Origin of the sequence: Thiobaca trueperi (genome assembly GCF_004342175.1) — a bacterium.
Taxonomy (GTDB): Bacteria; Pseudomonadota; Gammaproteobacteria; order Chromatiales; family Chromatiaceae; genus Thiobaca; species Thiobaca trueperi.
On record NZ_SMAO01000003.1, the window covers coordinates 457501 to 514532 of the forward strand.

Consider the following 57032-nt stretch of genomic DNA (forward strand, 5'->3'; position numbering starts at 1 on the left):
GAGATGTCGGAACACGCCCAGGGCGGACTGGGGATGGGGCTGGCGCTGGTCAAGGGTCTGGTGGAACTGCACGGCGGGAGCGTCGAGGCGAGCAGCCCCGGACCGGGCCAGGGCAGTATCTTTGGCGTGCGTCTGCCGCTGTCGGGCGCAGCCGTCGCCGTCGCTGCTCCCGCGCTCCAGTTGGCGGGGCCGGCGGTTCGCCAAATCCTGGTGGTCGATGACAACCCGGACGTGGCCGAAGCCTTTGCCCTGCTGCTGGACATCCTGGGTCAGCAGGTCGAGACTGTGGCGGACGGGCCAGCGGCACTGGACGCGGCGGCACGTCTGCGCCCGGATCTGATCCTGCTCGACCTCGGACTGCCCGGCATGGACGGCTTTGAGGTCGCACGCCGGTTACGCGCGTCCGGGTGCACGGCGCGGCTGGTTGCCGTCACCGGCTACGGTGAGGAGCATGACCTTGAAGACGGCAAAGCGGCAGACTTCGATGAACAGCTGCTGAAACCGCTTGGACAGGACGCCGTCATCGCCATGCTGGCGCGCTGTCCTGTCGGGGTTGTAGGGGCGAATTAATTCGCCCCTACTACTGACGGCTATCCATCCGTTCCCATGGAGGATGCATGATTAACCTGGACGACTCCCGCCATGTGCCAGTCGCTTTTGCGAGTGACCCGGTATCAATGCTAACCCTGCGCCAGCGGGCGGAGGCGCAGCTCGGGATCCTGGACGTGGACGAGCACGCCATCACCCCCGAGGCGGCCAGGCGACTGGTGCATGAACTGCGCGTGCATCAGATCGAACTGGAGATGCAGAACGATGAGCTGCGCCGCGTCCAGGATGCACTGGAACTGTCGCTCATGCGCTACTTTGACCTCTATGAGCTGGCCCCGGTGGGCTATCTGACCCTCAACCAACTGGGCCTGATCCAGCAGGCCAATCTGGCGGCGGCCAGACTGCTCGAAACCCCGCGCATCCATCTGCTCGACCAGCCTCTGAGCCGTTTCATCCTTCCCGAAGATCAGGACATTCATTACCGCCATCGTCAGCAGCTCTGGTCCACCAGCGAGCGCCAATCCTACGAAATACGCCTGCGTCAAGCGGATGCCGAGCCGGTCTGGGTGCGTCTGGAGACCACGCTCGCGCCGGAAGTGGAGGGCGACCCGTCCGTGTGGCGGGTCAATCTGGTCGATATCAGCGAACGCAAGCGCAGCGAGCGCGATCTGCTCGACACGCAGGAACGGCTGCGTCTGGTGGCCGAGATCGCCGAACTGACCTTCTGGGAATGGGATCCCCGCACCAATGCGGTCTTCTTTCCGCCCGAATGGTGGCGGCAAACCGGCTATGCGCTGGGTGAACTCCCACGGTGGCTCGGCGACTGGGCCACCCTGCTGCACCCCGAAGACCGCGAGCGGATCCTGGCCTGTCTCGGTGGCTTCGCCGCCGAGGACCATGCCGCGCCTTGCGAGATCCAATATCGGCTGCGCCGCAAGGACGGGATTTACCGCTGGTTCGCGGCCCGTCTGGAGTCAATCCGGAATGGGGCGGACACCGTGGTGCGTGTGCTGCTGGTGCATCAGGATGTCACCCGGCGCAAGGAATCCGAGGATCAGGCGGTGCGGCTGGCGCAGCACGATCCGCTGACCGGACTCCCCAGCCGCGCCCTGCTCGATCAACTGGCCAATCACATGCTGGCGAGCGCCCGCCGCTCGGGCGACCAGTTGGCGATCCTCTTTTTCGATCTGGATCGTTTCAAGCCGATCAACGACACCTACGGGCATGCGGTCGGTGACCGGCTGTTGCAGTCGGTTGCGCAGCGGCTGCGGGACGCCTTCCGCGCCGAGGATCTGGTTGCGCGGCTGGGTGGCGATGAGTTCGTCGTGGTGCTGGCGCGCATCGGCGACAGCGACGACGCAGCGCGTGCGGCGCGCACCGCCATCGCGGCGCTGACCCTGCCGCACCGGATCGACAAGTTGGAGCTGACCTGTCTCCCGAGTCTCGGCATCAGTCTCTTTCCGCAGGACGGCGAGACGGTCGATCAACTGATCCAGCGTTCGGATACCGCCATGTATCACGCCAAGCAGATCAGCCCCGGTCAGTATCAGTTCGTCACCGATTAAACCGTGTCAGCGCGGACGTTCATCAGTCGCCAGCGAGACCTGACCAATGCACAAGCACCGCCTGCCGCACCGGATGCGGTTTAGAGCAGAAACACCGTCGCCAGTCCCAGGAAGATGAAAAATCCGCCGGAATCGGTCAGTGCGGTAATCAGCACCGAACTGCCGAGCGCCGGATCCCGGCCAAAATGCTGACGGATCAGCGGGATCAGCACCCCGGCGGTGGCGGCGAGCAGCAGGTTGAGAATCATGGCGGCGGTCATGACCAGACCCAGCGACGGGCTCAGATAGAGCCACCAGGCCAGCAGCCCGACCACGCCGCCCCAGATCAGACCATTGATGAGCGCCACGCCCAGCTCCTTGCCGAGCAGCCGCCACAGCGCGCTCGGTTCGACCTGACCCATGGCGATGGCGCGCACGATCAGCGTGATGGTCTGATTGCCCGCGTTGCCACCGATGCCGGCGATGATTGGCATCAGCGCAGCCAGCGCGACCAGCTTTTCGATTGAACCCTCAAACAGCCCTATGACGCGCGAGGCGGCGAAGGCCGTCACCAGATTGATCGCCAGCCAGGCCCAGCGGTTTTTCACCGAGCGGATGACCGGCGCGAAGATGTCTTCTTCCTCGCGCAGACCGGCATGACTGAAGATCTCGGCCTCGGACTCTTCGCGGATCTGATCGACCATTTCGGCTACTGTGATCCGTCCGATCAGGTGCCGCTCCGCATCGATGACCGGCACCGACACCAGATCGTAACGCTCGAACGCCTTGGCCGCGCCGCAGGCGTCATCGTTCGGGGCGAAGGTCACGAGCGATCTGGCCTTCATCGCCTCAGAAACAAGCGTCTCCGGCTCGTTGATGAGCAGCGACTCCAACGTCAGGACACCGCGCAGACGCTCCTCGCGGTCGATGACGAAAAGTTTGTCGGTATGGTCCGGCAGCGCCTCGAAGCGGCGCAGATAGCGCAGCACCACTTCGAGGGTCACGTCCTCGCGCACCGTCACCATGTCGAAGTCCATCAGGGCGCCGACCGTGCCCTCGGGATAGGACATGGCGGCGCGCACCTGCTCCTGTTCCTCCTGATCGAGCGAGTCGATGACCTCCTGCATCACCTCCGGCGGCAGATCGGGCGCCAGATCGGCCAGTTCGTCGGCATCCAGGGTCTCCACAGCGGCCCTGATCTCGTCCGGGTCCATGGTCTCGATGAGGGTGGCGCGGACGGCGTCCGAGACCTCCAGCAGGATGTCACCGTCCTTCTCGGCGCGCACCAGATCCCAGACATAGCGGCGTTCAGTGAGCGGCAGGGCTTCGAGAATGTGGGCAATGTCGGCGGGATGCAGTTGATCGAGCTTGCGCCGCAGCCGCGCCAGATTCTGCTTGTGGGTGATGGATTCAACCAGCTTCTGATGCGGCATGCGCTGGCGGTGGACGAGATCCTCGACCAGTTGCTGACGCGACAGCAACTCTTTCACATCGCGTAAATGGCGGTGAAGAGCATCCGGGTCGCGCGGCTTTTGCTCGGTCATAAGGATGTCGCCTGAGAGGTTGCGTTACGGTTTAAGGTCGTTCGTACCGGTTAAATTTTACCTGAACGGCGTCTCACCGAAGGTTGTTGGTCGCCATCAGACCAGCTTTCACTCGAAACAGCATGGGTCACTCGGGACGCCGTTCAGCGCGGCACAAAGAACGGGTTGCCGAGATAACTCAGGACCGCGCCATCGAGCAGGATGCGCTCGACCCGCAGCCCCTCACGGGTTTCCTCGCCCTCCCGGTATTTCAGCGTGTTGATCACGACAAAGCGTTTCGCGGTGTCGGGATCATAGACATGCACGGTCATCAGATAGCCCGGAAGCTGTGCCTGCTGCGCGGCGGTCAGGCGCAGCCGGGTGAGATCGCCGCTGAGTCTGGCCGGCTGACGTTTGGACGCTGGCGGCGGCACGCCCTGCTCGCGCCGCACCTGCTGTTTGAAGGCTTCGATGTCGTCGATCAGATCGCTTGGAATGGGGGTGCGTTCAGGCGGCGCAATGGGTGCCGGCTTGGCGGCGGCACTGTCACCCTGCTCGGCTGCCAACTGGCGTTGCAGTTCAAGCTCCAGTTGCGGGTCCGCCAGGGCATCCCGTGCCGGATCGAAGTTCGGGTTGGGATAGGGCAGATCGTCATCCATTATGACGCCTTCGCCGCGATCAGACCCCGGCAGGGTCGGGGCCGGGCTGACGCGGGGCGAGCGTTTGGGTGGCGGCGCTTCGACCAGCGGCTCGGCTGGTGCTGACCAGGAGGGATCGAGCGGTGCCGGTGCCGTGCCGCGCGGATCGGTCTGCTGTGGCAGAACCGGGGCCGGTGGCGCTGAAACGACGACTGGCGCCGTCGGCCCGCGCAGCGCGGCATAGAGTGCAATGACCACCGCCAATGCCGCCAGACCGACGGCAAGCAGTCCCCAATGATTGGTCGGAATCGGCTCCTTGTCCTCACTGAAGATGCCCGTGGTGTCCAGGGTCGGCACCTGACCGAGCTCGCGCTCCTGCTGCGATTTTTTCAATGCCTCCAGGATATAACTCATGGTGTGCCCACCTCCTTCCCGGACATGGCGCCTCCCTGACTGAGCCAGGGGATACCCGGCATCTTGACCGACCGGGTCAACTGAATAAGCGTGCGCGGGCCGGCGATTCCGTCGGGCTGCAGGCCGCTGGCGGTCTGAAAGGCGCGCAGTGCGCCAGTCAGCGCGGCATCGAAGGCGGGCGAGTCGCTGGGCGTGAGGCCGGGTTCAGGCACCTGAAGCAGCAGTTGACGCAGCCAGCGCACATCCTCAGGGGGTGAGACCGGGCCGATCAGCGTCGCGCCGCTCGGCGGCGGCTGCCAGACCAGGGTATAGGCGCCGGTCCAGATACGTTCCAGTCCCGCGATCGGCACCCGCTCGCTGCCGGTCGCCAGATCCAGGGTGGCCTCGGTCTCGGTCAGTGCACTGAGCACGACAAAGCGTCCCGCGCCATCGGGATTGGTGATTCGCAGCAGCGCGGGCAGATCGAAAAAGCGGACATTGCTGAGTTTGCCCTGTTCGCGTGCGCAGCGCAGACCGACACGCGCCAGACGTGCGCAGGGATCGCCGCGTCCGGGATCCTCCAGCTTCATCCCCCAGCGTTGCAGCAGACGCCGCATCGCATCGGCTTCGGACAGCGCCAGTCTGTCCTGCGTCCTGTTCAGCGCCTCGCCCTCGAAGCTGGACAGGGCGATGAGCGGCAGTTCTGTGGCTGGCGCCGGGAGCGGTTCGCTCTGCGGTGGTGCTGGAGTTGATGCAACCGGTTCGGCAGGGACGGCGGGTTCCGCTGTGGGCATGGCGGGCGTTGCGGTGGCCTGTGTGGTGGCAGGTTCGGCGGTCGTCCCCTGGGTTGCAAAGAGCGCCGCGAGACGACCGCCTGGATCGCCCGCGATCCAGCCATAGCCCCACCAGCCACCCGCCAGCGCCAGCACGAAGGCGCCGACCGCGAGAAAGGCGGGCCGCGCGATGGGGGAGGGCGGCTGGACATCCAGCGGTTCGCCGCGCACCTCACGGGCCGCTTTGGCGACGATGGCCGGTGTCACCTGCGAGCCGCGCGTCACACAGGTTCCCAGCAGGGCGCGATCACAGAGGATGTTGATCAGACGCGGGATGCCGGCGGAATACCGGTAGATGAGACGAATGGCGCGGGCGGTGAACAGCGGGCGATCGACACCCGCGACAGCGACGCGATGGCGGATGTAATCGCCGGTTTCCCGGAGACTGAAGGGCATCAGATGAAAGCGCGCCGTGATGCGCTGATTGATCTGTCGCAACTGCTCGCTTTCGAGCATGCGCCGCAATTCCGGCTGGCCGATCAGAAAGATCTGCAACAGCTTGTGCTTGGTGGTTTCCAGGTTGGTCAGCAGCCGGATCTGTTCCATCACCTGCGGCTGGAGATTCTGCGCCTCATCGATGATGAGCACCGGGCGGCGCCCGTTGGCATGGGATTCCAGCAGATACTGGTTGAGCCGATCCACCAGCAGTTTGACTGATCGCCGTCCAGGCGGCACCGGGATACCGAACTCATCGCACAGATTCAGCAGCAGCTCGCTGGCGGTCTGGGTCGGATTCAGCACCAGCGCCACATCCACGCCATCCGGCAGTTGTTCCAGAAAGGCCCGGCAGACCGTGGTCTTGCCGGTCCCCACCTCGCCGGTCAGCAGCACGAAACCGCCGCTCTCGCCCGCGCCATACAGCAGATGAGCCAGCGCCTCCTTATGCTGTTCGCTGAGAAACAGATAATGGGGATCGGGCGCAATGGAGAAACTGGGCTCTTTGAGCCCAAAATACTTTGGATACACGCTGGCTGCTCGGTGCGATGTTCGCCGGTGTCCCTGACACTGCCGGAGCCGGCGGGCAAGGGGTTGCGACAGATTGGACGATAACGCCTGAATCGCTGCATCGATCAGGGGATCGCGCAGGATTGTTGGGCCGGGTTCAGATTAGACAGGCACCCCGAGGGCGTCAAGCGAGCGCCGCAGAGTATGATCCCGGTCGCAATATCTTGAAGCGGGTGGTTGCCCAAATGATTGGCCCACACCTAAAACCGCGTCCAGTGCGATATGCGTAATTTTCAATTTGTGTTTGGCTCTGGGAAAGTCAACGACATCAGTGGAGACGCGGTTTAAAATTTTATATTTTCTAATATCTTAAACCGCGCCAGCACCGATAATCCTTGAGTCTGCCAGGGCCGATTCGATCCACAAAGATCGCATACCGCGCTGGGCGCGGTTTAATATGCTTGTTAAGACAGGGAGATTTTCTGATTTTATCGTTTACGATCATTGTGGTACTGCCTCAAAAACATCCCTGCTGGATGATCGCTTTTTCATTTCATACCTTCCGGAGACGTGCATGAATCTGCGCCCGCGCCGCCGCGAGCCGGTCGATATCAATCTGGCGCCATTGATCGATGTGGTGTTTCTGCTGCTGATCTTTTTCATGGTCTCGACCACCTTCAAAGACGAGGCGCGGCTGCGGGTGCAACTGCCCGAGGCCCAGGGCGAGAACATTCCGGCTGAAGAGCCAACGATGATTCGTCTGCTCATCGATCAGGCCGGGCATTTTTTCGTCAACGATCAGGCGCTGGTCGATGATCAACCGCAAACCCTGGTGCGCGCCCTGACCGGTGCGCTTGGCGAGCACAAAGCCCTGCCGGTGCTGATCCAGGCCGATGCCAGAACCCCGCATCAGGCGGTGATGACCGCGATGGACGCCGCCAGTCAGGCGGGCCTGAATCAGATCGCCTTTGCCGCCACCCGACCGGATGCGCCCGCCCCATGAGTCACGATCCATCCTTGCCAACCACCGACGCCCGTGCGATCTACCGGCGTCTGCTGGGTTATGTCCGGCCCTATTGGCGGATGTTTGCCCTCTCCATCTTCGGCATGCTGATCTTCGCCGCCACCGAGCCGCTGTTTGCAGCCATGATGAAACCACTGATCGACGGCAGTTTCGTCGAGCGCAACGAAGACATCGTGCGGCTCATGCCGCTGCTGCTGGTGGCGCTCTTCGTGGTGCGGGGCATCGCCGGATTCATCAACACCTATTTTCTGAGCTGGGTCGGGCGGCGTGTGGTCGCGGATCTGCGCCGGGAGATGTTCGCCCATCTGCTGCGCGCCCCGACCCGCTATTTCGATCATCAGGGCTCGGGACATCTGCTGGCCAAGCTCACCTACAACGTCGAAAACGTCTCCACCGCCGCGACCTCGGCGATCACGACCATCGTCCGCGACGGCTTCACCGTCATCGGTCTGATGCTCTATATGCTCTATCTGAACGCCGCGCTGTCGCTCATCTTTCTGGTGATCGGCCCGGTCATGGCCGGCGCGGTGAAATACGCCACCAAGCGGTTCCGTCATCACAGCCGGCGCATTCAGGACCGGGTCGGCGATCTCACCCAGGTCGCGCAGGAGGCCATTGACGCCCATCGCGTGGTCAAGGCATTCGGCGGTCAGGCACGCGAGGCCGCACATTTCAACGCCATCAACGAAAAGACCCGCTCGCTCCAGATGAAGATGATCGCGACCGAAGCGGCGAGCGTGCCGCTGGTGCAGTTGATCTCGGCGGTCGCCATTGCCGTCGTGGTCTATCTGTCCACCATGCAGGGTCTGAAAGAAAACATCTCGGTCGGCGCCTTTATGTCGTTCGTGGTCGCCATGGGCCTGCTGCTGCCGCCGGTCAAGCGGTTGACCTCGGTCAACGCCCAGTTGCAGCGCGGCATCATCGCCGCCGAAAGTCTGTTCGAGCTGGTGGACGCTGAAGAGGAAGAAGACAGGGGCACCCGCACGCTCACCCGCGCCGGGGGGCGGGTTGAATATCGCGACGTGAGCCATGTCTATGCCTCCGACAAGCCCCCAGCGGTTGAAGGGCTGAACCTGAAGATCGAGCCGGGCGAAAAGATCGCCCTGGTCGGCCAGTCCGGCAGCGGCAAGAGCACCATCGCCAATCTGCTGCCGCGCTTCTACGACCCCACGGCGGGCGAGATCCTGATCGACGGCATCCCCATCCGCGATCTGACGCTCGCCAGCCTGCGCGCCCAGATCTCGCTGGTGAGCCAGGACGTGGTGCTCTTCAACGACAGCATCGCCAGCAACATCGCCTATGGCCGCGCCGAACCGCCGACCTTGGCCGAGCTGGAGCGCGTCGCCGCCAGCGCCCATGCGCTCGATTTCATCCGCGACCTGCCGCAGGGCTTCGAGACCCTCGTCGGTGACCGGGGCGTGCTGCTCTCGGGCGGGCAGCGCCAGCGGCTTGCGATTGCGCGTGCCATGCTCAAGGATGCGCCCATCCTGATTCTCGATGAGGCGACCTCAGCCCTGGACACCGAAGCCGAACGTTACATCCAGGCCGCGCTGGAGGAACTGATGGCGCGGCGCACCACCCTGGTCATCGCCCATCGGCTCTCCACCATCGAGAATGCTGACCGCATTCTGGTCATGCAGAGCGGGCGGATCGTCGAACAGGGCGGCCACGCCGAACTCCTCGCACTCGGCGGCTATTACGCCCGGCTGCATCGGTTGCAGTTTCATGATGGGATGGATGCCGACGCCCACGCCTGACTGGGTTCAGGCGCCGCCGCGATAGAGATCCAGCGGGAAATATTCAGTGATGAGGATCACCGGCTGGCTGTCGATGAAGATGCGGTAGGTTCGAAAAACCGCTGAAGCGCCTTCTGCGGTGTGATCCAGGCCGACGTCCAGCACCTCACGATAACTCTCCAGACCGCTGTCGCGGATCAGGACACCAATGCCGATTTCGCGATCGATCAGGCGCTGGCGGAATCCCGGTGGAATGAGCCCGATGCGGATCAGCGAGAAGGCATCGGCGAAACTCCGGTTGCTGTCGGTGCCGCGCAGCCGGGCGTCGCGAGCCAGACAGGTGTCGCCAGCTTCAAGCTGGATCCAGGGAATCGGTTCCTGAGCGGACTCGAAGCGCTGTTCAAGCGTGTCCACAACGACCGGTTCCCAGAAATAAGCCTCCAGAATCTTGGTGACGGTGCCGTCGGTCACCAGGAGCGCGCGCAGAAAAGGGGGCAGTGCGCTCAGTGACAGGGATGCGCCGGAGATGGCGGTGATCACGCCATCGCGGGTGAATCCGTCGCAGCGGAAAGGGGGAGGGGAAGGCGCCAGGGCGGCGCGTCCAGCGTAGCGATGCATCGTTATCACCTCAGGCGATGTGCGCGACGATGGTTGACGGGGGTGCGCGATGTGCGGAGAAATCTGGTGGGGAGTCAGGGATGATGCAAGGCATGGGCTTCAATGGCATGGTGTGAGTCAGGGGACCGCTGGTCGGGAATCCGTCGCATCGGCAAATCGAATACGGACAAATTGTGCCCCATGACAGGGATCTCCTCCAGAGCCGGGCGCGCGGAAGGCGTGTTGGCGATAATGCGACTGTTGGTTTAGCGCATCGATTCGTTTTGTTTCGCTTGCCGTCAGGGTTTGTTCAGGAGGGGGTCGTGAATCTGCAACGATGGCTTCGGTCTGGTCGATCTGAGGGGAAGTAGGATAAATTCATTTAATTCATTGGATTTAAATTATTTTTTTTTGGAAAACTGGTTTGCAGGCAAGGGGTCAGATATTCCGTGACGTTGTGACTGTGCATCCGTTGCAAAAAATCTTCTGATTAACCCTTCTGTGGGCTTGATGTTGAGTCAGATTTGCCTCAATCTTTAGCACCGCTTCCGACTCCAATGCTCGCTTGTCCGTCAGTACCGGTATCCCGCGCGAACGGCCACTCTCAGGTTCGGCTCGGACCTTGGCGAAAAGGTCTGACGCAGCGTTGTTTTTGGAGCACGCGAGGTTCGGAAAAATCTGCATAATGTGTTATAAATATTGGGCCTGATACCCAATTCTACTGGAGATGAACCAATGACCAAGATCACCAAAATCGTTACTCTGTCCGCTGCGGCCCTGCTGAGCGTTTCCCTGATGGGCTGCACCACCGACCAGACCGCTCGTGACATGGCCCAGCAGGCGCTGGACGCCGCGAACGGCGCCCAGGCTTGCTGCAACTCGAACACCGAGCGTCTGGACCGCATGTATCAGAAGGTCATGGGCAAGTAAGACCCATTGCCTGAATGATCCCGGCGTCCCACGACTTGTGGGACGCCGGAGTCTTCCTCGACCGCCCGCTCCACCGCCTTCCAGTCGATCACGACTCCCCCGGCATTCGCTACCGATTCAGGAATGACCGCCCTTGCGCTCTTGCGCACGCTCTTCTCTCCCGTCTGTACCTCAAGATAGAGATCGTCTCCGCGCCAGCCGAGCTTGTAAGGCTGATCAACGATGGCGACCGGCGTCTCGACGCTCGCCAGTCCATACAGCTCCTCAATGCCTTCCGGATACATGCGGATACAACCTCCGCTGACCTCCATTCCCAACCCCCAGGGCATGCTGGTGCCGTGGATCAGATAATCCGGATTGCTCAGACGCATGGCGTAACGCCCGAGCGGATTGTCCGGGCCGGGCGGAACCTGCGCCGGCAGGATGTCACCACGCGCCGCATGTGACGCGCGCACATTCGGCCCTGGAGTCCAAATCGGATCCTTGCGTTTCTCGATAATCTTGAAGTTGCCGAGCGGGGTGCCCATGGCGTCCTTGCCGACACTGATCGTATAGATCCGCACCTGATCGGGATTGTTCGGCGGATAATAATAGAGCCGTTTTTCGGCGCGGTTGATGACGATCCCGATGCGCGGCGCATTCGGCAGTACGAACAGGGTTGGCACCATCACCTCTGTTCCTTCGCCGGGCACCCACACGTCAACCTTTGGGTTGGCTTGACGCATGTCGTCGTAACCCAGATTGTTCTGGCGGGCGATATCCAGCAGTGTATCCTTGTTGCGCGCCGTGAAATAGAAGGGCACGCCCACAACCGAGTCGTTCGGGTTGTCGAACCGAAAGGTCTCGGCCTGAGCATCGCGCATGGCGCCTCCGCCAAGCAGCGCTGCACAGACCGCCGTCGCGAGCCAGGCCCGCTGACGTCTGCCAAATTCCAAGCCACTCATCATCCAATGTTCTCCTGTGTCAGTGAAAAAGCGATTCTAAAAACCGATGAAAAATCCATCCCGATTGTCGCATGTTCGCAATATCGGGGTCGCCGCTCATGTGGATGCCGGCAAGACCACGCTCACCGAGCGCATCCTCTTCTACACCGGCGCCTCCTACAAGATTGGCGAGGTGCATGATGGCGCAGCCCACATGGACTATCTGGCTGAGGAACAGCGCCACGGCATCACCATCACCGCCGCCGTCACCAAAGCGCCCTGGCGCGACCATCTGCTGCAACTCATCGATACCCCCGGCCATGTCGATTTCACCATCGAGGTGGAGCGCGCCATGCGGGTGCTGGACGGCTGCATTCTGGTCCTGGACGGGGTGCGCGGGGTTGAGCCGCAGACCGAGACGGTCTGGCGTCAACGCTCGCACTTCAAGCTGCCGACGCTCTTTTTCGTCAACAAGATGGACCGTCCGGGCGCGGATTTCGTCCGCTCGCTGGCAGCCATCAGGCAGCGTCTCAAGACAGAGCCGGCACCGATTACCGTGCCCGTCATGGAGTTGGGCGGCGTGGTCCATTTGATCGATCAAACCCTGATTCGTTTCACCGGCGAACAGGGCGAAATGGTCATCGTCGAACCCTGCCCCGATCCGCTCTGGGTGTCGCTGGCCGACCTGCGCGAGTCCCTGCTGCTGGCGGCGGCGGAGATTGATGACGAGCTGGCGGAGTGCGTCCTGGCGAATGAAGCGCCTGCACCCGAGGCGCTGCGCACGGCCATCCGCCGGGGGACGCTCGCCGGTCTGCTTTGTCCCTGTTATGGCGGCAGCGCACTGCGCAATCTGGGGGTGCAACCACTCCTGGATGGGGTTCTGGATTTCCTGCCCGCGCCCCTGGATCGGCCACCAGCCATCGCTGACCTGCCCGATGGCGCTCAGGAAAGCATCCACATGAGCAACGATGGGCCGCTGGCTGCACTGGCCTTCAAGGTGCAGCTCTGGGAGGGTCGCCGTCATGTCTTCGCACGACTCTACCGGGGCGTCCTCAAGCCGGGCGACACCGTGGAATTCCGCACCGGCGATGGCCGGCTCCAGCACGAACAGGTCGCGCGCCTCTTCGAGGTGGACGCGGGCAAAAAAACCAGGCTCGATCAGGCCGAGGCGGGTCAGATCGTGCTCCTGGCCGGATTACGCTTCGCCGCTACCGGTGACACGCTCTGTACGCCCGGTCATGTCCTGAATCTGGAGCGCATTGCGACCCACGCCCCGGTGCTCGGACTGGCCATTGAGCCGGCTGCGGGTACCGACGAGGACAAACTGCTGGAGATCCTGCACAAGGTTCAGCAGGAAGACCCGACCCTGCGCGTCGAGGAAGACCCCGAAACCGGACAGCGTCTGCTGCGAGGGATGGGTGAGCTGCACTTACAGATCGTGCTCGAACGCCTGGAGCGCGAATTTGGACTCCAGGTCCGCAGCGGTCGCCCCGCCGTTGCCGTGCGCGAGACCATCCGTCGCGCCGCCCGCGCCGACGCGCTGTTCGCCCCGCCGCCGATATCCGATCCGCGCCAGCCGGATCGGATGGCGCGCGTCACAGTCGCGCTGGAGCCCCTGTCGCGTGGTGCAGGCGAGCGGATTCTGCTCAAGCCTCAGATTCTGCCGACGGGCAGCGAACTGACTCCCGCGCAGTCGCACGCCATTGAAGAGGCGATCAAAGGCGCGCTCGCCTCCGGCCCACTGCAAGGGGCGCAGGTTCTGGATCTGCTGGTCGAGGTCATCGAGGTCGAACTCTTCGGCCAGGGCTCGACGCTGGAAGTGCTGGCCGCCGCTGCCGGCAAGGCAATGCGTCAGGCGCTGGAGTCGGCCCAGCCCGCACTCATGCATCCCATCATGCGGGTCGAAGTGGTGGCGCCCGAGGTCAGTCTCGGCGTCGTTCTGGGCGATCTACAGGCCCGTCAGGCCATCATTCAGGACACCGCGCCGCATGGCGATCAGGTCGCCATCCAGCTTGAGGCCGCGCTGGATACCCTGCTTGGATACACCACCAGCCTGCGCAGCCTGACCCAGGGCCGGGGGCAGTTCAGCATGGAATTTGACCGCTTCGATCTCTGTTAAATCGCGCCCAGTACGGTATGCGATGTTTTTGGCTTGAACAGACCTTGGCGGCATCGACAATTATCGGAGCTGGAGCGATTTAAGATATTAAATAATATGAAATTTTAAACTGCGTCACGCCGACTCACCCCAGGTGATGACGCAGTTGCGCCCGTTGTGCTTGGCGCGATAAAGCGCGACATCGGCGCGTTCGACCAGCTTCTGGGCCGTTTCGCCTTCGCGTGCCTGCGCCAGTCCAATCGAAACGGTGACGCTGCCAATCACTTCGGTCGAATTTTTGCGCTTGAGGCGGAGCGCCGACACTTTCTGCCGCAGCGTCTCGGCAAGAGCACGCGCGACGGCTGCCCGATCATTGACGATCACGGCGAATTCCTCGCCGCCGTAGCGTGCCACAAAGACGGTTTCGGTCTGAAATCCGGCCAGGATTCCGCCAACGATTTCCAGAATCCGATCCCCCATCTGATGACCATAGGTGTCATTGCATTGCTTGAAATGATCCAGGTCCAGCAAGAGCAGGCAGGTTGGCTCATCGGTCATGCTGAGTGATTGATCAAGCGCATCGTCGAAGGCGCGCCGATTGGCGATCCTGGTCAATGAATCGATGCGTGCGCTGCGCTGGCTTTCTTCCAGTTCCTTTCTGAGATGCTCAACTTCGATTCTGGCCGATTGCAGCTCGACCTGAAATTCCTGATTCAGATTTTCAACGGTGGTGGTATCGGCAAGCAACTGGGTGAGGGCATCACGAATGCGATCCGAATCGACCGCCATATCAAAAACATCCATGGCCTCTTTTAAGGTCTCGCCATATTTTTGCGTTCCCTTCACATTTTTGGAAACCGCCTGCGCCAGTTGAGCCACGATATTGACAAGCAGGTTCTGGATGTCAGGACTGTTGGGCAGATAATTCCTGATAAAGAACTCGAAGAAAAGCCATTCGCTTTTTTCATGGTCATATAAGCCCGGGCCGGGAAACTGCTCAAGCAGCGCCTCGCTGAGTTCGGGATGCTGATTCTGGACGTGCACATACCACAAGGCATAATTATGCGGAGTGGGTGGAATCTGGCGCTGGATCATCAATGGCACAGCCATCCGCAGATATTCGGAAGAGGCGCTCAGATCTTCCGGAAATTCGATCTTTTTGACCGTCATAGCTCATCGCTCGCCTGGATACCATCGATTGCGGGACCGATGGCGGAAACCGGCGCCGGCCTTCGGTCAGAGCCCATGATATTCGATGATCCAGCAAGCGTCAGGTCGGAATGTGTGGCGTCCGCACCAGACGGCACGCAGACCTGGATTTGTATGAGATGGAGGGAGAGTCTGGCGCGGACTGACACCGCGCCGCCCGGCTGGCCGGGCGGCGTCCAGGCAGGGTGCCATGAAATCAGGATTTGTCAGCGCCCTGATCCTCACTGGATGCAGGCGTCTTCTCGTCTGATTCGGGCTCTTTACTGCCAGTGCCGCGCCCGGAGGTCGAAAACTGATAGTAAACCAGCCAGCCGACAAGCCCCAGAAACACAAAGATTTCAATCGCCATCAATGAGCCTTTTTCCATCGCCGGATCTCCGTAAACGTGAAGAAGCCAAGAAGCCGTGCCAGGCGATGCCTGACGACTGACTCTGGGTTGGGCTCTGTGCGGCGATTGCAACCGTATGGCGAAAGCGGTTGCGCTGAAGACAAAAAAAGCCCGGCGGGGTGCCGGGCTGGAAACGTCTCATGATGAGAGAGACGAGGAGGACTCGGTAAAAATCCTGGGCTGTCAGGCTTGTCTGCGCCTGATCGGCCGCTGTCTTAGTGCATGAACAGCCCGCCGTTCACTGGCAGATTGGCGCCGGTCACATAGGCGCTTTCGTCGCCGGCCAGGAAGGCGATGGCGGCGGCAATTTCTTCGGGCCTGGCCATGCGGCGCATCGGAATGCCGCTGATGATGCCGTTGCGGATGGTGTCATCCATCGCCAGGGTCATCGCGGTCTCGACATAGCCGGGCGAGATGGTGTTGACGGTCACGCCTTTGGCCGCGCCTTCCTGGGCCAGCGCCATGGTGAAACCGTGCATGCCGGCCTTGGCGGCTGAATAGTTGGCCTGACCGAACTGGCCGCGCTGTCCGTTGACCGACGAGATGTTGATGATGCGTCCAAAACCGCGCTCCAGCATGCCTTCCCAGACCTGACGGGTGACATTGAAGACGCTGTTCAGATTGACCGCGATCACGGCGTTCCAGTGTGCGGCCTCCATCTTTCTGAAGGTCTTGTCGCGGGTGATGCCAGCGCAGTTGACAAGGATGTCGATCTGACCGTACTGGTCGGTGATCTCCTTCACCAGCCGTGCGCTGTCTTCGAACGAGGACACGTCGGCGGAGATGGTCGCGATGTTCAGACCCTCAGCGGCCCGTTCCTTCTTCCAGGTCTCGGCGATCTCCGCCTCGGACGGATGATGATTCGCCACCACGGTGCAGCCATCGTTAGTCAGGCGCGTGCAGATTGCGGTGCCGATACCACCAATGCCGCCGGTGACGAGTGCAATACGTGCCATATCTTTATCCCCCAAAGTTTTTGTTGTCGTGAGTTTGATCAAACATGCAAGGCAATTGTCGAGCAATCATGCGGGGCGGAATCGCCACCTCTATTTGCCATGACTCCCGTATCCTGGGGGTCATGGCAAATAGCAGTCCATCCCTGGACCGCCGGAGACAGAGGCTGCTTAGGCCGCTGCGACATTCTTGCGCAAATCGGCGGTGATTTCAGCCGTATTTTTATCGAACCAGGCACGGTAGTCATCGCGTGCTTCGCCGACCATCTGGATGGTGGCCTTGCCTTCGGCCACGACACGCTCGCTCAGCTCTTTGGACGCATCGGCCTGGCCCTTGAAGAACTCGTTGTAGCCCTTGGCTTCAGTGGCGAGCTTGAAGATGCGGACAGCGTGGTCGGTGTAGAGGGTGATGGCGTCAACCTGACGTGCGGCCAGTTTCTCGAACAGACGAACATTGAGTTCGCCGAGGCTGGCAACGCGCTCAATGCCCTTGCTGGTCAGTTCGTTGACGACTTTCAGTGAATCGTTCTTGCTCATGGGAAGTCTCCAGATGTTTGTGCAGTGCAGCAATGTTGCATTGCACAATAATCGTCTCGCTGCGTCTGGTCAAGTGCGAATTCGCTATTCTTTCGATTGAATCCGTCAAGGCAGAATCAGGATGATTCGTTGCTCTTCTGCTGACGGTCCTGACGATCGCCGCCCAGATCGAAACCGGCCGCGCGCATGAACTCATCCTGGAAATCCGCCCAGATCTCGACGTTTTTCTGGGTCAGACGGGTCATGGTATCGAATGGGGTTTCGGTCCAGGATTGGGTCATTTCCTGCTGCTGCTTGGCAAAGAGATCAAGCGACGCCTCCAGATAGCGGGCGAACATGCCCTGGAGCGTCCCGCCATAAAAGCGGATGATCTGGGACAGCATGGCCGCGCTGAAGAGCGGATCGCTGCCTGCTTCCTCCTCCAGCATGATCTGGAGCAGGATGGAGCGGGTAATGTCGCTGTCGTTGGCGGCATCGACAACCTTGAAGGTCGCACAGTTCATCACCAGTTCGCGCACGTCCGAGAGGGTGATATAGCGGCTGACTTCGGTATCGTACAGGCGGCGATTCGGGTATTTTTTGATGATACGCTCGCTTTTCATGGCACCTGCACCTGGATGAACGTAGTCAAGCACATAGGTCGCCCGTGCGCGTGCGCCTCGCCGGCGTAAGCCAGCGAGGCGCGAGGCGCGAGATAACCGAGCAGAATCAGTTGACAACGGATTCTCCGGTTGTTCAGGCGTCAGAGACGTTCGACCGCCAGGGCAACGCCCTGGCCACCGCCGATGCAGAGGGTGGCGAGTCCCTTTTTCGCATCGCGCTTCTGCATTTCATGGAGCAGCGTCACCAGCACCCGCGCGCCGGAGGCGCCGATGGGATGGCCGATGGCAATGGCGCCGCCGTTGACATTGACCTTGGAGAGATCCCAGCCCATGTCCTGATTGACCGACATCGCCTGCGCCGCGAAGGCTTCGTTGGCCTCGATCAGATCCAGGTCGGCAGGTGTCCAGCCGGCTTTCTCCAAGCACTGAGTGGAGGCCGGGATGGGGCCGGTTCCCATGATGGCTGGATCCACGCCCGCGCTGGCAAAGGCCACCAGACGGGCCATCGGTGTCAGGCCCAGCTCCTTCGCCTTGGATTCCTTCATGACGATGACCATCGCAGCGCCATCGTTGATGCCCGAGGCATTGCCGGCAGTCACGGTGCCTTCCTTGTCAAAGGCCGGGCGGAGCTTGCCCAGCGTTTCCGCCGTGGTGCCGGGACGCGGGAATTCGTCGGTGTCGAAAACCAGCGGATCACCCTTCCGTTGGGGAATGATGACGGGGATGATCTCGTCGGCAAAGCGGCCCGACTGGATGGCGGCTTCGGCCTTCTGCTGGGAAGCGGCGGCGAAGGCGTCCTGCGCCTCACGGGTGAAGCCGTACTGCTTGGCGATGTTCTCGGCGGTCGTCCCCATGTGATACTGGTTGAAGGCGTCCCAGAGACCATCGACGATCATGGTGTCCTTCATCTGCCAGTCGCCCATGCGCTGTCCCTCACGCGAACGCGGCAGCACATGCGCCGACTGGCTCATGCTTTCCTGACCGCCGGCAATGACGATGTCGGCATCGCCACAGGCGACGGCCTGCATCGCCAGATGAACCGCCTTGAGACCGCTGCCGCAGACCTTGTTGATCGTCATGGCCGGCACCTTCTGGGGTAGTCCGGCGTTGAGGGTCGTCTGACGAGCGGGGTTCTGGCCCACGCCGGCGGTCAGCACCTGACCGAGGATGACCTCGTCGATCTGCTCCGGTGCAATTCCGCTGCGTGTCAGCAGCGCCTTGAGCACGATGGCTCCCAGTTCGACCGCTGGCAGGGATGCTAAAGTGCCGCCGAAGGTGCCGACTGCTGTCCGGCCTGCATCGACGATGACGATATTCTCGCTCATGGTGTGGCTGTCCTCATCTGTATGATACTTGGGAGGTGAAATCGCCCTATTGCTTGGGCTGACCGGAGCCGAATTCTACGCACCTTTGTTGCAGTGCACAAACCCACATGCTAAGTTTCGTTTAATTCAACGATCAGGAGGGCACGAAATGAGTAATGAAACCATCTTCAACGACGACTGGCTCCAATTGCAACGCAAATACTGGGACAACTGGGCCGAGATGAGTCGCAAGGCCATGGGTCTGGACAGCGGCGCCAAACTGACCGCGCCCTGGGAGGGATCGTTGGATCACTGGTGGAAGGCGTTGTCGCCCGGCGCGCCGGACGCCTCTCGTGCCTTTATGGAAAAGATGATTGAGCAGGGCAAATCCTTCTTCCGCATGGCCGAAACCTTCGCCTCGCAAGGCAGCGAGGGTTCCGCCGCGAACGGCCTCACCGTCTGGACCAAGGCGCTCGAAGAGATGCAGAAGCGCTTCACCGGCACCCTGGACGACAACGGCAATGCCTTGCAGCACCTGATGTCCTTCTGGGAACTGCCGCTCGACAACTGGCAGCGGATGGTGTCATCCATGTCGCCGCTGCCCGGTGATTTCCTGCGCAACATGTCGCATCCTCAATTCAAGGACCACCTGGATCGCGCCCTGGCCGCGCCCGGACTCGGTTACACCCGCGAAGAACAGGGTCGTTATCAGGATCTGATCCGCTGCTCCATTGAATACCAGGCGGCGATGAAGGACTACAACGATTTTTATTCCCGCCTCGGGACGAAATCGATCGAACGTATGGGCAGCTATATCCAGGGCATCATCGACAGCGGCAAGCCCATCGATTCGGCCCGCGCGCTCTATGACAATTGGGTCGCCTGCTGCGAAGCCGTGTATGCTGAGGAAGTGGCGACAGCCGAATACGCGCAGATCCACGGTCATCTGGTCAATTCGCAAATGGCCTTCAAGAAACGCATGTCTGTCATGATGGACGAGCAATTGGGCGCGCTGAACATACCGGGCCGCTGCGAACTGCGCACCCTGGAGGATCGTCTCCAGGAGACCCGTCGTGAGAGCAAGCGGTTACGCCACAGTCTGCATGCGCTGGAGAAACAGGTCGCGACCCTCGCTGGTGAGACTCCGGCCAGCCCGCCGACCGCGCTCAAGGCGCCTGTACCAGCCGCCAAGGCCGCCACGCCCGCGCGTCGCAAGACCGCCGCCAAGCCCGGCTCGGACGACTGACGGGGCTGGTCATTCACAAGGCTTTTTGACCGACCTGTCCACGTCCTGCCATCGTTCGAAACCTGGAACAGGTCGCTCAATTCAACGTACACCGCGAGGAAAGACATCATGATCCCAATCGATATCCGGCCGGACAAGCTCGCCGAGGAAATGTTCGACTACAGCCGCAAGCTGGGTCAGGGCATGGAAAACCTGCTCAATGCCGGCGAGATCGATACCGGCGTCAGCCCGAAACAGCCGGTCTATCGCGAAGACAAGCTGGTTCTGTATCGTTATGACACCCCCGAAGGCGTCACCCCCGGCCCGGTGCCGCTGCTGATCGTCTACGCCCTGGTCAACCGGCCCTACATGACCGACATCCAGGAAGACCGCTCGACCATCAAGGGCCTGCTGGCGACCGGCCAGGATGTCTATCTGATCGATTGGGGCTACCCGGATCAGGCCGACCGCGCCATCACCCTGGATGACTACATCAACGGCTACATCGATGGCTGCGTGGACTATCTGCGCGAGACGCATGGCGTTGATAAGATCAACATTCTGGGCATCTGCCAGGGCGGCGCCTTCAGTCTGATGTATGCCTCGATGCACCCGGATAAGGTCAACAATCTGGTGACGATGGTGACGCCGGTCGATTTCCAGACCCCCGGCAATCTGCTGTCGTCCTGGATCCAGAACATCGACATCGATCTGGCCGTCGATACCATGGGCAATATCCCGGGCGAACTGCTGAACTGGACCTTCCTCTCGCTCAAGCCGTTCAGCCTGACCGGCCAGAAATACATCAATATGGTCGATCTGCTGGACGACCCGGACAAGGTCAAGAACTTCCTGCGGATGGAGAAGTGGATCTTCGACAGCCCGGACCAGGCCGGCGAGACCTTCCGCCAGTTCAGCAAGGACTTCTACCAGAAAAACGGCTTCATCAACGGCGGCGTCATGCTCGGCGAGCGTGAAGTCGATCTGAAGAACGTCACCTGCCCGGTGCTCAACATCTTCGCACTGCAGGATCACCTGGTTCCGCCAGATGCCTCCAAGGCCATGAAGCCGCTGATCGGCAGCCAGGACTACACCGAACTCGCCTTCCCCGGCGGTCACATCGGCATCTATGTCAGCGGCAAGGCACAGAAAGAAGTCACGCCCGCCATTGGCAAGTGGCTGAACGCACGATCCTGAGTTAAACCGCGCCCGGTGCGGCATGTGATGTTTCTGGACTGGATCGGTCCTGGCAGAATCGACCACGGCTGAAGCTGGCGCGGTTTAAGTCGCTCCAAACGAAAAGGATGGGAAGCACGCGCATCCCATCCTTTTCGCGCACTGGGTGCATGCCATCATCGGCGTGTCGCCCGTAAAACCCATCCAATCCGATCTCTCCCATCACCCTCCGCGTTAAACCGCGCCAGCTCCGGCAATCATGGACTCAGCAAACACCGATCCAGCCCAAGAACACCGCATACCGCGCTGGGCGCGGTTTAGCAATGTCGCCGTTTGTGCAGGTTGCTCGTGGCCGGCAGATACCGATCAGCGTCGGCGTCCGAAGAGATAGATGACGAATGCGGCAAGGAGCGCGACAGTGAGACCGAGCGCGAAGGGGCGGAGAGGCTCCAGGAACTCGACGATCCGGTTGAAATCCCGCTCCAGATAGAAGGCGCCCAGTCCGAAACTCAAGACCCATAGGGTGGTCCCCGCGCCGCTTGCGGCAAGAAAGCGCCACCAGGACATCAGCAGGATGCCCGCTGCAAGGTTGCTCGTCTGGCGTACTCCGTCCAGAAAGCGTGCGATCAGCAGGAGTCCCACGCCCCAGCGGTCAAACAGGCGTTCCAGTTTGGCCAGCCGTTCCGGGCGTTTGATGGTGCTGGCCAGAGATCGCTGTACGCCATAGCGCCCGATGACATAGCCGAGGATGTCTCCAAGCTGGGTGGCGAACCAGGCCACCAGCAGAACACTGACCAGATCCAGCTTGCCGCTGGCGGCCAGCAGGGCGCAGGCAATCAGCATGGTTTGCCCCGGCAGCGGAATACCGAAGCCCTCCACCAGGCAGGAAACAAACAGCGCCCAGAGGCCGTAGCGGTCAAGCAGCGGCTCCAGGCGGGCAATCTCTGTGGTCAATGTCGAGACGAATGCGGTTTCAAGGCTCATGTTCAATCGCTTGTGAGTCGGGCGGCATCAGCCAAAGACATTGAAAAGCGCCTCGTCTGGTCTGTGTGCGGCGTTCAGGGTGCCAGCAGGAAGGCGATCAGATCGGCAAGCTCCTGGTCCGTCAACCCGGTTTTGGGCATCTGCGAATTGGGGATGACTGATTTCGGATCGCGCAGATAGCCTTCGATCCAGGCGGCATCCCGTCTGGAGGCGAGGCCGTCGAGCGGGCCGCCGACATGCGCCATCGGCCCGGACTCGCCGGCCCGGCTATGACAGAGGCTGCACATCTGGGCGGCGTAGATCGCCTGTCCGGCCTGGATGTCGCCGGTCTGGGCGCTGGCAGGTGTGGCGCTCGTCATGAGCGTGGCGGCGATGATGAACAGGGTCAGGCTGGGACGAAGTGTCATGGCGTGTGCTCCTGGATGCTGTTGGCCGGCGTTGCCTCGTCTGAAGAGAGACGCGCACGCAGATCCTTGTGGCCGACCTGGGTATGGCAGGTCACACACTGCATGGCTCCTTCGCTCTTGAAGTAGGTCTGGTGGGCGAAGGTCGCGGTCGGGGTTTGATCCCTGGCCCGGTCGAGATGCGTATGGCACTGCCGACAGCCTGAATCGTAAACATAAGACCCGCGCTGCTCCAGCCTGCCGATCCAGTCCGGCTCCCTGAAGATCGCGACCAGTTCGGCCCAGATGTCGTAAATACCGGTTCGGGTCTTGGCGAGCAGATAGGCGCCGGGGCTGTCGTGAGGCAGATGACAGTCGGCGCAGGCGGCGCTCAACCCCTTTGAATTCTGCCCCCCGTGGAGATCCAGGGCGTGGGTCTCGGCGAAGGGTTTCATGGTGTGACAGACGGAACAGAAGGATTCGTCGGATGTGGCCTGAATGACGCTCTCGGTCAGGGTCCAGGAACCCGCGACGATGATCGCCAGGGCGCTGAGCGAGAGGAGGGCGAGCGACAGCCATTTGAGCTTTTTCATGATTTTGGCGCGGTGCGGTCAGGTTGGCGACTGTTTTTCGAGCCGGTCATGGATTTCGCGGCGCAGACAGGCGAGCGCGTTTTCGCAGGTGATGGGTGTGTCATCTTCGCTGGTGATGAAAAAGACATCCTCGACCTCGGCGCCGACCGTGGCGATCTTGGCGTTCTGCAGACGGATGCCGCAGCTCTCGAACACGTCGCCAACCTCGGCGAGCAGTCCGGGGCGGTCGAGTGTGCTCAGGCGCATGATGGTGCGGCGGTTGGTGTCGTCAGTCGCGAAACTGACCCGGGTCTCGATCGGGAAATAGCGGTGACGGCGGGGGATGGCGCGTGCCACTTTGATGCTGGAGCTGGCCTGTTCGACGATATTCCGCGCCAGAATGAGGCGGATTTCATCCATCCGCTGTGGATCATCGACCGGCGAGCCGTCCTGATCCAGTACCTGATAGCTGTTGACGGCCATCCCATCGCTGGTGGTCAGCACGCGGGCGTCCATGACGCTCAGACGCATCTGATCCAGCAGTGCCGTGGTGTGGGCGAAGAGATTGGCGCGGTCGTGGCAGTAGATGAAGATCTCGGTGCCGCCGCGCGCCGTCACCGGGCGGATGACCACCAGCGGCAGTTGCGAAGGGTCGGCGGCGAGGATCTGGCGGGTCTGCCAGGCGATTTCGTCCGGCAGGTTGTGCAGGAAGAAATCCAGGCCGAAGCGGACCCAGAGCGCATGGCAGGCGTCGCGATCATCGCCGTCACGCGCCATCAGGCGCATGGCTTCGGCCTGTTTCTGCGCGATGAGTTCGTCCTGTGCCTGCGGATTGTCGAGTCCGCGCAGCAGGGCGCGGCGGGTGCCCTGGTACAGCTCGCGCAGGAGCGCGTCCATCCAACTGTTCCAGCGTCCGGGATTGGTGGCGCGGGCATCGGCGACGGTGAGCAGATAGAGATAATCGAGCCGGGTCGGGTCGCCAATGAGCGCGGCGAACGCCTGCACGACCTCGGGGTCGCTGATGTCCTTGCGCTGGGCCGTCATCGACATGACCAGATGCTGTTCCACCAGCCAGGCGACCAGTCGGCTGTCGAATTCGCTCAGACCGTGCAGCCGGCAGAAATCCCAGGCGTCGCGTGCGCCGAGGCTCGAATGATCGCCGCCCCGACCCTTGGCGATGTCGTGGAAGAGACCGCCCAGATACAGCAGTTCGAGTTTGGGGATGCGCCGGGCGATGGCGCTGCACAGCGGGAATTCGTCGTCATGTTTGGGGATGGCGAAGCGGCGCAGATTGCGCACCAGCATCAGCGTGTGTTCATCGACCGTGTAGACATGCAGCAGATCGTACTGCATGCGTCCGACGATGTTGGCGAAGGCCGGGAGATAGGCCGCCAGCACGCCATAGCGGTTCATGCGGCGGATGGCATGGGTCAGTCCGTGCGGCTCGCGCAGGATCTCCATGAAGAGACTGCGGGCGCGCAGATCGGCGCGGAAGGCGTCATCGATACGATGACGGTTCTCGCGGATCAGACGAATGGTGCTGGCGCGCACGCCTTCCAGTTCGGGCTTGATCTGGAGTAGATGGAAGACCTCCAGCAGCGCGATCGGATAGCGCCGGAAGACGCCGGGCGAGGTGACTTCGAGATACCCGCTGCGCGACTGGAATCGCTTGTTGATCGGCACCGGCGGGCCGATCCCGTCATGCAGCAGGATCGCCTCGCGAAACAACTGGAGCAGCATTTCGTTGAGCCGGTTGAGTTCCTGCACCGTGCGGTAGTACTGCTGCATGAATTGCTCGACGGCGAGATTGTTCTCGCCATCGCAGAAGCCGAACTGGTTGGCCAGGGTGCGCTGATAGTCGAAGAGCAGGCGATCCTCACGCCGTCCGGCGAGCTGGTGCAGGGCGAAACGGATGCGCCACAGCAGGGTCTGACCGGCGATCAGCGCCTCATGCTCGGCCTCGGTGAGAAAATCGTGATCGACCAGATCGTGCAGGGTCTCGGCGGCGAAATGACGCTTGGCGACCCAGCCGATCATCTGGATGTCGCGCAGTCCGCCGGGGTTTTCCTTGATGTTGGGTTCCAGGTTGTACGCCGTGTCGCCGTATTTCTGCCAGCGCGCACGCTGTTCCAGGGTCTTGGCGGCAAAGAACGCCTCGCTGTTCCAGATGTGCTCGGGGGCGGTTGCCTCGCGCATCTGCCGGCAGAGCGATTCGTTGCCGCTCAGTGGCCGCGCCTCCAGCAGGTTGGTCATGACGGTGACATCGCCTGCGGCCTCGCGCACGCAGTCCGCAACGGTGCGCACGCTGTGCCCGACCTCCAGTCCGATGTCCCACAGGAAGGTCACCAGCCGTCCCAGCGGCTCGGCAAGACGGCTGTCGGCCTCGGGTTCGATCAGGATCAGGATGTCGATGTCCGATGCCGGTTGCAGCTCCTGACGGCCATAACCGCCGACCGCCATCAAAGCGGCGTCGTCGGCTTCGCCAAGATGCTCGGTCCAGACCTCGCGCAGCACGGCATCGATCAGGCGGCTGCGCTCCAGTACCAGCATGGCGACTGGCGCGCCCTGATCGAACTGCCGGTAGAGATCGTCCCGGCCCGCCCGCAGTCGGTCCTTGTAGCTGGCGAGAAGGCTGGTTGCGGCGGTGGGCGGTTGCATGTTCATGAGGCGAGTTCGTCGCGTTCCTCCGCGCGCAGGGTGAGGATTTCATGACCATCGGGGGTGACGAGGATCATATGCTCCCATTGCGCCGACAGGCTGCGATCCTTGGTGACCACCGTCCAGCCGTCGGGCAGGACCTTGATGAAGCGTTTGCCGGCATTGACCATGGGCTCCACGGTGAAACACATCCCCGGTTGCAGCACCAGACCCTCGCCGGGTTTGCCATAGTGCAGAACCTGGGGCTCCTCATGGAACTCGCGTCCGATGCCGTGCCCGCAGTATTCGCGCACCACCGAATAACCCTGAGATTCGACGAAACGCTGGATGGCGTGACCGACATCGCCGAGCGTGGCGCCCGGACGGATGGCGGCGATGCCCAGCAGCATGGCCTGCTGGGTGACGGTGACCAGACGCCGGGCGAGCACCGAGGGTTCACCGACGAAGAACATCTTGCTGGTGTCGCCGTGGTAGCCGTCCTTGATCACAGTGATGTCGATGTTGACGATGTCGCCTTTCTTGAGACGCTTGCCGCCAGGAATGCCGTGGCACACCTGATGATTGATCGAGGTGCAGATCGATTTGGGGAAGTTGCGATAGTTCAGCGGGGCGGGGATCGCCTGCTGAACCTCGGTGATGTACTGGTGACAGAGACGGTTCAGCTCGTCGGTCGTGACGCCGGGCTGGACATAGGGTCCGATCATGTCGAGCACATCGGCGGCGAGCCGGCCGGCGACGCGCATCTTGGCGATCGCCTCAGGAGTCTTGATCTGCACACTCATCGTCGTATTTGAGGCGTCCATTGATTTTTAAGATCGGATCTCGGCAGGAAACCGGGGCAATTGCCCGTATCGAGCCAGCTATGGTATAAAACGCGGCGCGCTGCCGCAATCGACCGGATGTCTGTTCAAACCGGTGCTGGCGCTCGCGCCAGGCGGAAAACCTTGGTTTTTCGCTTTCTTTTTATCTGTCCACACATGCGTCGACACATTGCGGCTGGGTGCCTGGCAAAGCGTTCCAGGTTGCCGCGTGGGACGCATGGAGGCCCAACCCAAACCTTAGAGGAAGAAGACCTTGAGCGACGTGACCATGCGCCAGATGCTGGAAGCCGGTGTCCATTTCGGCCACCAGACCCGCTACTGGAACCCCAAGATGGGTGCCTTTATCTTTGGGCATCGCAACAAGATTCATATCGTCAACCTGGAAAAGACCCTCCCGCTGTATCAGGATGCGGTCAATTTCATGGGTACCCTGGCTGCCAACGGCGGCAAGATTCTCTTCGTCGGCACCAAGCGCGCCGCCCGCGACGCCATTCGCGACGAGGCGCTGCGCTGCGGCATGCCGTTCGTGAATCATCGCTGGCTCGGCGGCATGCTGACCAACTTCAAGACCATCCGCCAGTCGGTCAAGCGGCTCAAGGATCTGGAATCCATGTTCGAGAGCGGCACCATCGAGCGCTTCAACAAGAAAGAGGCGCTGGGTCTGTCGCGTGAGCGCGCCAAGCTGGAGCAGAGCCTCGGCGGCATCAAGGACATGGACGGTCTGCCTGACGCCATGTTCGTCATCGATGTCGGCCACGAGAAGATCGCCGTGACCGAGGCCAACAAGCTCGGCATCCCGGTCATCGGCGTGGTCGATACCAACAACGACCCGAGCAACGTCGATTACGTCATCCCCGGCAACGACGACGCCATCCGCGCCGTGCAGCTCTATATCAGCGGCGCCGCGAGCGCCATTCTCGACGGTCGCGATACGGCGGCGGCGATGGTCGGTCGTCGCGAGACCTTCATCGACGAAACGGCGCAGGTTGCCGATCCTTCCTGATGGCTTCGGCGGTCGGTCGTCGTTTGCAGGCAGTGATCGCTGTTAATTAGACAGGATTAACAGGATGAACAGGCTTAAAACAAGCGGTTAAAAAATCCTGTTAATCCTGTCAAAAGTGATACCTGCAAAAAACTGACGACTGACAACTGAAAACTGACGACTAGATTATTGAGGTAGTTCAGACATGGCGATTTCAGCCGCATTGGTGAAGGAACTGCGCGAGCGCACGGGCGCCGGCATGATGGAATGCAAGGGCGCGCTCGTCGAGGCCAATGGCGATATCGAGGCGGCCATCGAGGCGATGCGCAAGTCCGGTCAGGCCAAGGCCGCGAAGAAGTCCGGGCGCATCGCCGCCGAAGGCGTGGTCATGATCGCGATTGCGGATGACCGTCGGCGCGGGGTGGTGGTCGAAATCAATTGCGAGACCGATTTTGTGGGCAAGGACGCGAGCTTCCAGGCCTTTGCCGAGGCCGTGGTCGCGACGGCGCTGACGAGTGCGGCACAGGATGCCGCCGCGCTGGCGTCCGAGCCGCTGGCCGGTGATTCCGCGCAGACCGTCGATGGCGCACGCGAGGCGCTGATCGCCAAGATCGGCGAGAACATCCAGGTCCGCCGTCTGCTGCGTTTCGATGGCGTCGAGGGCGCGCTGCACAGCTATCGTCATGGCGTGCGTATCGGCGTGGTGGTGGATCTGGTCGGCGGTGATGAGGCGTTGGGCCGCGATCTGGCGATGCATGTCGCTGCGACCAATCCGCTCTGCATCGGGGCCGATCAGGTGCCGGCCGAGCTCCTGGACAAGGAGCGCGAGATCTTCAAGGCGCAGGCGCTGGAGAGCGGCAAGCCCGAGGCTATCGTCGATAAGATGATCGAAGGCCGGATGCGCAAATATCTCGAAGAAGTCACCCTGCTCGGTCAGCCTTTCGTCAAGGATCCCGAGCAGTCGGTCGAAAAGCTCCTCAAGCAGGCCGGCGCTCAGGTGCGCAACTTTGCACGCATCGAGGTCGGTGAAGGCATCGAGAAGAAGACCGAGAACTTCGCCGAGGAAGTCATGGCCCAGGTGCGCGCCAACTGATCGCGAGCAGTCCATTCGGTTATCCTCCGCCCCCATCCGCTTCAGACACGACGAGGTCAACGGTCATGCCGGCCCCAGTCTATCGACGCATCCTGCTCAAGCTCAGTGGCGAGGCGCTGATGGGTGCGGGCGCGCACGGCATTGATCCCGATGTGCTGGATCGCTTCGCCGCCGATGTCCGTGAACTCGTCGGCGCGGGGGTCCAGGTCGGTCTGGTGATTGGCGGGGGTAATCTTTTTCGCGGCGCAGGACTGGCAGCGCGGGGAATGGATCGCGTGACCGGCGATCACATGGGCATGCTGGCCACGCTCATGAACGCGCTGGCGATGCAGGATGCACTGGAGCGGCTGGGTGCCCCGGCGCGGGTCATGTCGGCCCTCAGCGTGGAGCGGGTCTGCGAGGACTATGTCCGTCGGGATGCCATGCGTCATCTGGAAAAGGGACGGGTGGTGATCTTCGCCGCCGGGACCGGCAACCCGTTTTTCACCACGGATACCGCCGCCAGTCTGCGGGCGATCGAGGTCGGGGCGGAGCTGCTGATCAAGGCCACCAAGGTCGATGGGATCTATTCCGCCGACCCGATGACCGATCCGGGCGCGACCTTCTATCCCCGCATCAGCTATGGGCAGGCGCTGCGTGAAGGGCTCAAGGTCATGGACACCACCGCCATCGTGCTGTGCCGGGACCACGGCATGCCACTGCGTGTCATGAATATCAACGCATCCGGTGCCCTGCTGCGGTTGATCCGTGGCGAAGACATTGGATCATTGGTTGTAAGCGGGAACTAAGATGATCGACGATATCAAGAAAGATGCGGGTGAACGCATGGGCAAGAGTGTCGAGTCGCTCTCGCACGAACTCGCCAAGATCCGTACCGGTCGTGCCCATCCGTCGCTGCTCGACCATATCATGGTCTCCTATTACGGGCAGGACGTGCCGATCCGGCAGGTCGCCAATATCAATGCCGAGGATGCGCGGACCCTGGCCGTCACGCCCTGGGAGCGGAACATGGTGCAGGCGGTCGAGAAGGCCATCATGCAATCCGATCTGGGCCTGAACCCCAACACCGCCGGGACCGTGATCCGCGTGCCCATGCCGGCTCTGACCGAAGAACGGCGGCGCGATCTCATCAAGGTCGCGCGCAACGAGGCCGAGCAGGCCCGCGTGGCGGTGCGCAATATCCGTCGCGACGCCAATCACGACCTCAAGGAACTGGTGAAAGAGAAGGAAATCTCCGAGGACGACGAGCGTCGCGGTCAGGAGATCGTGCAGAAACTCACCGATCAGTACATCAAAGAGATCGATGCCGTGCTGGCCGAGAAGGAACAGGATCTGATGTCGATCTGACGCCGGTTGCCGACTGACTCCTATCGTGGAAACCGCAGCCCCCGTCGTCCTGCCGCTCGCGCCCAGTCCGCGCGTCCCCCGGCATGTGGCGATCATCATGGACGGCAATGGCCGCTGGGCCAGACAGCGCGGTCGTCCGCGTACCTTTGGTCATCGCGAAGGTGTGAGGAGCGTGCGCGCAGTGGTCGAGGAGAGCGTGCGCCGGGGTGTCGGGACTCTGACCCTCTTTGCCTTCAGCAGCGAAAACTGGCAACGCCCGCGCGCCGAGGTGACGGTCCTCATGGAACTTTTCATGACCGCCCTGCGCGGCGAGGTGCGACGTCTCAATGACAACGATGTGCGTCTGCGCGTCATCGGCGAGCGCAGCGCCTTCCCCGAAAAGCTCCAGCATCGCATCATTGAGGCCGAGTCGCTGACGGCGACTAACACCACCCTCAATCTCCAGGTCGCGGCCAATTACGGCGGGCGCTGGGACATGACCCAGGCCGCACGGCGACTGGTCGCCGATGTGCAGGCCGGGCGTCTGGATCCGGATGCCATCGACGAACAGGCATTGACTCAGCGCCTGTCCTTTCCCGATCTGCCCGAGCCCGATCTCTTCATCCGCACCGGCGGCGAGCAGCGGCTGAGTAATTTTCTGCTCTGGCAGGCGGCCTATGCCGAGCTCTATTTCACCGATCGACTCTGGCCCGACTTCAATGACGCGGCATTCGGCGAGGCACTGGACGACTTTGCGCGCCGTCAGCGTCGTTTCGGTCTGACCGGCGAGCAGATCGAAACCCTGACCGCAGTGAGCGCCTGATGCACGAATCGAATGTTTTACCCGCTGCGAGCAGTCTGCGCCATCGGACAGTCACCGCCTTCCTGTTGGGTCCGCTGGTCATTGCCGCCATCCTCTGGCTGCCGACGCCCGCCTTCGCGCTGCTGATGACCCTCATCGTCCTGCTGGCAGCCTGGGAGTGGTGCGCGCTGGCCGGCATTCAGCCCAGACCCTGGCGTGTCGCCTATCTGGTTGTTGTCGCCGCCAGCATGGGCCTGTTCTGGCTGCAACCGGGCTGGCAGCTCTGGCTGTTCGCGGTCGCCTCGCTCTGGTGGGCCGCGCAGACGGTGCGTTTGCTGCGTGTGACCGGGATCGAGCCGGTCGCGGGTCTGGAACCTTTGCTGCTGCCGGTCGGTCTGCTGGTGCTGGTGGCACCCTGGGCGGCGCTGATCCATCTGCATGGCCTGCCCGGGATCGGGCCGGGTCTGGTGCTCTTTCTGATGGTTCTGATCTGGACCGCCGACTCGCTGGCCTATTTCGTCGGGCGTCGCTGGGGGCAGGCCAGGCTGGCGCCCGAGATCAGTCCCGGCAAGACCCGGATCGGTGTCTATGGCGGCATGGCGGGCGCGGCGGTCTGCGGTCTGCTGTTTGCCTGGATTCAGTCGTTCGGTGTGGCTGAGACGCTTTTGGTGCTGGTGATCTGCGGGCTGTCGGCCATGATTTCGGTGGTCGGTGATCTCTATGAGAGTCTGCTCAAGCGCCGTCGTGGCGTGAAGGATTCCGGGCAGATCCTGCCCGGACACGGCGGCATGCTGGATCGGATCGACAGCCTGACCGCCGCCGCCCCTCTTTTTGCCCTGGGTCTGACCTGGATCTTATAGCCGTCCCAGTTTTTAATTGGTTAGTGCCCCGATTCGCAGGATGGAAAGACTTGAATTCAGACAGGATTAACAGGATTTCTAAGCTGCTGTTTTAAATCCTGTTAATCCTGTCGAAAAACATGCGTAATCTGGGACTGCCATCCAGTCAAAAGCGATACAACCGGAGACAATCACATCGTGATCGGCGTAACCGTACTGGGTGCAACGGGTTCAATCGGGATCAGCACGCTCGATGTGCTGGCGCGGCATGCGGAGCGTTTTCGCGTTGTGGCGCTGACCGCCAATCGCGACGCCGAGCGTCTGGCCGAGCAGTGCCGTCAGCATCGCCCTGATTTCGCGGTCATGGTCGAGCCGGACGCCGCCGCACGGCTGCGTGAGCTGCTGGCCGATCTGCCCAAACCGCCCGAGATCCTCACCGGCGTCGAAGGTCTGGAGCAGGTCGCGGCCCTGCCCGAAGCCGACTATGTGATGGCTGCCATCGTCGGCGCCGCCGGTCTGCGTCCGACCCTCGCCGCCGCTCAGGCCGGCAAGCGGGTGCTGCTGGCCAACAAGGAATCGCTGGTGGTTGCCGGCGCCCTGCTGATGCGGGCAGTGGCCGACAGTGGGGCGGAACTCCTGCCCATCGACAGCGAGCACAACGCCATCTTTCAATGTCTGCCGACCCATTTCAGCCGGGGTCTGGCCGAGGTCGGCGTCGAACGCATTCTGCTGACGGCATCCGGCGGCCCCTTCCGTGACTGGCCGGTCGAGCGTCTGGCCTCCGTCACCCCCGAACAGGCGTGCGCCCATCCCACCTGGGCCATGGGGCGCAAGATCTCGGTCGATTCGGCGACCATGATGAACAAAGGGCTGGAGGTCATCGAGGCCTGCTGGCTGTTCGGCACCGATACCGATCATATCCAGGTCGTGGTGCATCCGCAGAGCGTCATCCATTCACTCGTCCAGTATCAGGATGGCTCAGTGCTGGCCCAGCTCGGCAATCCCGACATGCGCACCCCCATCGCCCATGCGCTGGCCTGGCCGGGACGCTTCGGCTCGGGCGTCACGCCGCTGGATCTCTTCGCCGTGGCCCGGCTCGATTTCCAGGAGCCGGACCTGAACCGCTTTCCCTGTCTGGCCCTGGCCTTTCAGTCGGCGCAGCAGGGTGGCACCGCCCCGGCGATCCTCAATGCCGCGAACGAGATCGCGGTGGATGCCTTTCTGGCACGACGCATCGACTTCCCCGGCATCGCTGCCATCGTCGCCGGCACCCTGGATGAATTGCCCGAGGAGAGTGTTGAAGGGCAGGGGCTGGAGTTCCTGCTGGATGTGGACCGGCGTGCCCGCGAGTGTGCGGAACGGCTGGCACGGCGGCGGGCCATCTGAACGCCATGCTGGATACACTCTTCACCATCGGCTCCTTTATCGTCGCCCTGGCGATCCTGATCACCGTCCATGAGTTCGGTCATTTCTGGGTCGCGCGGCGCCTCGGTGTCAAGGTGCTGCGGTTTTCGATTGGCTTTGGCCGGCCACTGCTGCGCTGGCAGCGCCACCCCGACGACACCGAATATGTGCTGGCGGCGATCCCGTTCGGCGGTTACATCAAGATGCTCGACGAGCGGGAGGAGCCCGTCCCCGAGGATCAGCTCGACCGCGCCTTCAATCGTCAGGCGCTGTGGAAGCGTTCCGCCATCGTGGTTGCCGGGCCGCTGTTCAATCTGCTCTTTGCCATTCTCGCCTACTGGGCGATCTTCGTCGCCGGTGACACCGGTCTGAGACCGCTGGTCGGCGTGGTCACGCCTCACTCCATCGCCGCCGAGGCGGGTTTTCAGACCGGCGACGAACTGCTGCGCATTGGCGACCGTCCTGCGCGCAGTTGGGAAACCGCCGTGCTTGATTTCATGGTCAAGGCGCTGGATGGCGAGGAGCTTCAGGTGCGGGTGCGCGATGCCGCCGGACAGGAGCGCAATCGCTGGATTCCGGGCAGGACGCTGGCCGGACTGACGGAAGAGCCGGACCTGCTGAAACGTCTGGGGCTCGAACCCAGCCGCCCCGTCATTCCCGCCGTCATCGGTGAACTGGTGCCCGGAGGATCGGCACAGCTTGCCGGGCTCCAGCTCGGCGACCGGCTGATCGCTGCCGACGGCGTTCCGATTCAGTCCTGGCAGGAGTGGGTGAACCGGGTGCGCGAACGACCGGATCAGACCATGCAGGTTGAGGTTGAACGCGACGGTCGGGTGATTGCGCCGCTCCCGATCACGCCCCGCGCAACGGAAACGGAACATGGCGTGATCGGGCGCATCGGCGCCGGTGTGCAGGTGCCGGACGGCCTGATGGACGGCTATCTGGTGCAGGTCCGCTATGGACCGGTCGAGGCGCTGGATCAGGCGGTCTCCAAGACGGTCGAGATGAGCGTGCTCATGCTGCGTGTCGTGGGACGGATGCTGGTGGGCGAGGCATCGGTGCACAATCTGAGCGGCCCCATCACCATCGCCGAGACCGCCGGACGCACGGCAAGTTATGGCGTGGTCTCCTTCGTGAAATTTCTCGCCGTCATCAGCATCAGCCTCGGCGTCCTCAATCTCCTGCCGATCCCGGTGCTCGATGGCGGACATCTGCTGTATTTTCTGATCGAGTGGATCAAGGGCAGCCCGGTATCCGAAGAGAGCCAGCTTCAGGGGCAGAAGGTCGGTTTCGTGCTGCTGGGCGGACTCATGCTGCTCGCCTTCTACGTCGATCTCTCGCGGCTATTGGGCTAAGGCGAGGGGATCCCTTATACTACCGCCCCTACAGGATGCCGGCTGCACGGCACACTTCGGCTTCATCCAGGGGAATCCCTCTTGCGCGCGATCTCTCAGTCTTTCCGTGGTAGCGCCCGGCACTCTGTCCTGCTGTTCGCGCTTCTGTGCTCGATACACCTGTCCGCCGTCGCGGAGGTGTTTCAGGTCTCCGATATCCGCATCGAAGGTCTGCAACGCATCGCGCCCGGTACCGTCTTCAATTATCTCCCGGTACAGGTTGGCGATACGGTTGGCGAGGATGTCACCGGCGGCATCATTCGCGCGCTCTATCAGACCGGTTTCTTCGATGATGTAAGGGTCGAGCGGGATGGCAGCGTGCTGGTGCTCTGGGTGCGCGAACGACCGGCCATCGCCGAAATCAAGATCACCGGCAACAAGGACATCGACACCAAGGCGCTCGATACTGCCTTGGCCGACATCGGTTTGAAAGAAGGCCGCGTCTTCAATCGCTCGGTGCTGGATCGGATCGAACAGGAACTGGAACGTCAGTATTTCGCACGCGGCAAATATGGCGTCATCATTCAGTCCACGGTGTCGCCGCTGGAGCGCAATCGCGTTGCCATCAACATTGAGGTCATTGAAGGTCTGACCGCCCGCATCAAGCAGGTCAACATCATCGGCAACGAAGCCTTTACCACAGACGAACTGCGCAAACAGTTCGAGCTGGGATCGACCCGCTGGAATTCCTTCTATTCCAAGAACGATCAATATTCCAAGCAGAAACTCGCCGGCGATCTGGAATCGCTGCGCTCCTTCTATCTGGATCGCGGCTACATTAAATTCGATATCAAGTCCACGCAGGTCTCGATCAGCGCCGACAAGAAAGAGATCTATGTCACCGTCGTCATCGATGAAGGCAAGCCCTTCCGTATCAGCGACATCAAGCTGGCTGGCGAGCCGGCGGTTCCGGCTGAGAAACTCTTTCCGCTGATCCAGCTCAAGCGCGGCGATTTCTTTTCACGCAAGGCCACCACTGAAAGCGCCGAGCGGATTTCCACTCTGCTTGGCGATGAGGGTTATGCCTTTGCCAATGTGAATACCGTTCCTGATGTCGATGAGGAAAAGCACGAAGTGGCTGTGACCTTTTTCGTTGATTCGGGCAAGCGTGTCTATGTGCGTCGGGTCAATATGAAGGGCAATACGCGTACCCGCGACGAGGTGCTGCGTCGCGAGATGCGTCAATTGGAGGCCGCCTGGTTCTCGGCGGATCTGGTGCGCAAATCGCGCGAGCGGCTTCAGCGTCTGGGCTACTTCGACGACGTGTCCATGGAGACTCCAGCGGTCGCCGGTTCGCCGGATCAGGTCGATGTCGATGTGACGGTCAAGGAAAAGCCGGCTGGAAATCTCGCTGCTGGCGTCGGCTATTCGCAGTCGCAGGGCATTCTGCTCAATGCCAGCGTGACCCAGAACAATTTTCTCGGCACCGGCAAGCGTGTGGCGCTGGCCTTTAACACCAGCACGGCCACCCGGCTGTATCAGTTCGCCTATACCAATCCCTACTATACGGTTGACGGTATCAGTCGCGGCTTCAATCTGTCTTATAAAGAGACCGATTTCGACGAGTTGATCGGCGCCGATTATTCGACCAATGTGGGTATTGCCGGGCTCAATTTTGGGCTGCCCATCTCTGACACCAGTCGTGCCGGCATGGGGATTCGGTATCAATATACCGATTTTACCGCCGGTTTGTCGCCGCTCGCCCAAGACTTCGTCGCGCAGAACGGCAACACCTTCAACGATGTCATTCTGTCCGGAAACTATATGAACGACAGTCGTGACACGGCGATCTTCCCGACACGCGGCGGACTGCGCTCGGTCTATGGTGAAGTCGCGGTTCCCGGTGCCGATCTGCAATACTACAAGATCAATTATCAGGAACAGGTTTATATCCCGCTGACCTCTCGTTTCGTCTTCTCATTGAGCGGCGACGTGGGGTATGGTGACAGCTATGGCGATATGAATTCGCTGCCGTTCTTCGAGAATTATTATGCTGGCGGGCCGCGTTCGGTGCGCGGCTGGAAGGCCAATACGCTCGGGCCGCGCGAACTTCTCACCGACGACCCGGTCGGCGGCAATCTGAAACTGGCCGGCAGCGTCGAACTCTTCGCGCCGGCCCCGGTCGGCGGTCAGTTCGAAAAGACCCTGCGTTTGGGCGCCTTTCTCGATTTTGGCAATGTGTGGACCCTACAGGATTCGGATCTCCTGACCTCGACCGGGTTCGACCTGGGCGATCTGCGTTATTCGACCGGCCTGTCTGCGACCTGGCTGTCCCCAGTCGGCGCGCTTTCCGTGAGCTTTGCCTTCCCGCTCAACGAGAAAGACGGGGACGACACCCAGGTCTTCCAGTTTGGATTTGGACAAACCTTCTGATTGACGGGGTGGCCTGTGAAAGTCCTTGCTGTTTCGTTCCTGGCCGTGTCGATAGGCTGCGTTCATCACGCATTTGCGGCGAGCGACTATCGAATTGCCGTGGTCGATCCCAATCGAATTGTCGAACAGTCGCCACAATACGAGGCCGCCCGCGATGCGCTCCAGCGCGAGGTTGAGGATCGCGAGCGCAGCCTGCGCGATCAGCAGGAACAGATCGCCGCCTTGCAGGGCAGGCTTGAACGTGATGGCGCACTCATGAGCGAAAGCGAGAACCAGCGCCTGCAGAACGACATTCGCAGCCGTACCCGCAAATTGAAATACGCGCGGGATGAGTTCCAGGATGATTTTGCGCTGCGTCAGAATGAACTGCGGACCAAGCTGGTGCGTCAGGTGCAGGAGGTCGTGGTCGAGCTGGCCAAGGAACAGAAGATCGATCTGATCCTCAGCGAGGGACTGGTTTATTCCAATCCGCGCATCGACATCTCCGAGCTGGTGATCGAGCGGCTGAAACAGGAATTCAAGAAAAAATGAGCAGGCGTGCATGGCGGCCGGTTGCGCCGACGCCTCACTGACGTTTCAACGATCCGACTGTCAGGAGATCCGAACGCTTGGAGATCTGTCTCAGCGAACTCTCCGCCCTGCTCGGTGTGCCGCTGCGTGGTGATGGAGAGGTTCTCGTTTCGCATATCGCTCAATTAACGCAGGCGGATGAGCGGGGTCTCGCATTTCTTGGCGATCCCAAGTATCGCCGCCATCTCGCGACCACCGGGGCGGCCGCCGTGATCCTGTCTGAAGCTGACGCAGCCTTAGCGCAGACGCCGGTCCTGCTCAGCGACAATCCCTATCTGACCTTCACTCAGGCGGCACGGATTCTGCACCCGGAGCCGCCGGTCGTCGGCGGCATCCATCCGAGCGCAGTGATCGATCCCGATGCGCGCATCGATCCGACCGCCTGGATCGGTCCGCTGGCGATTCTGGAGTCCGGTGTTGTTGTGGGGCCGCGCGTCTTTATCGGACCTGGCTGCATTCTCGGCGCGGGGGTCGAGGTTGGTGAAGACAGCCGGCTGGTAGCGCGGGTGACGCTCTGCGCCGGGACGCGGGTCGGCAGGCGGGCGCTGCTGCATCCGGGGGCCGTCATCGGTCGCGATGGCTTCGGTTTCGCGCACGATGGCGATCGCTGGATCCGCATGCCGCAAATCGGGCGGGCGGTGCTGGGCGACGATGTCGAGATCGGCGCCAATACCACGGTTGATCGTGGCGCCATCGGCGACACACTCGTCGGCCATGGCGTCAAGCTCGACAATCACATTCAGATCGGACACAACGTCGAAATCGGTGACAATACCGCAATGGCGGCCAATACCGGCATCTCCGGCTCGACCCGGATCGGTCGCAACTGCACCATCGCCGGTGCGGTCGGCATGGCGGGACATCTGGAAATTGGCGACAACGTGCATTTCACCGGCATGGCGATGGTCACGCGCTCGTTCCTGGAGCCCGGCTCCTACAGTAGCGGGATCCCGGCCATGCCCAGCACGGACTGGCGACGCAACGTGGCGCGTTTCAGACATCTCGATGACCTGACGCGCCGACTCAAACAGCTTGAAGCATGTATTGAAACGATGGCTATCACAACAGAGCAGGTCACAACAGAGCGGGGGAATTCCTGATGGACGGATCACATGTGGAGGAGAAGGATCCGGATCAGTATCCCGATTGCTCGGGGGCTGTCGCGAACACGATGGATATTCACAAGGTGTTGAGTCTCCTGCCGCACCGCTATCCCTTTCTGCTGGTCGATAAGGTCATCGATTACAGGGTCAATGACTATCTGATCGCACTCAAGAACGTCTCCTATAACGAGCCTTTTTTCATGGGCCATTTCCCGGTGCGCCCGGTGATGCCGGGGGTGCTCATTGTCGAGGCCATGGCGCAGGCGACCGGTCTGCTGGCGATGGCCTCGCGTCCGGACGAAGTGGGCAACAAGCTTTATTACTTCGTCGGCATCGACAAGGCGCGGTTCAAGCGTCCGGTCGAGCCGGGCGATCAGTTGATCATGGAGGTCAAGCTCGGTCCCGTCCGCCGGGGGATCTGGAAATTCGACGCCGAGGCGCGGGTCGATGATCGGGTGGTCGCCACCGCCGAAGTGATGTGCACCGCGCGGGACGTGGACGCTTGATTCACCCCTCTGCCGTCGTCGATGCCGGGGCCGAGCTGGACACCAGTGTCGAGGTCGGTCCCTTTGCCGTGATCGGCGCCGGGGTGCAGATCGATGCCGGCACCCGTATCGGACCCCATGCGGTGCTGCGCGGGCCGCTGCGGATCGGGCGCGACAATCGCATCTTCCAGTTCGCCTCGGTTGGCGAAGATCCGCAGGACAAAAAATACGGCGGCGAGCCGACATGGCTTGAAATGGGCGATCGCAACCAGGTGCGCGAATGCGCCACCCTGCATCGCGGCACCGCCCAGGATCAGGGTGTCACGCGCATCGGCGACGACAATCTCTTCATGGCCTACACCCATGTGGCGCACGACTGCCGCATCGGCAATCAGGTCATCATGGCCAATGCCGCTTCACTGGGCGGGCATGTCGAGGTGCAGGACTGGGCGATTCTGGGCGGGTTCACCATCGTCCATCAGTTCTGCCGGATCGGCATCCACAGCTTCTGCGCCATGGGCTCGGTCCTGAGCCGCAATGTGCCGCCCTATTTCATGGTCGGCGGACATCCGGCCGAGCCGCACGGGGTCAATTCGGAGGGGCTGCGCCGTCGCGGTTTTGCCACCGAGACCATTCAGGCCATCAAACGCGCCTACCGCACACTTTACATGGCGAATCTGAAACGCGACGAGGCGCTGGCGCGCATCCGCGAACTGGCAGCGACCACTCCGGAACTCGCGGTGCTGGCTGACTTCATCGCCGACAGCAACCGCAGTCTCGTCCGCTGATGAATTCAGCCGTGTTGCACACGGCTGAATTCATGATGTTTGATTTTTTAAACAGGATTTTATGGTGCTTGTCGGGGTGGTGGCCAACGAAGCGTCGGGCGATCTGCTCGGGGCTGCACTCGTCCGGGAGCTGCGCGAGCTGCTCCCGACTGCGCGCTTTGTCGGTGTGGCCGGGCCGCAGATGCAGGCGGCGGGCTGCGAGACTCTGTTTGCGATGGAGCGGCTGTCGGTCATGGGGCTGACCGAAGTGCTCCGGCATCTGCCCGAACTGCTCGGTCTGCGGCGTGATCTGGTGCGATTTTTTCTCACCGAGCGTCCGGATGTCTTCATCGGCGTCGATGCCCCGGACTTCAATCTGGGTCTGGAACGACGACTGCGCGAGGCCGGCATCAGGACCGTGCATCTGGTGAGTCCGACCGTCTGGGCCTGGCGTCCCGGGCGGGTGAAGGGGATCCGCCGCGCGGTGGATCTGATGCTGAGCGTCTTCCCCTTCGAGGAAACCTTCCTGCGCCAGCATGGTGTGCCGGCAACCTATGTCGGTCATCCGCTGGCCGACGAGATTCCGCTGGAGGTGAACCGGGACGAAGTCCGCGCCCGGCTGGGTCTGTCGCTCGACGTTCCGGTCATCGCGCTCCTGCCGGGCAGTCGGGTGGGCGAGATGCAGCGTCTGGCCGGTCCCTTTATCGATGCGGCCCGGCTCTGTCTGGCCGCACGACCTGATCTGCGTTTCGTTGTGCCCCTGGTCAATGCGCGGCTGCGCGAGCTTTTCGCTGCCGAACTGGCGCAGCGCGCGCCGGATCTGCCGGTGACGCTGCTGGATGGCCGCAGCCGCGAGGCGATTGCCGCTGCCGATTGCGTGCTGACCGCCTCGGGGACCGCCACCCTGGAGACGCTGCTGCTGAAACGTCCGATGGTGGTCGCCTACCGCGTCCATCCGCTGTCCTATCATCTGGTCAAGCGACTGGGTCTGGTCAAGGTGCCCTATATCGCGATGTCCAATCTGCTGGCGGGGCAGGCACTGGCGCCGGAGTTCATTCAGGATCGCTGCCGCCCTGATCTGCTGGCGTTCGCGCTGCTGGAGTGGCTCGATGCACCCGAGCGTATCGCCGGCATCCAGGCCGAGTATGGACGGATTCATCTGAGTCTGCGCCGTCATGCCGCCCGCGAGGCGGCGCGTGCGGTGCTGAAACTGATCGGACGCGAGGCATGATGACCGAGCGTGCCCTGTTGATCGCCGGGGTCGATGAGGCCGGGCGCGGCCCGCTGGCGGGGCCGGTCAGCGCGGCGGCCGTGATCCTGGATCCGGCCTGTCCAATCAGTGGTCTGGATGACTCAAAGAAGCTGAGTCCGGCACGTCGCGCCACGCTGGAGCGTGCGATTCAGGAGCACGCGCTCGCCTGGGCGGTCGCCTGGGCCAGCGTCGAGGAGATCGACCGGCTCAATATCCTGCACGCCTCGCTGCTGGCGATGCAGCGTGCGGTGGCGGCGCTCCCGATTCAGCCGGAGCGGATCCTGGTCGATGGCAATCGCTGTCCCGATTTTGCGGTTGAGACGCAGGCGATCATCGGTGGCGACGGTCTGGTGCCGGCCATCGGCGCCGCTTCCATTCTGGCCAAGGTCGCCCGTGACCGTCTGATGGTGCAGATGGAGCAGGATTTTCCGGGTTATGGTTTCGTCGGTCACAAAGGCTATCCGACCCGCGCTCATCTGGAGGCCCTGCGCCGGCTCGGACCCTGTGCGGCGCATCGTCGCAGTTTCGGGCCGGTGCGCGCATTGCTCGAATCCACCACTGGGGGCATGATGCACCGGCTGACGCCGTGATGCCTGTCGGTCGCGACAGGGTATGTTTGAAAAGCTGAAACAGGGCGTTCAGAGACTCTGCCGCCTGCCCCACGAAAGCCAATGGCGATGCCAGGAACTGAGTCGGCGCGTGCAGTGAGTAGTGTTATCTCAGTGAGGATGAAAAACGATGAAAAAAATCACGATGAAACAATACATGAGTTCCGCCGCGCTTGGTCTGCCGCTGGTGCTCCTCCTGGCTGGCTGTAATCGGACGCCCACCGTCAGTTTCGCGCGGGACGTACAGCCGATCATCAAGAAGCATTGTGTCGAGTGCCATTTGCAGGGTGGCAAGGGATTTCTGGCCAGCGGCTTTCTGGTCGAGTCCTATGCCTCGGTCATGAAAGGCACCAAATTCGGTCCCGTGATCGTGCCGGGCGATCCGCTGTCCAGCAGCCTCTATCGACTGGTGGCGGGCGAGGTCGATAAATCGATCCAGATGCCGCATGGCAAGGATCCTATCCCTGCCAATCAGATCGCAACGATCGAAAACTGGATCGCGCAGGGGGCCAAGAATAACTGACCCCTCATGTTGGTCTGTCGCTGACGGCCTGACCCGGAACGGGCCGTCGGCTGGCGGGCCGATCGCCCCGGCCGGGGTCGGTCAATCCACTTGGACGCCGTGTCATCCATGAACGATCAGACCCCGGATCCGTCCGCCAGCGCGCCAGCGGCGCCTGTGCCTCCGCAAGGCACCGGCAACCAGATTGCTTCCATCCTGCTCGAACACGGCGTCATCAGCGGCGAGCAACTGACGCATGCCCGCCGTGTCCGCGACAAACTCCGCGACGATTACTCGCTGGTCAAGGTGTTGCAGGAGCTTGGCTATCTGGATCCCCGACAGTTGCGCGAGGCGCTGCGCACGCATCGCCAGACCGTACCCCTGGGCAATCTGCTGGTGGAACTGGGTTATCTCAAACCGCAGGAGTTGCGGGCGGCGCTGGAGGCCCAGCAGGATCCCGAGTTCAAGGGGAAACGACTCGGCGAGATCCTGCTCGACAAGCGGCTGATTCAGGAATACCAGCTCATCGAGGTGCTGGCGGATCAGCTCGGCTTTCCCCATGAGGAACCCAGTTTCACCGCCATCGACCGCGAACTCATCGGACAGGTCACCCCCGACTGGTGCCGACGCTTTCAGGCGGTGCCGCTGCGTCGCGACGGCCAGGACGTCCTGGTGGTCTTTCGCAACCCACTGGATACCTTTGCCCGACAGGCGGCCGAGGGTGCCTTTGGCTCGGTGGTGGCGGCCATCGGCACCCGTCGCGCGCTCGAAGAGGCCATCAAGAGCTATGACAGCAGTCGCCAGTATGCGCGCCAGCGTCCGGTGGAGGTGGACGAGGCCGACGTCACCCGCGTGGTGGACGAGATCATTCTCGCTGCGCTCGAAGTGGGCGCCAGCGATATTCATATCGAGCCCATGCGCCAGCAGCTCCGGGTACGTCTGCGGCGCGATGGCATTCTCATGCTGCACAAGGAACTCGGCCTTGACCTTGCCCCGGCCATCACCAGCCGGCTCAAGGTGCTCTGCAAGGCGGATATCGCCGAAAAACGCCGTCATCAGGGCGGCGGCTTTCGTTTCGACGACCCGCAGAGCGGACGCCGCAGTGATGTGCGCGCATCCTTCTATGTCACCATCTTTGGCGAAAAAATCGTGCTGCGGCTGCTCAGTCGCAAGGCCGAACTGCTCGACATCAAGGAAGTCGGCATGGCCCCCCGCATGCTGGAACGCTTTCTGGAGGATGCGCTGGATCTGCCCAGCGGGGTCATTCTCATCACCGGCCCCACGGGATCCGGCAAGACCACCACGCTCTATGGTGCGGTCAATTATCTCAATGACATGGAGCACAGCATCGCCACTGCCGAGGATCCGGTGGAATATGTCATCGAAGGCATCGCCCAGTGCAATCTGAACCCCAAGATCAATCTCACCTTTGAGGAAACCCTGCGCCACATGGTGCGGCAGGATCCAGACGTGATCGTGCTCGGCGAGATCCGCGACCAGTTTTCAGCCGAATCGGCGATTCAGGCGGCGCTCACCGGGCACAAGGTATTGACCACTTTTCATACCGAGGACAGTATCGGCGGTCTGCTGCGTCTGATGAACATGCAGATCGAGACCTTTCTGATCTCATCCACCGTGGTTTCGGTACTGGCGCAACGTCTGATGCGCCATGTCTGCGAGGCGTGCGCCGAGCCCTATCGACCCAACGCCCATGAACTGCATCGGCTCGGCTGTGCGCAGGCCGATCTGGCCGGCGCCCGCTTTCGTCATGGACGCGGGTGCAGCGCCTGCCACTACACCGGTTACGCCGGACGGGTCGGAGTCTTCGAGCTGCTGGTGCTGAACGAGGCGGTGAAGGACGCCATCCTCAACAAGCGCACCTCGTCCGAAATTCGCCGGATCAGTGTCGAAACCTCCGGCCTCATTACCCTGATGGAAGACGGTCTGGCCAAGGCCGCGCAGGGTATGACCACGGTGCAGGAAGTGCTGCGTCATCTGCCGCGTCTGGGCAAGCTGCGACCGCTGCATGAGATTCTGCGGCTGGCTGGCGAATTGCCAGGGCGGTGAATGGCACTTGGCAGTGACTGACGACTCTTTTCTATTTTTCCCGAGGCCAAGGCGTGAGCGAAAAATCACTCAAGGATCGAATTGAAGAACGCTACGCGACCGACAGTCTGCAACTGCCGGTCTTCAATCGCGTGGCGCTGGAGCTGCAAAAGCTCAGACAGTCTGACACTGTGTCCATGAACCGCATTGCAGACCTCATCATGAAGGATCAGTCGCTGGCGAGTCGTGTGCTGCGTCTGGCGAATTCATCCTTCTATGGCGGACTCAGGCAGATCGATACCGTCAGCGCCGCCGTGGTGCGGCTGGGGATGGAGCGGGTCACCAATCTGGCGATGGTCGCCTCTCAGCTCATGGCGCACAGCGCACAGGTCAGGGTGATCGCACCCTATCTGCCAGCACTCTGGAACCGCTCCTTCGCCTGCGCGACGGGGGGGCGCTGGCTGGCGGAGCAGATCGGTTACGCGGCGCGTGCCGAAGAGGTCTTTCTGGCCGGACTGCTGCACGACATCGGCGAGCTTTATCTGCTCAAGGTGCTGGAAAAGCTGGCGCAGGATCGCGACCAGCCCCTGGCGCTGACCGAGCCGCTGGTGAACGAGATTCTGGAGGCGATGCACAATGATCTGGGCTATCGGCTGATGCTCACCTGGGAACTGCCCGAGGTCTATGCCGGCGTGGCCCGCGATCATCATGCCGAGTCGTGCGACGAAGCCGACGTGCTGCTGATGATTACCCGGTTGCTGGACATCGTTTGTCATAAACTCGGCATCGGTCAGCCCGCCGACCCCGAGATCGAGCTGGCGGCCACGCTGGAGGCCCAGGTATTGGGTGTCAAGGAGATCAGGCTGGCGCAGTTGGAGGTCCTGCTTGAAGATGCAATGGAAGAGGCGAACGCCCTATTTTGACTGAGTTTTTTCGACTAACAAATCAAACAGAACGAGACGAGGATCGGCATGCATAACGGCACCAGCATTACCCAGTTCATCATCGAGGAACAACGCCACGTCGCCGGTGCGACGGGCGATTTCACGTCACTGCTCAATGACGTGGTCACGGCCTGCAAGGTCATCAGCCATCTGGTCAACCATGGTGCGCTGGTCGGCGTGCTCGGCAGCGCCGGCAGCGAGAATGTCCAGGGCGAGACCCAGAAGAAGCTGGATGTGCTCTCCAACGACATCTTCATCAAATCCAACGAATGGGCCGGCCATCTGGCGGCGATGGCCTCGGAGGAAATGGACGACATCTATCCCATCCCGAGTCAGTACCCGCGCGGCAAATATCTCCTGACCTTCGATCCGCTCGACGGTTCGTCCAACATTGATGTCAATGTCTCGGTCGGAACGATCTTTTCCATCCTGCGCTGTCCCGGCTGCGGCGCGAACCCGACCGAACGCGGTTTTCTGCAGGCCGGGACGCAGCAGGTGGCGGCGGGCTATGCGCTCTACGGCCCCTCGACCATGATGGTGCTGACCACTGGCAACGGGGTCAACGGCTTCACGCTCGACCAGAACATTGGCGAGTTCATCCTGACCCATCCGCAGATGACGATTCCGGCTGACACCCGCGAGTTCGCCATCAACATGTCCAACATGCGCTTCTGGGAGCCGCCGGTGCGGCGCTATGTGCAGGAGTGTCTGGACGGCAGCGAAGGCCCGCGCGGCGATGATTTCAACATGCGCTGGATCGCTTCGATGGTGGCCGAGGTGCATCGCATCCTGACCCGTGGCGGGGTCTTCATGTACCCCATGGATTCCAAGATGCAGGCGAAAGGGCAGGGCGGCAAGCTGCGTCTGCTCTATGAGGCCAATCCCATGTCGTTCATCGTCGAACAGGCGGGCGGGGCGGCCATTACCGGCACCGAACGCATCCTGGATTTGCAGCCTGAATCATTGCATCAGCGGGTGCCGGTGATTCTGGGCTCAAAGAACGAAGTCGAGCGGATTCAAGGCTATCACCGCGAGGATTGATCAGGTTCCGGGATCCTTGCAGATCCCGCATGACAGGTGGATCAGGAAACTCTAACATCGACACTGATCGAAACCAGGGATGTTTTGTCGATGGCGCTGTTCTCATTTGATATCCACACACTCATTGCGCTGCTGTTCATCGGCAACCTGATGTCGGCGATCATTCTCTTTGCCTACAAAAGCGGTGGTGTCACGGATCGGGCCTGCCTTCAGCGGCTGTACCGGATATTCGGCTGGATCTATGGCCTCTTCTGTCTGATCCTGGCCCTGGCGGCGAGTGCCGAACTGACGCCCGATGAGTCGGGGGATGCCGTCCAGGCGCTGGCATTTCTGATGATGTATCTCTTCATGCTGGTGGGCGGAACCGGCTTTCTGCTGCTGCTCAAGGAGCGGGATGATCGTCGCCTGAAAACGGCTTACGACGCATTGGCCGAACGCGAGAAGCAGTTGCGCATGCAGGCGCTGGTGCTCGATCAGATCCAGGACCAGGTGACCATCACCGATCTGAACGGCATCGTCACCTACATCAACCGCACTCAGGCGCGCGCGCTGGGCACGTCGCCCGACGCTCGGGTCGGGCAGCATGTCTCCAGCTATGGTGATGGGCAGCAGGCCGACGCGACCCAGCAGGAGATCGTCGATGCCACGCTGACCCTGGGCGCCTGGCGTGGCAGGGCGGTGAATGAGTGCGCCGATGGTTCTCAGGTCATCCTTGATCTGCGCACCACGCTCGTCAGGGACGAAGCGGGCGAGCCTGTCGCCATGGTGGGCATTGGCACGGACATCAGCGAACGGCTGCAAACCGAACAGATATTACGGACGAGTCAGCGTCAGCTTGCCGACATCATCGATTTTCTCCCCGACGCCCTGCTGGCCATCGATCAGGACAAGCGGGTCATTATCTGGAACAAGGCGATTGAGACCATGACCGGCATTCCGGCGGCAGAAATGCTCGGGCGGGGTGACTATGCCTACACCATCCCCTTTTATGGCGAGCCCAGATCCCAGTTGATGGATCTGGTCTTTCTGGATCATCCCTCCAGCGCCATCATGAACCGCTATGCCAATGTCACCCATGAGGGCGACACGGTCGCGGCGGAGGCCTTCTGCAATGCACTCTATGATGGGCGTGGCGCCTGGATTTTTGCCAAGATCTCGCCGTTGCGCGATATCAATGGGCAGATTGTGGGTGCCATCGAGATCATTCGTGACGTCACCGAGCGCAAGCGTCTGGAAGAGGAGCTGCGCCGTCTGGCGACCCAGGATCCCTTGACCGGGCTGCTCAACCGGCGTCATTTTTTCATCCTGGCCGAGCAGGAATATGAGCGTTTCCTCCGTTATCAGCGTCCATTGGCGCTGTTCATGGTGGATATCGATCATTTCAAGGCGGTCAATGATCGTTATGGTCATCTGATCGGTGATGAGGTTTTGCGGGCCGTCGCCAGCCGGATCCGGAGCGGCTTGAGACAGGTGGATATTCTGGCCCGCTATGGCGGCGAGGAATTTGTCATCCTGTTGCCGGAAACCGATCTGGAGACGGCGCGTGCCTTGGCGGAACGGCTGCGGATTTCTGTCACTGAACTGCAGATCGATACCAAAGAAGGAACGGTGTCGGTGACGCTCAGCCTGGGAGTCGCAGCCATTTCCAATGGCATCTCGATATCCTTCGAGCAGTTGCTTGATGTGGCTGACCGTCTCCTGTATCAGGCCAAACAGGCCGGGCGCAATCGGGTCGAGGTCTGGGATGTCGGGGTGGAGTCAGCATGATCGATGATTTACGCCGCGCGCCGCTGCTCTCGCGTCTCGCCCCCGCACAACTGGAGCGTGTCAGCCGGCAGGCCGCGCGTGTCAGACTGGATGCGGAGCAACTGCTCTTCAGTCAGGGCGATTCCGCCACCCGCTTTTATCTGCTTCTGACGGGTCAGATGCGGCTCTTCCGGCTCTCGCCCGAGGGCGCGGAAAAGGTCATCGAGATCGTCAATCCCGGTCAGACCTTCGCTGAGGCGCTGATGTTTCTCAATGCGCCACGCTATCCGGTCTGCGCCTCCGCACTCGCACCGTCCGAGCTGATCGCCATCGACGCCCGCGATTTCGCTGGCATGCTGCGCGAATCGGTGGACACCTGCTTTCTGCTGCTCGGCGCGCTGAGTCAGCGGCTGCGCGGACTGATCGGCGAGATCGATGATCTCACCCTGCATACCGCAACCAGTCGCGTCGCCCGCTATCTGGCGGCGAAGATGCCCCCGGACGGTCACACTCTGGAGCTTGATGTGCGCAAGGGTGTGCTCGCCTCACGGCTCTCGGTGCAGCCGGAGACCTTTTCGCGGGTCATCAAGTCACTCAGCGGTCAGGGTGTCATCCGCATCCAGGGCAATCAGATCACGATCCTGGATCCAGCGGCGCTGCGGACGGTCGCCGAACTGGGCGACACCCTGGAACCCGGTCCCCTGTCCATCGGCACGCTGGGGTCGCTGCGGCCTTAGGTGATTTCCTGAAAACAATCTACCCACGGAGAGGTCGTGAATGGACAGGATTCACAGGATTTTTCAAGATTGACAGGATAAATAAAACAATGGCTTGTCTCCTGTGAATCCTGCGAAATCCTGCTCATCCTGTCCATTTGGCACCTTGATTCTGGTAGAAACTTTCCCGGAAACCACCTTAAACCGCGTCCGGTCTGAATGCAGATCCGTCGAGTCCGTGGGAGGATCCTCGTCGGTCATCGGAAGTAGCAGTCCTGAAACGTCTCGGGCGAGACCGGACGGCCAAGATGAAATCCCTGTCCGGCATGACAGCCGTGCTGTTGCAGGAACTGCAACTGCGCGGCCTCTTCAATTCCTTCGCCGACCACTGGGTAGCCCAGCTGCCGGGCCATGGACAGGATGCTGCCGGTGATGGCCTCTGCCGCCGGACTGTGCGCCAGGTCTTTGACGAACTCGCGATCCAGCTTCAGGCCGGAAATGGGGAAATTCTTGATCGATTTCAGGGATGAATAGCCGGTGCCGAAATCGTCGATCCAGACCTCGAAACCGGCTGCCCGCAGTGCATTGATGTTGGCGAGCGCCTGATCTTCGTTGTGTGCAATGGCCGTTTCGGTGATCTCGATATGTATCCGGGCAACCGGAATGTGCGACTGGTCGAGGATATGGCTGAGCCTCGGGGTCAGATCGGCGCGACTCAACTCAATGGCCGACACATTGATGGAGAGCGGGATGGGCGGGAATCCCTGGGCATCCCAGACATGGATCTGGCGGCAGACCCGGCGCAACACCCATTCACCGATCTCGACGATCTGGCCGCTGCTTTCGGCGATGGGGATGAAGGTCGCGGGCGGCAGCGGCGCGTCGTCTCCGATCCACAGACGCAGCAGCACTTCGGCGCCGATCAGGGTCTGGTCGTCGAGACGGAACAGCGGCTGGAAGTGCAGCACGAACTGATCTTTGCGCAGCGCCTCCTGCAGGAGCGATTCGGTGCGCAGATGCACTGACCCGGTTTCATTCCAGGCGGACTCGTAGACCGCATACTGATTGCGCCCTGCCAGCTTGGCGCGCTTGAGGGCCGTATCCGCGCTGCGCAGGAGTGCCTGCGCCGATGGCGTGCCGGCCTCGTTGTCCAATGAGGCGACGCCGATGCTGACCGAAAGATGGAGTCTGGAGTCGTTCTGGCGGAACCCGTCGGCAAGATGGCTGTGCAGGTGGGCGGCGATGTCCGGCAAAAACTGCGGATAACGCATATGCGAGAGCGCCAGCCCGAATTCGTCGGCGCCGGTGCGGGCGAAACAGAGATCGCAGTCGGCGATTCCAAGCTCATCCTGGATGAAGCGGGAGCGCAGCGCGCCATCCAGCCGCTGGGCGACATCCCGTAACACCTGGTCGCCCGTTTCGCAGCCGAATTCGCGATTGACGCGGTGAAAGCCGTCGATGTCCAGCAGAATGACGCCAACCCCCAACGGCGACACGTCCTCGGCCACGGCCCGTCGCAGGAAGCGGATGAAACGGGTGCGATGCGCCAGACCGGTCAGGTGGTCCGTCGGAATGATGACCTCATGACTCAGAAGAGGGGTATTGAACTGCGCCAGATCCTGGTACGCAGGCGGTTGGCCGTCTTCGGTATCGCTGTGCAGGCGACTGAGGCTCAAGGCCGCCAGATCGGCCAAAGCCCCCAGCGGCTGGTGCAGCAGGGCAGGGATCCGGCGTTCCACCCAAACCACCATGCCATCGATCCGTCTGGGGGTGGCGAGACGTTGCAACAGAGAGGTCTGATCCGGCACATCCGTCGCGTAACCGTGACTGTGCTGCAAGGCCCGGGCAAAGCAGCCGGAATCGACCAGGTGTTCCGTCAGGGCGTGCATGGATTCCCATGCGGTCATGGGCGAGCAATGGATCAGCTCGAAACAGGCATCGGGTTGGCGTAGCAGGATGCCCATGCTGGCCGAGGGCAGCAGGAAGCGTGCGGATCGATCCAGGGCATTGCACAGCTCGGTAAGCGTGCGGCAGGCAGGCAGACGGGTGATGGCCTCGCGCAGGATATCGAGTGCGAGTGGATAGAGATTCGGTGCACTGTGGGAGAATTCGCCGGGGGATTCGGAGGGGGACAGAAGCGGCGGACGCATGGCGGGATTCATTTAATGCTCCAGAAAAGCGGAGACGATATCCCGCGTGGCAAAGATGGTGACCTCGCTGATGGCCGGCAGATCCTCGACCGCCAGGCCCGTATTCAGCCAGGCGGTCTCGTTCAGCCAGGGGGCATAGCGTGTTCCGCCGGTCCCGATGCGCAGACTGTTGACGATCAGATCCGCGATATGCGTGACGGCGGCTTCCGCTGGCCAGGAGTGGTCGGCGGGCGCGCCATGGTGCAGCGCGGCGGCAGAACAGTACATGGCCGGAATATCCCACCGTTCGAGTAAGGCCGCGCCGATCAGGGCATGTGTGGCGCCGAATAACGGTTGCTCCAGCTCCCACAGATGACCCTTGCGGTCCCGATGGGCCAGCAGGATGGCGCTCATGGCGTGGGGCTCCAGGATGAACAACGGCAGGCGGCCGATGTCATGGAGCAATCCGGCCAGATAGTAATGCTCGGTTTCTTGCAGTCCGGTGCGGCGGGCGATGGCGCGCGCGGCAATGCCGCAGGCAATACTGTGTTCCCAGAAGGAGCGCATCGACACCGCGCCCAGCGGTAGATCCTGAAAGACTGAGATGATGGAGGTGGCCAGAATCAGGTTGCGCGTTTCGGCGGTGCCGATGACGGTCAGGGCGCGCAGGACGCTGTCCACCCTGGCCGGAAGCCCGTACAGTGCGCTGTTGGCGACCCGCAGCACGCGGACGGTGAGTGCGGGGTCGGCTTCGATGATGCGGGCCACGACCTCCAGCGACCCGTGCGGATCGTCCATCGCTTCACGGGCGCGGTGATAGACGGAGGGCAGTGAAGGCAGCTCGCCGAGGCGTTCAAGGATGTTTGACGCACGCATCGACAGCTCCCCGTCAGCGGTTACAGAGTGCGCGTTCCAGACAGATCTGGTAAAGCGCCTGGACGGCGGGATGGTCGGGATTGCTCAGACTGAATTGCGCATCGAGCAGCTCGCGCAGTTCCATGACAACCGCCGGATCCCGGCTTGGAATGGGCGTTGAAGTCTCGTCCGACGCAATGGCGATGTCCTGGATGCCCCAGGACTTGAATGCCTTGAGATGGCGGTCGGTGATCAGAACGCCGGCGCGGACCAAAAGACAGCCATGCGGATCATGGATATCCCTGGCGAGTCGCATGCCCACGGCGATCTGATCCAATTGCATCCGCGTTCTCCGATCCGGTTGAGCCGAGTGAACGTCAGACGCGCTGCTGTGCATCTGACGTCATGCTATCGGCTAAGGCTGTGTCAATCGCTGCTCGGCTTCCCGGTATTTGGCTGCCGTGCGCTCGATGATCGTCTGCGGCAGTTCCGGGCCGGGCGGGGTCTTGTCCCAATCGAGCGTCTCCAGATAATCGCGCACGAACTGCTTGTCGAAGCTCGGCGGACTGGTTCCCGGGCGGTACTGGTCGGCGGGCCAGAAGCGGGATGAGTCCGGGGTCAGCACCTCGTCGATCAGATGCAGTCGGCCCTGATCGTCGAGTCCGAACTCGAACTTGGTGTCGGCGATGAGGATGCCGCGTTCACGCGCATAGGCGGCGCAATCGGTATAAATCGCCAGACTGATGTCGCGTACCTGACCGGCCAGTTCAGCTCCCAGCAGATTGACGATGTGATCGAAATCGACGTTCTCGTCATGATCGCCCAGCTCGGCCTTGGTCGAGGGGGTGAAGATGGGCTCCGGTAGCTGGTCAGCCTGACGCAGTCCGGATGGCAGGGCGATGCCGCAGACCCTGCCGGTCTGCTGATAGTCCTTCCAGCCCGAGCCGATGAGATAACCGCGCACGATGGCCTCTACCGGCAGCGGCTTGAGACGGCGCACCACCATGGCCCGATCACCAAGCTGCGCGAGCTCGGCAGGGTCGGTGACGACGGCCGCGACCGGCGTCTGAGCAAGATGATTCGGTATCAGACTGGCGGTGCGCGCGAACCAGAAATGGGAGACGCGGGTGAGCACCTCGCCCTTGCCAGGGATCGGCTGCGGCAGCACGACATCGAAGGCCGACAGCCGGTCAGTGGCGACGATCAGGAGCCGGTCGGCGCCGACCGCATAGATGTCGCGCACCTTGCCGCGTCCGATCAGCGGCAGACTGGAAAGATTGGATTGATAGAGGGCTGGCATGATGATTGATTCCGAATCGACAAGACTGAGAGTATATCGACTGGCTGTCGTCTCAGCCTAACCCAGTTGCGAGCCGCCGAGGCAGGGCGGCGACGTGGGCGTCGTGCCACCCTTCGCGTGCCATTCATCGGGCGTCCAGGTATGGAGCGTCAGCGCATGCAGGCCATTTTGCAGTTCCGCATCGAGCAGTTGATTCAGACGCCGATGACGATCGATCAATGGCAGGCCGATAAAGGCATCGCTGACCGCCAGCACCTTGAAATGCGACTCGGAGTCGGCTGGTACCGCATGCATGTAGCTTTCATCGACGACATCCAGATGCGCCGGGCTCAGTGCATCCCTGAGCTTGATCTCGATACGTTGTTTGCGATTCATGCTGTGATCTCCGCGTGTTGGGCTCGATGAGCCGTGGGTCGCAAATGTCATCCTGTTTCGGGTTTGCCTTCCTGTTGAGGGATGACGGACGGATCAACTGCCTGACAGCTCGATGTGCTCTGCCAGCAGCAGAGTCTGGGATGCTTCGATGATCCGGGTCAACTGTTCGCCGCGCGCCGGGTCGGCGAGCGCCCGCCGGTCGATGACTTCGATTCGGCCGTAGAGACTGAGTTGCAGGTGTTCGACAGTCCGGACATGACGTTGCAGATCGTACAGGATATGCGCGAACTCGCTGCGCGTCGGGGCGCTGCCGAGGGTGCGAAACAGCTCGCCCAGCGCGTCGAAAAGTGGTTCGGCATGGGAGTCGAGAGCGAAATCGTCCGGTCGCCAGATGATCTGCCGCTCCGATGAGCGCCCGATCCAGATGCGGAAGCTCTCTTTCTGCAGGGCGTGATAAAGTGGATCCCCGGCGATCAGAAACAGGATCAGATGGCGCGGATTGGCGACGTAACGGCCATCGCGCACGTTCCAGATCCGATGCGTGATCAGGCGCTGGATACGCATGTGTTCGCGGAAGTCGGCGGCGTGCAACTGGTCAAGGATCAGTGCCGTGGGTTCGCCTTCGCTCTGGGCGCAGGCCTCGCTGACGATGCGGTCCAGCGGATCGATGGGGGGCTCTTCCCGTCCCATCTCGTCGCAGCCTGACGGCAGGATCACGTCCGGCAGTGGTGGATGTTCGTCGGTGAAGTCGTGATAGAGGATGTGCGGGAACTCCAGCGCCTGGGCGAGCGCATGCGCAAAAGCCGTCTTGCGGCGTTCGCCGTCCCCTTCGATATTGAGCGTGCGGATGCCGCGTGTCGGGCTGTCGAGCAGACAGCGCAGCGGGAAATCGTAGTCGTCGTTCGACTCGAATCCGTATTCCGCCAGTTTTTCGCGCAGGTTCGACATGCTTCGCAGCATAACCGGATCGGAGGATGGACCCAAGGTGTCGGCAGTCTTGCCGAGCATTGAAAAGCGTGACCTGGTTCGCAAAAACGATTGCGGCGCTGGCTATCCTTATTGAGCAACCACTTGAAGAACTTGAGCCATTCGTCAATCTGTTATGGCCAGGTTAATTGGACACGACGATGGCGCTCCAGGCGATCTCAACATTCAGGAGTTGGCGCCATGCTTTCCCTGCTCGAAAACGATTTTCCGCATATTGTCAAGCGCCTGCACGGATGCTGGGGCGATCCGGAATCTTTCGATCTGATGTTTGCCGACCTCATGCTTGACCGGCGCGGCGGTCGCGCCGGCTGGCCCTTCGATGCCTGGCAGGATCTCGTTTTTCTCCAGGAAATCCACGATCTGGCTTATGGCGTGGCGAAGAGTCGCGTTCTGAATGCAGCCAGCGGCGGCGCGCGTCAGGAGCAGGATGATTGCCCGGCTGATTACAACTGGATCTATGGCGAGTGATGTCAGGGGCGGGTTCAGCGCAGAGCCTGGAGGATCTCGACCAGACGGGCGGCGCTGTCTTCGATGTCCTCCTGAGCGGCCAGCGCCGCTGCGGGAATATCCACGATCTCGATGCTGTTGAGGATGAGCCGGTCGTCCGAATTGAAATGCTGTACCCACCAGCAGTGCTTTAAGGCTGTCGCCGTGATCCGGCAGTTGCCATAGCCGCGCGAGAGGATGGTCAGGGCGCCGGGGCCGAGCTGCTGCTCCAGATAAGTCAGATCCGACGCCGAATGGGGCAAAAGGGTCAGGTTGACGACATGGGGCGGATCGCCGGGCTGCCACGGTGCGACCTGCGCATTCAGTTCGGCCAGAATCGAGCGGGCCGTCAGGACGTCCGCCGGGGGCTGCGCGTCCGCCATGATTTGAGTTTTTGCAGGATGAAAGGCCATCTCGCGCACATCGCCGGGGATGTCCGCCACCTCGATCACATCGCGCGTGAGCTGTCCCGACGCATCATGCGACTGAACCCGCCAGACGCCCGCCAGCCGGGTTTCCTGAATCCGCAGTGAACCGGTCGTGAAGAGAATGCTGACTTCACCTTCGCCGAGCGCCTGACTGACCAGCAGGCGGTCGGACTCGGACAGCGACAGCAGATCCAGCGCGGGCGCAGGTTCCAGCACGGAATAGTGTTGCAGTTGCGTCAGCAACTGCTCCAGAAGACGCAGCCCCACTGCACAATCGCCCAGTTCATCCGCTTCGGGCAGACGGGGCGGCTGGTAGGTCTGCATCACCTTTGGCAACGGAAGACAGGCCAGTTCCGCGCCATCGTCTTCCGCTGGCTGCGAACCGGGGCCGAGCGTCAGGTTCGGGATGTCGAAGGGATGCATGGGGAAACTCCTAAAAGTCGTCAGTTAAACCGCGCCCAGTGCGGCATGCGGTGTTATTGGTTTGGATCGACTTTGGCGGCATCGACGACCATGATCGCTGGCGCGGTTTAAGGTGTTGAAAAATTTAAAATACTAAACCGCGTCCACCGAACATCTTGGTCGCCGCCAGGCTTGCTTTCGCTCGAAAAGATGCCCGTCGCTTCCGAACGCGGTTTAGGATCTGAGGTGTTCCGGGAGCCGAGGTTCGCGGTCGATGAGATCGGCAAAGAGATGATCCACCGGCTGTCCGTCGAGCGCGACCTGCATGGCGACCAGCGCATCGCGTACCCGCAGGGCATGGGTGGGGTCCATGACCTCACGCGCCGCGCCGAGAAAGACCAGCACCCAGGCGCCCGGCGGCTGGTCGCCGACCAGTTGCATGTCCACCTGCTGGCGTTCGCCGCCATCGTCGCACCAAGCCCGGATGGGGCCGGATTCGATGACCTGCATCGGAATGCCGATACACATCAGCCGACCGCCCGCCGCGCCAGCACGCGCGGATCGCCGATGCGGCACGCCACTTCAGGACTTGGTCGATCCGCTTCATAACGGTCGAGATGCAGAGATGGATGGGGCATGTCCTGATGCATGTCCGGGGTGTCTTCGACCCTGTCCCAGTGCACGCCAAATCGCCCCAGATAATCAAGTGCGGCGGCGATGGCCGGCTCGATCCGGGCCTTGATCTCAGGGCGCAGACTGCCGCCGAAGTCGTCCAGTTCAACCGGCTGCACGCCGATCAGGAGCAGATGGCGCGGGTAATCGCCGAGCAGATCGGCCAGCGCCAGCACCTCCTGGAAGCCGGTCTGATGCAGGCTCATCTTTTTGGCGCCCATGAATCTGGGCACCTCATCATCTTCGACCAGTTTGAGCGTGCCGGGCGGCAGGCCGTAGTCGATGGCGTCGAACACCACCAGCACCTCGGCCCAGCGGATGTGATCCACCAGATAAATCCCCTGGGTGCCGCCATCCAGCAGACGCACATTGGGTCCGAAGCGATAACGGCCTGCAAGCGCCTCGACCACCCGCACGCCAAAGCCTTCGTCGGCCCAGAGGACGTTGCCGATGCCGAGCAGGAGGACATTGGGGTCAGACGGCGCCTCACTCATGGGCGATCATCCTTGAACATGCGCCAGCCGCTGATCATGGTACTGATCAGGCTCTGGCGCGACATGATGTCCTCGCGGATGGCGGTGTAGACATGCAGCATGACGAAAACGACGATGATCCACATGCCCCAATGGTGCCACATGCGCACATCCTGGCTCTGGCCGACGAAGGGAATGACCCAGCCGAAGAGTTCGTCCTGCCAGCTCCCGAGCCCGCTCTGCTCGGAATAGAGCGCCAGGCCGGTGACGATCATCACCAGTCCGCCGACCGTGATGATGACGACCATGAACAGATGCGCGAGTGGGTTGTGACCGATGTATTTGCGCGGCTCCTTTTCGAGAAAGGCGTACCAGCGGAGCTCATGC

At 61.8% G+C, this 57032-nt stretch carries 56 protein-coding genes (2 of these 56 only partly in view); 30 read left to right on the forward strand and 26 right to left on the reverse strand.

Features of this window, described 5'->3' with window-relative positions:
• Both EDC35_RS07830 and EDC35_RS07835 read left to right on the forward strand, forming a co-directional pair.
• Positions 1–570: the final stretch of a hybrid sensor histidine kinase/response regulator gene (locus tag EDC35_RS07830; protein ID WP_132976677.1), read on the forward strand. Its footprint begins 1158 nt before the window's first position; the window shows 570 of its 1728 coding nt (coding positions 1159–1728); its start codon lies off the left edge, out of view; its stop codon occupies positions 568–570.
• Positions 571–677: 107 nt separating this feature from the next.
• Entirely contained in the window at positions 678–2114 is a 1437-nt protein-coding gene (locus EDC35_RS07835; RefSeq protein ID WP_243651527.1) for a sensor domain-containing diguanylate cyclase, read from the forward strand.
• Between the two features lie 80 nt (positions 2115–2194).
• On the opposite strand, the gene mgtE is transcribed toward EDC35_RS07835, so the two are convergent.
• The 3 genes from mgtE to EDC35_RS07850 form a co-directional block, all read right to left on the reverse strand.
• Entirely contained in the window at positions 2195–3637 is a 1443-nt protein-coding gene (gene mgtE / locus EDC35_RS07840; protein ID WP_132976679.1) for a magnesium transporter, read from the reverse strand.
• Between the two features lie 143 nt (positions 3638–3780).
• Entirely contained in the window at positions 3781–4668 is an 888-nt protein-coding gene (locus tag EDC35_RS07845) for a general secretion pathway protein GspB (RefSeq protein WP_132976680.1), read from the reverse strand.
• Entirely contained in the window at positions 4665–6446 is a 1782-nt protein-coding gene (locus EDC35_RS07850) for an ExeA family protein (RefSeq protein WP_132976681.1), read from the reverse strand. The genes EDC35_RS07845 and EDC35_RS07850 overlap by 4 nt, the downstream gene beginning before the upstream one ends.
• 553 nt (positions 6447–6999) lie before the next feature.
• Here EDC35_RS07850 and EDC35_RS07855 point away from each other — a divergent pair.
• Both EDC35_RS07855 and msbA read left to right on the forward strand, forming a co-directional pair.
• Positions 7000–7428 carry an ExbD/TolR family protein gene (locus EDC35_RS07855; protein ID WP_132976682.1) on the forward strand — a complete coding sequence of 143 codons (429 nt, stop codon included), beginning with the start codon at positions 7000–7002 and terminating at the stop codon, positions 7426–7428.
• On the forward strand, positions 7425–9206 hold the full coding sequence (gene msbA / locus EDC35_RS07860; protein WP_132976683.1) for a lipid A export permease/ATP-binding protein MsbA: 1782 nt from the start codon (positions 7425–7427) through the stop codon (positions 9204–9206). The genes EDC35_RS07855 and msbA overlap by 4 nt, the downstream gene beginning before the upstream one ends.
• A gap of 6 nt (positions 9207–9212) precedes the next feature.
• On the opposite strand, the gene EDC35_RS07865 is transcribed toward msbA, so the two are convergent.
• Positions 9213–9803, reverse strand: a complete 591-nt coding sequence (locus tag EDC35_RS07865; protein WP_132976684.1) for a chorismate--pyruvate lyase family protein — start codon at positions 9801–9803, stop codon at positions 9213–9215.
• A gap of 714 nt (positions 9804–10517) precedes the next feature.
• Here EDC35_RS07865 and EDC35_RS07870 point away from each other — a divergent pair.
• Positions 10518–10712: an alanine-zipper protein gene (locus EDC35_RS07870; RefSeq protein ID WP_132976685.1), complete on the forward strand. Its 195-nt coding sequence runs from the start codon at positions 10518–10520 to the stop codon at positions 10710–10712.
• Here EDC35_RS07870 and EDC35_RS07875 read toward each other — a convergent pair.
• Entirely contained in the window at positions 10691–11656 is a 966-nt protein-coding gene (locus tag EDC35_RS07875; RefSeq protein ID WP_132976763.1) for a L,D-transpeptidase family protein, read from the reverse strand. The two genes, EDC35_RS07870 and EDC35_RS07875, sit on opposite strands and share 22 nt — an antisense overlap.
• 46 nt (positions 11657–11702) lie before the next feature.
• Here EDC35_RS07875 and EDC35_RS07880 point away from each other — a divergent pair, with 46 nt between their 5' ends.
• Positions 11703–13754, forward strand: coding sequence for an elongation factor G (locus EDC35_RS07880; RefSeq protein ID WP_132976686.1), 2052 nt, complete (start codon positions 11703–11705; stop codon positions 13752–13754).
• Between the two features lie 114 nt (positions 13755–13868).
• Here the strand turns inward: EDC35_RS07880 and EDC35_RS07885 are convergent, their stop codons facing one another.
• The 6 genes from EDC35_RS07885 to EDC35_RS07905 all read right to left on the reverse strand — a co-directional run bounded on the left by EDC35_RS07885 (position 13869) and on the right by EDC35_RS07905 (position 18747).
• Entirely contained in the window at positions 13869–14903 is a 1035-nt protein-coding gene (locus tag EDC35_RS07885; protein ID WP_132976687.1) for a GGDEF domain-containing protein, read from the reverse strand.
• A 235-nt stretch (positions 14904–15138) separates the two neighbouring features.
• Positions 15139–15309, reverse strand: coding sequence for a hypothetical protein (locus EDC35_RS18510; RefSeq protein ID WP_165903362.1), 171 nt, complete (start codon positions 15307–15309; stop codon positions 15139–15141).
• 236 nt (positions 15310–15545) lie between these two features.
• Positions 15546–16286, reverse strand: a complete 741-nt coding sequence (phbB, locus tag EDC35_RS07890) for an acetoacetyl-CoA reductase (RefSeq protein ID WP_132976688.1) — start codon at positions 16284–16286, stop codon at positions 15546–15548.
• Positions 16287–16454: 168 nt separating this feature from the next.
• On the reverse strand, positions 16455–16820 hold the full coding sequence (locus EDC35_RS07895) for a phasin family protein (protein WP_132976689.1): 366 nt from the start codon (positions 16818–16820) through the stop codon (positions 16455–16457).
• Positions 16821–16936: 116 nt separating this feature from the next.
• The gene (gene phaR, locus EDC35_RS07900) at positions 16937–17422 is read right to left on the reverse strand and encodes a polyhydroxyalkanoate synthesis repressor PhaR (protein ID WP_132976690.1); all 486 of its coding nucleotides are present in this window, start codon (positions 17420–17422) and stop codon (positions 16937–16939) included.
• A 140-nt stretch (positions 17423–17562) separates the two neighbouring features.
• Entirely contained in the window at positions 17563–18747 is a 1185-nt protein-coding gene (locus tag EDC35_RS07905) for an acetyl-CoA C-acetyltransferase (RefSeq protein ID WP_132976691.1), read from the reverse strand.
• 148 nt (positions 18748–18895) lie between these two features.
• Between EDC35_RS07905 and phaE the strand changes: the two genes are divergently transcribed.
• The gene (phaE, locus tag EDC35_RS07910; RefSeq protein ID WP_132976692.1) at positions 18896–19972 is read left to right on the forward strand and encodes a class III poly(R)-hydroxyalkanoic acid synthase subunit PhaE; all 1077 of its coding nucleotides are present in this window, start codon (positions 18896–18898) and stop codon (positions 19970–19972) included.
• A gap of 108 nt (positions 19973–20080) precedes the next feature.
• On the forward strand, positions 20081–21148 hold the full coding sequence (locus EDC35_RS07915) for a class III poly(R)-hydroxyalkanoic acid synthase subunit PhaC (RefSeq protein WP_132976693.1): 1068 nt from the start codon (positions 20081–20083) through the stop codon (positions 21146–21148).
• A 345-nt stretch (positions 21149–21493) separates the two neighbouring features.
• Here EDC35_RS07915 and EDC35_RS07920 read toward each other — a convergent pair whose 3' ends face one another.
• From EDC35_RS07920 to map, 5 genes are all read right to left on the reverse strand, one after another.
• Positions 21494–22111: a DedA family protein gene (locus EDC35_RS07920; RefSeq protein WP_132976694.1), complete on the reverse strand. Its 618-nt coding sequence runs from the start codon at positions 22109–22111 to the stop codon at positions 21494–21496.
• A gap of 74 nt (positions 22112–22185) precedes the next feature.
• The gene (locus tag EDC35_RS07925; RefSeq protein ID WP_132976695.1) at positions 22186–22518 is read right to left on the reverse strand and encodes a c-type cytochrome; all 333 of its coding nucleotides are present in this window, start codon (positions 22516–22518) and stop codon (positions 22186–22188) included.
• On the reverse strand, positions 22515–23087 hold the full coding sequence (locus EDC35_RS07930) for a cytochrome c3 family protein (RefSeq protein WP_132976696.1): 573 nt from the start codon (positions 23085–23087) through the stop codon (positions 22515–22517). Before EDC35_RS07930 ends, EDC35_RS07925 begins: the two co-directional genes overlap by 4 nt.
• 18 nt (positions 23088–23105) lie before the next feature.
• On the reverse strand, positions 23106–25730 hold the full coding sequence (gene glnD / locus EDC35_RS07935) for a [protein-PII] uridylyltransferase (protein ID WP_132976697.1): 2625 nt from the start codon (positions 25728–25730) through the stop codon (positions 23106–23108).
• Entirely contained in the window at positions 25727–26506 is a 780-nt protein-coding gene (map, locus tag EDC35_RS07940) for a type I methionyl aminopeptidase (protein ID WP_132976698.1), read from the reverse strand. Before map ends, glnD begins: the two co-directional genes overlap by 4 nt.
• Positions 26507–26813: 307 nt before the next feature.
• On the opposite strand from map, the gene rpsB reads away from it, so the two are divergent.
• The 21 genes from rpsB (at position 26814) to EDC35_RS08045 (ending at position 48559) form a co-directional block, all read left to right on the forward strand.
• On the forward strand, positions 26814–27548 hold the full coding sequence (rpsB, locus tag EDC35_RS07945) for a 30S ribosomal protein S2 (RefSeq protein ID WP_207896157.1): 735 nt from the start codon (positions 26814–26816) through the stop codon (positions 27546–27548).
• 184 nt (positions 27549–27732) lie between these two features.
• Positions 27733–28620, forward strand: coding sequence for a translation elongation factor Ts (tsf, locus tag EDC35_RS07950; protein WP_132976700.1), 888 nt, complete (start codon positions 27733–27735; stop codon positions 28618–28620).
• Between the two features lie 65 nt (positions 28621–28685).
• Entirely contained in the window at positions 28686–29408 is a 723-nt protein-coding gene (gene pyrH / locus EDC35_RS07955; protein WP_132976701.1) for a UMP kinase, read from the forward strand.
• A 1-nt stretch (position 29409) separates the two neighbouring features.
• Entirely contained in the window at positions 29410–29967 is a 558-nt protein-coding gene (gene frr, locus EDC35_RS07960) for a ribosome recycling factor (RefSeq protein ID WP_132976702.1), read from the forward strand.
• Positions 29968–29992: 25 nt separating this feature from the next.
• Complete coding sequence (uppS, locus tag EDC35_RS07965; protein ID WP_165903374.1) at positions 29993–30769, forward strand: polyprenyl diphosphate synthase; 777 nt, start codon at positions 29993–29995, stop codon at positions 30767–30769.
• Positions 30769–31608 (forward strand): phosphatidate cytidylyltransferase, encoded by an 840-nt coding sequence (locus EDC35_RS07970; protein WP_132976703.1) that lies wholly within the window; start codon positions 30769–30771, stop codon positions 31606–31608. The genes uppS and EDC35_RS07970 overlap by 1 nt, the downstream gene beginning before the upstream one ends.
• 177 nt (positions 31609–31785) lie before the next feature.
• Positions 31786–32973, forward strand: a complete 1188-nt coding sequence (ispC, locus tag EDC35_RS07975; RefSeq protein ID WP_132976704.1) for a 1-deoxy-D-xylulose-5-phosphate reductoisomerase — start codon at positions 31786–31788, stop codon at positions 32971–32973.
• Between the two features lie 8 nt (positions 32974–32981).
• Positions 32982–34346 (forward strand): RIP metalloprotease RseP, encoded by a 1365-nt coding sequence (gene rseP, locus EDC35_RS07980; RefSeq protein WP_207896159.1) that lies wholly within the window; start codon positions 32982–32984, stop codon positions 34344–34346.
• An 81-nt stretch (positions 34347–34427) separates the two neighbouring features.
• The gene (bamA, locus tag EDC35_RS07985; RefSeq protein WP_132976705.1) at positions 34428–36758 is read left to right on the forward strand and encodes an outer membrane protein assembly factor BamA; all 2331 of its coding nucleotides are present in this window, start codon (positions 34428–34430) and stop codon (positions 36756–36758) included.
• Positions 36759–36809: 51 nt separating this feature from the next.
• Positions 36810–37289: an OmpH/Skp family outer membrane protein gene (locus EDC35_RS07990; protein ID WP_132976766.1), complete on the forward strand. Its 480-nt coding sequence runs from the start codon at positions 36810–36812 to the stop codon at positions 37287–37289.
• Positions 37290–37366: 77 nt separating this feature from the next.
• Positions 37367–38428: a UDP-3-O-(3-hydroxymyristoyl)glucosamine N-acyltransferase gene (lpxD, locus tag EDC35_RS07995; RefSeq protein ID WP_132976706.1), complete on the forward strand. Its 1062-nt coding sequence runs from the start codon at positions 37367–37369 to the stop codon at positions 38426–38428.
• Complete coding sequence (gene fabZ / locus EDC35_RS08000) at positions 38428–38937, forward strand: 3-hydroxyacyl-ACP dehydratase FabZ (protein ID WP_132976707.1); 510 nt, start codon at positions 38428–38430, stop codon at positions 38935–38937. Before lpxD ends, fabZ begins: the two co-directional genes overlap by 1 nt.
• Positions 38934–39704, forward strand: a complete 771-nt coding sequence (gene lpxA, locus EDC35_RS08005) for an acyl-ACP--UDP-N-acetylglucosamine O-acyltransferase (RefSeq protein WP_207896147.1) — start codon at positions 38934–38936, stop codon at positions 39702–39704. The genes fabZ and lpxA overlap by 4 nt, the downstream gene beginning before the upstream one ends.
• A 61-nt stretch (positions 39705–39765) precedes the next feature.
• Positions 39766–40914 carry a lipid-A-disaccharide synthase gene (lpxB, locus tag EDC35_RS08010; protein ID WP_132976709.1) on the forward strand — a complete coding sequence of 383 codons (1149 nt, stop codon included), beginning with the start codon at positions 39766–39768 and terminating at the stop codon, positions 40912–40914.
• Complete coding sequence (gene rnhB / locus EDC35_RS08015) at positions 40914–41525, forward strand: ribonuclease HII (protein ID WP_132976767.1); 612 nt, start codon at positions 40914–40916, stop codon at positions 41523–41525. Before lpxB ends, rnhB begins: the two co-directional genes overlap by 1 nt.
• Before the next feature lie 148 nt (positions 41526–41673).
• Positions 41674–42066 carry a c-type cytochrome domain-containing protein gene (locus EDC35_RS08020; RefSeq protein ID WP_243651529.1) on the forward strand — a complete coding sequence of 131 codons (393 nt, stop codon included), beginning with the start codon at positions 41674–41676 and terminating at the stop codon, positions 42064–42066.
• 108 nt (positions 42067–42174) lie between these two features.
• Positions 42175–44112, forward strand: coding sequence for a GspE/PulE family protein (locus tag EDC35_RS08025; RefSeq protein ID WP_132976710.1), 1938 nt, complete (start codon positions 42175–42177; stop codon positions 44110–44112).
• Positions 44113–44165: 53 nt separating this feature from the next.
• Positions 44166–45014, forward strand: a complete 849-nt coding sequence (locus EDC35_RS08030) for an HDOD domain-containing protein (protein ID WP_132976711.1) — start codon at positions 44166–44168, stop codon at positions 45012–45014.
• A gap of 48 nt (positions 45015–45062) precedes the next feature.
• Positions 45063–46076 (forward strand): class 1 fructose-bisphosphatase, encoded by a 1014-nt coding sequence (locus EDC35_RS08035; protein ID WP_132976712.1) that lies wholly within the window; start codon positions 45063–45065, stop codon positions 46074–46076.
• Positions 46077–46166: 90 nt separating this feature from the next.
• Positions 46167–47843, forward strand: a complete 1677-nt coding sequence (locus EDC35_RS08040) for a sensor domain-containing diguanylate cyclase (protein WP_132976713.1) — start codon at positions 46167–46169, stop codon at positions 47841–47843.
• On the forward strand, positions 47840–48559 hold the full coding sequence (locus tag EDC35_RS08045) for a Crp/Fnr family transcriptional regulator (protein ID WP_132976714.1): 720 nt from the start codon (positions 47840–47842) through the stop codon (positions 48557–48559). Before EDC35_RS08040 ends, EDC35_RS08045 begins: the two co-directional genes overlap by 4 nt.
• A 236-nt stretch (positions 48560–48795) precedes the next feature.
• On the opposite strand, the gene EDC35_RS08050 is transcribed toward EDC35_RS08045, so the two are convergent.
• From EDC35_RS08050 to EDC35_RS08075, 6 genes are all read right to left on the reverse strand, one after another.
• Positions 48796–50700 (reverse strand): putative bifunctional diguanylate cyclase/phosphodiesterase, encoded by a 1905-nt coding sequence (locus tag EDC35_RS08050; RefSeq protein ID WP_132976715.1) that lies wholly within the window; start codon positions 50698–50700, stop codon positions 48796–48798.
• On the reverse strand, positions 50701–51543 hold the full coding sequence (locus EDC35_RS08055; RefSeq protein WP_132976716.1) for an HDOD domain-containing protein: 843 nt from the start codon (positions 51541–51543) through the stop codon (positions 50701–50703).
• A 13-nt stretch (positions 51544–51556) separates the two neighbouring features.
• Complete coding sequence (locus tag EDC35_RS08060) at positions 51557–51865, reverse strand: hypothetical protein (protein WP_132976717.1); 309 nt, start codon at positions 51863–51865, stop codon at positions 51557–51559.
• Between the two features lie 72 nt (positions 51866–51937).
• Complete coding sequence (locus EDC35_RS08065; protein ID WP_132976718.1) at positions 51938–52822, reverse strand: phosphoribosylaminoimidazolesuccinocarboxamide synthase; 885 nt, start codon at positions 52820–52822, stop codon at positions 51938–51940.
• Positions 52823–52879: 57 nt separating this feature from the next.
• Complete coding sequence (locus EDC35_RS08070; RefSeq protein ID WP_132976719.1) at positions 52880–53197, reverse strand: BolA family protein; 318 nt, start codon at positions 53195–53197, stop codon at positions 52880–52882.
• A gap of 93 nt (positions 53198–53290) precedes the next feature.
• Positions 53291–54145 (reverse strand): hypothetical protein, encoded by an 855-nt coding sequence (locus EDC35_RS08075; RefSeq protein ID WP_132976720.1) that lies wholly within the window; start codon positions 54143–54145, stop codon positions 53291–53293.
• 219 nt (positions 54146–54364) lie between these two features.
• Between EDC35_RS08075 and EDC35_RS08080 the strand changes: the two genes are divergently transcribed.
• Positions 54365–54652, forward strand: a complete 288-nt coding sequence (locus tag EDC35_RS08080) for a hypothetical protein (RefSeq protein ID WP_132976721.1) — start codon at positions 54365–54367, stop codon at positions 54650–54652.
• A gap of 14 nt (positions 54653–54666) precedes the next feature.
• On the opposite strand, the gene EDC35_RS08085 is transcribed toward EDC35_RS08080, so the two are convergent.
• The 4 genes from EDC35_RS08085 to cybH all read right to left on the reverse strand — a co-directional run.
• Complete coding sequence (locus EDC35_RS08085) at positions 54667–55521, reverse strand: hydrogenase expression/formation protein (protein ID WP_132976722.1); 855 nt, start codon at positions 55519–55521, stop codon at positions 54667–54669.
• A gap of 213 nt (positions 55522–55734) precedes the next feature.
• Positions 55735–56028: a HypC/HybG/HupF family hydrogenase formation chaperone gene (locus tag EDC35_RS08090; protein ID WP_132976723.1), complete on the reverse strand. Its 294-nt coding sequence runs from the start codon at positions 56026–56028 to the stop codon at positions 55735–55737.
• Positions 56028–56666, reverse strand: coding sequence for a HyaD/HybD family hydrogenase maturation endopeptidase (locus tag EDC35_RS08095; RefSeq protein ID WP_132976724.1), 639 nt, complete (start codon positions 56664–56666; stop codon positions 56028–56030). Before EDC35_RS08095 ends, EDC35_RS08090 begins: the two co-directional genes overlap by 1 nt.
• Positions 56663–57032: the 3' portion of a Ni/Fe-hydrogenase, b-type cytochrome subunit gene (gene cybH / locus EDC35_RS08100; protein WP_132976725.1), read on the reverse strand. The gene runs 323 nt beyond the window's last position; the window shows 370 of its 693 coding nt (coding positions 324–693); its start codon lies off the right edge, out of view; the stop codon is at positions 56663–56665. Before cybH ends, EDC35_RS08095 begins: the two co-directional genes overlap by 4 nt.

What these genes read in the sequence shown, in the direction of transcription:
- EDC35_RS07835 (WP_243651527.1), top strand. Translation starts at nt 678, where the DNA reads ATGCTAACCCTGCGCCAGCGGGCGGAGGCGCAGCTCGGGATCCTGGAC.
- mgtE (WP_132976679.1), bottom strand. Translation starts at nt 3,637, where the DNA reads ATGACCGAGCAAAAGCCGCGCGACCCGGATGCTCTTCACCGCCATTTA.
- EDC35_RS07845 (WP_132976680.1), bottom strand. Translation starts at nt 4,668, where the DNA reads ATGAGTTATATCCTGGAGGCATTGAAAAAATCGCAGCAGGAGCGCGAG.
- EDC35_RS07855 (WP_132976682.1), top strand. Translation starts at nt 7,000, where the DNA reads ATGAATCTGCGCCCGCGCCGCCGCGAGCCGGTCGATATCAATCTGGCG.
- msbA (WP_132976683.1), top strand. Translation starts at nt 7,425, where the DNA reads ATGAGTCACGATCCATCCTTGCCAACCACCGACGCCCGTGCGATCTAC.
- EDC35_RS07865 (WP_132976684.1), bottom strand. Translation starts at nt 9,803, where the DNA reads ATGCATCGCTACGCTGGACGCGCCGCCCTGGCGCCTTCCCCTCCCCCT.
- EDC35_RS07870 (WP_132976685.1), top strand. Translation starts at nt 10,518, where the DNA reads ATGACCAAGATCACCAAAATCGTTACTCTGTCCGCTGCGGCCCTGCTG.
- EDC35_RS07875 (WP_132976763.1), bottom strand. Translation starts at nt 11,656, where the DNA reads ATGAGTGGCTTGGAATTTGGCAGACGTCAGCGGGCCTGGCTCGCGACG.
- EDC35_RS07880 (WP_132976686.1), top strand. Translation starts at nt 11,703, where the DNA reads ATGAAAAATCCATCCCGATTGTCGCATGTTCGCAATATCGGGGTCGCC.
- EDC35_RS07885 (WP_132976687.1), bottom strand. Translation starts at nt 14,903, where the DNA reads ATGACGGTCAAAAAGATCGAATTTCCGGAAGATCTGAGCGCCTCTTCC.
- EDC35_RS18510 (WP_165903362.1), bottom strand. Translation starts at nt 15,309, where the DNA reads ATGGAAAAAGGCTCATTGATGGCGATTGAAATCTTTGTGTTTCTGGGG.
- phbB (WP_132976688.1), bottom strand. Translation starts at nt 16,286, where the DNA reads ATGGCACGTATTGCACTCGTCACCGGCGGCATTGGTGGTATCGGCACC.
- EDC35_RS07895 (WP_132976689.1), bottom strand. Translation starts at nt 16,820, where the DNA reads ATGAGCAAGAACGATTCACTGAAAGTCGTCAACGAACTGACCAGCAAG.
- phaR (WP_132976690.1), bottom strand. Translation starts at nt 17,422, where the DNA reads ATGAAAAGCGAGCGTATCATCAAAAAATACCCGAATCGCCGCCTGTAC.
- EDC35_RS07905 (WP_132976691.1), bottom strand. Translation starts at nt 18,747, where the DNA reads ATGAGCGAGAATATCGTCATCGTCGATGCAGGCCGGACAGCAGTCGGC.
- phaE (WP_132976692.1), top strand. Translation starts at nt 18,896, where the DNA reads ATGAGTAATGAAACCATCTTCAACGACGACTGGCTCCAATTGCAACGC.
- EDC35_RS07915 (WP_132976693.1), top strand. Translation starts at nt 20,081, where the DNA reads ATGATCCCAATCGATATCCGGCCGGACAAGCTCGCCGAGGAAATGTTC.
- EDC35_RS07920 (WP_132976694.1), bottom strand. Translation starts at nt 22,111, where the DNA reads ATGAGCCTTGAAACCGCATTCGTCTCGACATTGACCACAGAGATTGCC.
- EDC35_RS07925 (WP_132976695.1), bottom strand. Translation starts at nt 22,518, where the DNA reads ATGACACTTCGTCCCAGCCTGACCCTGTTCATCATCGCCGCCACGCTC.
- EDC35_RS07930 (WP_132976696.1), bottom strand. Translation starts at nt 23,087, where the DNA reads ATGAAAAAGCTCAAATGGCTGTCGCTCGCCCTCCTCTCGCTCAGCGCC.
- glnD (WP_132976697.1), bottom strand. Translation starts at nt 25,730, where the DNA reads ATGAACATGCAACCGCCCACCGCCGCAACCAGCCTTCTCGCCAGCTAC.
- map (WP_132976698.1), bottom strand. Translation starts at nt 26,506, where the DNA reads ATGAGTGTGCAGATCAAGACTCCTGAGGCGATCGCCAAGATGCGCGTC.
- rpsB (WP_207896157.1), top strand. Translation starts at nt 26,814, where the DNA reads ATGCGCCAGATGCTGGAAGCCGGTGTCCATTTCGGCCACCAGACCCGC.
- tsf (WP_132976700.1), top strand. Translation starts at nt 27,733, where the DNA reads ATGGCGATTTCAGCCGCATTGGTGAAGGAACTGCGCGAGCGCACGGGC.
- pyrH (WP_132976701.1), top strand. Translation starts at nt 28,686, where the DNA reads ATGCCGGCCCCAGTCTATCGACGCATCCTGCTCAAGCTCAGTGGCGAG.
- frr (WP_132976702.1), top strand. Translation starts at nt 29,410, where the DNA reads ATGATCGACGATATCAAGAAAGATGCGGGTGAACGCATGGGCAAGAGT.
- EDC35_RS07970 (WP_132976703.1), top strand. Translation starts at nt 30,769, where the DNA reads ATGCACGAATCGAATGTTTTACCCGCTGCGAGCAGTCTGCGCCATCGG.
- fabZ (WP_132976707.1), top strand. Translation starts at nt 38,428, where the DNA reads ATGGACGGATCACATGTGGAGGAGAAGGATCCGGATCAGTATCCCGAT.
- lpxB (WP_132976709.1), top strand. Translation starts at nt 39,766, where the DNA reads ATGGTGCTTGTCGGGGTGGTGGCCAACGAAGCGTCGGGCGATCTGCTC.
- rnhB (WP_132976767.1), top strand. Translation starts at nt 40,914, where the DNA reads ATGACCGAGCGTGCCCTGTTGATCGCCGGGGTCGATGAGGCCGGGCGC.
- EDC35_RS08020 (WP_243651529.1), top strand. Translation starts at nt 41,674, where the DNA reads ATGAAAAAAATCACGATGAAACAATACATGAGTTCCGCCGCGCTTGGT.
- EDC35_RS08025 (WP_132976710.1), top strand. Translation starts at nt 42,175, where the DNA reads ATGAACGATCAGACCCCGGATCCGTCCGCCAGCGCGCCAGCGGCGCCT.
- EDC35_RS08035 (WP_132976712.1), top strand. Translation starts at nt 45,063, where the DNA reads ATGCATAACGGCACCAGCATTACCCAGTTCATCATCGAGGAACAACGC.
- EDC35_RS08040 (WP_132976713.1), top strand. Translation starts at nt 46,167, where the DNA reads ATGGCGCTGTTCTCATTTGATATCCACACACTCATTGCGCTGCTGTTC.
- EDC35_RS08045 (WP_132976714.1), top strand. Translation starts at nt 47,840, where the DNA reads ATGATCGATGATTTACGCCGCGCGCCGCTGCTCTCGCGTCTCGCCCCC.
- EDC35_RS08050 (WP_132976715.1), bottom strand. Translation starts at nt 50,700, where the DNA reads ATGAATCCCGCCATGCGTCCGCCGCTTCTGTCCCCCTCCGAATCCCCC.
- EDC35_RS08055 (WP_132976716.1), bottom strand. Translation starts at nt 51,543, where the DNA reads ATGCGTGCGTCAAACATCCTTGAACGCCTCGGCGAGCTGCCTTCACTG.
- EDC35_RS08060 (WP_132976717.1), bottom strand. Translation starts at nt 51,865, where the DNA reads ATGCAATTGGATCAGATCGCCGTGGGCATGCGACTCGCCAGGGATATC.
- EDC35_RS08065 (WP_132976718.1), bottom strand. Translation starts at nt 52,822, where the DNA reads ATGCCAGCCCTCTATCAATCCAATCTTTCCAGTCTGCCGCTGATCGGA.
- EDC35_RS08070 (WP_132976719.1), bottom strand. Translation starts at nt 53,197, where the DNA reads ATGAATCGCAAACAACGTATCGAGATCAAGCTCAGGGATGCACTGAGC.
- EDC35_RS08075 (WP_132976720.1), bottom strand. Translation starts at nt 54,145, where the DNA reads ATGTCGAACCTGCGCGAAAAACTGGCGGAATACGGATTCGAGTCGAAC.
- EDC35_RS08080 (WP_132976721.1), top strand. Translation starts at nt 54,365, where the DNA reads ATGCTTTCCCTGCTCGAAAACGATTTTCCGCATATTGTCAAGCGCCTG.
- EDC35_RS08085 (WP_132976722.1), bottom strand. Translation starts at nt 55,521, where the DNA reads ATGCATCCCTTCGACATCCCGAACCTGACGCTCGGCCCCGGTTCGCAG.
- EDC35_RS08090 (WP_132976723.1), bottom strand. Translation starts at nt 56,028, where the DNA reads ATGTGTATCGGCATTCCGATGCAGGTCATCGAATCCGGCCCCATCCGG.
- EDC35_RS08095 (WP_132976724.1), bottom strand. Translation starts at nt 56,666, where the DNA reads ATGAGTGAGGCGCCGTCTGACCCCAATGTCCTCCTGCTCGGCATCGGC.